At 66.1% G+C, this 54928-nt stretch carries 55 protein-coding genes, 3 pseudogenes and 1 riboswitch (1 of these 59 cut by a window edge); of the genes and pseudogenes, 33 read left to right on the top strand and 25 right to left on the bottom strand.

Features of this window, described 5'->3' with window-relative positions; translation table 11 throughout:
* The 5 genes from ACFWUR_RS19010 to ACFWUR_RS19030 all read right to left on the bottom strand — a co-directional run.
* Positions 1-968, bottom strand: the 5' portion of a protein-coding gene (locus ACFWUR_RS19010; protein ID WP_378908469.1) for a GAF domain-containing protein. Its footprint begins 37 nt before the window's first position; the window shows 968 of its 1005 coding nt (coding positions 1-968); its start codon is at positions 966-968; its stop codon lies beyond the left edge, outside the window.
* Positions 969-970: 2 nt separating this feature from the next.
* Entirely contained in the window at positions 971-2788 is a 1818-nt protein-coding gene (locus tag ACFWUR_RS19015; protein ID WP_378908544.1) for a putative bifunctional diguanylate cyclase/phosphodiesterase, read from the bottom strand.
* 68 nt (positions 2789-2856) lie between these two features.
* Positions 2857-5025, bottom strand: coding sequence for an Rv1355c family protein (locus ACFWUR_RS19020; protein WP_378908470.1), 2169 nt, complete (start codon positions 5023-5025; stop codon positions 2857-2859).
* A 308-nt stretch (positions 5026-5333) separates the two neighbouring features.
* Positions 5334-5774 (bottom strand): AraC family transcriptional regulator, encoded by a 441-nt coding sequence (locus ACFWUR_RS19025; RefSeq protein ID WP_378908471.1) that lies wholly within the window; start codon positions 5772-5774, stop codon positions 5334-5336.
* Positions 5771-6214 (bottom strand): GyrI-like domain-containing protein, encoded by a 444-nt coding sequence (locus ACFWUR_RS19030; RefSeq protein ID WP_378908472.1) that lies wholly within the window; start codon positions 6212-6214, stop codon positions 5771-5773. Before ACFWUR_RS19030 ends, ACFWUR_RS19025 begins: the two co-directional genes overlap by 4 nt.
* Positions 6215-6364: 150 nt before the next feature.
* On the opposite strand from ACFWUR_RS19030, the gene ACFWUR_RS19035 reads away from it, so the two are divergent.
* Complete coding sequence (locus tag ACFWUR_RS19035) at positions 6365-8590, top strand: hypothetical protein (protein ID WP_378908474.1); 2226 nt, start codon at positions 6365-6367, stop codon at positions 8588-8590.
* Between the two features lie 15 nt (positions 8591-8605).
* Here ACFWUR_RS19035 and ACFWUR_RS19040 read toward each other — a convergent pair whose 3' ends face one another.
* Positions 8606-9532, bottom strand: a complete 927-nt coding sequence (locus ACFWUR_RS19040) for an alpha/beta hydrolase (protein ID WP_378908476.1) — start codon at positions 9530-9532, stop codon at positions 8606-8608.
* A gap of 325 nt (positions 9533-9857) precedes the next feature.
* Between ACFWUR_RS19040 and ACFWUR_RS19045 the strand changes: the two genes are divergently transcribed.
* The 5 genes from ACFWUR_RS19045 to ACFWUR_RS19065 all read left to right on the top strand — a co-directional run bounded on the left by ACFWUR_RS19045 (position 9858) and on the right by ACFWUR_RS19065 (position 14517).
* Positions 9858-11351, top strand: a complete 1494-nt coding sequence (locus tag ACFWUR_RS19045) for an MDR family MFS transporter (protein ID WP_378908477.1) — start codon at positions 9858-9860, stop codon at positions 11349-11351.
* Positions 11352-11493: 142 nt separating this feature from the next.
* The gene (locus ACFWUR_RS19050) at positions 11494-12663 is read left to right on the top strand and encodes a sensor histidine kinase (protein WP_378908478.1); all 1170 of its coding nucleotides are present in this window, start codon (positions 11494-11496) and stop codon (positions 12661-12663) included.
* The gene (locus tag ACFWUR_RS19055; RefSeq protein WP_378908479.1) at positions 12657-13337 is read left to right on the top strand and encodes a response regulator; all 681 of its coding nucleotides are present in this window, start codon (positions 12657-12659) and stop codon (positions 13335-13337) included. The genes ACFWUR_RS19050 and ACFWUR_RS19055 overlap by 7 nt, the downstream gene beginning before the upstream one ends.
* A gap of 81 nt (positions 13338-13418) precedes the next feature.
* Positions 13419-13853, top strand: coding sequence for a DUF3995 domain-containing protein (locus ACFWUR_RS19060; protein WP_378908480.1), 435 nt, complete (start codon positions 13419-13421; stop codon positions 13851-13853).
* 67 nt (positions 13854-13920) lie between these two features.
* The gene (locus ACFWUR_RS19065; RefSeq protein WP_378908481.1) at positions 13921-14517 is read left to right on the top strand and encodes a DUF2867 domain-containing protein; all 597 of its coding nucleotides are present in this window, start codon (positions 13921-13923) and stop codon (positions 14515-14517) included.
* 15 nt (positions 14518-14532) lie between these two features.
* Here the strand turns inward: ACFWUR_RS19065 and ACFWUR_RS19070 are convergent, their stop codons facing one another.
* The 7 genes from ACFWUR_RS19070 to ACFWUR_RS19100 form a co-directional block, all read right to left on the bottom strand.
* Positions 14533-15189 carry a DUF998 domain-containing protein gene (locus ACFWUR_RS19070; protein WP_378908482.1) on the bottom strand — a complete coding sequence of 219 codons (657 nt, stop codon included), beginning with the start codon at positions 15187-15189 and terminating at the stop codon, positions 14533-14535.
* 84 nt (positions 15190-15273) lie between these two features.
* Positions 15274-16113: a DUF1206 domain-containing protein gene (locus ACFWUR_RS19075; RefSeq protein ID WP_378908483.1), complete on the bottom strand. Its 840-nt coding sequence runs from the start codon at positions 16111-16113 to the stop codon at positions 15274-15276.
* Between the two features lie 56 nt (positions 16114-16169).
* Positions 16170-16337 carry a CsbD family protein gene (locus tag ACFWUR_RS19080; RefSeq protein ID WP_378908546.1) on the bottom strand — a complete coding sequence of 56 codons (168 nt, stop codon included), beginning with the start codon at positions 16335-16337 and terminating at the stop codon, positions 16170-16172.
* Positions 16338-17624: 1287 nt separating this feature from the next.
* Positions 17625-17768 (bottom strand): hypothetical protein, encoded by a 144-nt coding sequence (locus tag ACFWUR_RS19085; protein WP_378908484.1) that lies wholly within the window; start codon positions 17766-17768, stop codon positions 17625-17627.
* Between the two features lie 70 nt (positions 17769-17838).
* A complete protein-coding gene (locus tag ACFWUR_RS19090) occupies positions 17839-18906 on the bottom strand; it encodes a flavin-containing monooxygenase (protein ID WP_378908485.1) in 1068 nt (355 codons plus the stop codon).
* Positions 18903-20126, bottom strand: coding sequence for an MFS transporter (locus ACFWUR_RS19095; RefSeq protein WP_378908486.1), 1224 nt, complete (start codon positions 20124-20126; stop codon positions 18903-18905). The genes ACFWUR_RS19090 and ACFWUR_RS19095 overlap by 4 nt, the downstream gene beginning before the upstream one ends.
* Positions 20127-20135: 9 nt before the next feature.
* On the bottom strand, positions 20136-21506 hold the full coding sequence (locus tag ACFWUR_RS19100; RefSeq protein WP_378908487.1) for an NAD(P)-binding domain-containing protein: 1371 nt from the start codon (positions 21504-21506) through the stop codon (positions 20136-20138).
* A gap of 100 nt (positions 21507-21606) precedes the next feature.
* Here ACFWUR_RS19100 and ACFWUR_RS19105 point away from each other — a divergent pair, with 100 nt between their 5' ends.
* The 21 genes and pseudogenes from ACFWUR_RS19105 to crcB all read left to right on the top strand — a co-directional run bounded on the left by ACFWUR_RS19105 (position 21607) and on the right by crcB (position 37714).
* Positions 21607-22446 carry a helix-turn-helix domain-containing GNAT family N-acetyltransferase gene (locus tag ACFWUR_RS19105; protein WP_378908488.1) on the top strand — a complete coding sequence of 280 codons (840 nt, stop codon included), beginning with the start codon at positions 21607-21609 and terminating at the stop codon, positions 22444-22446.
* 68 nt (positions 22447-22514) lie between these two features.
* Positions 22515-22877 carry an ArsR/SmtB family transcription factor gene (locus tag ACFWUR_RS19110; RefSeq protein WP_378908489.1) on the top strand — a complete coding sequence of 121 codons (363 nt, stop codon included), beginning with the start codon at positions 22515-22517 and terminating at the stop codon, positions 22875-22877.
* Positions 22874-23977: an ACR3 family arsenite efflux transporter gene (gene arsB / locus ACFWUR_RS19115; RefSeq protein ID WP_378908490.1), complete on the top strand. Its 1104-nt coding sequence runs from the start codon at positions 22874-22876 to the stop codon at positions 23975-23977. The genes ACFWUR_RS19110 and arsB overlap by 4 nt, the downstream gene beginning before the upstream one ends.
* A 53-nt stretch (positions 23978-24030) precedes the next feature.
* Entirely contained in the window at positions 24031-24384 is a 354-nt protein-coding gene (locus tag ACFWUR_RS19120) for a low molecular weight phosphatase family protein (RefSeq protein WP_378908547.1), read from the top strand.
* Positions 24385-24417: 33 nt separating this feature from the next.
* Complete coding sequence (locus ACFWUR_RS19125) at positions 24418-25089, top strand: arsenate reductase ArsC (RefSeq protein WP_378908491.1); 672 nt, start codon at positions 24418-24420, stop codon at positions 25087-25089.
* Positions 25090-25120: 31 nt separating this feature from the next.
* Positions 25121-25531 carry an arsenate reductase ArsC gene (locus ACFWUR_RS19130; RefSeq protein ID WP_378908492.1) on the top strand — a complete coding sequence of 137 codons (411 nt, stop codon included), beginning with the start codon at positions 25121-25123 and terminating at the stop codon, positions 25529-25531.
* A 29-nt stretch (positions 25532-25560) separates the two neighbouring features.
* Positions 25561-25938, top strand: coding sequence for an arsenite efflux transporter metallochaperone ArsD (gene arsD, locus ACFWUR_RS19135; protein WP_378908493.1), 378 nt, complete (start codon positions 25561-25563; stop codon positions 25936-25938).
* 5 nt (positions 25939-25943) lie between these two features.
* On the top strand, positions 25944-27722 hold the full coding sequence (gene arsA, locus ACFWUR_RS19140) for an arsenical pump-driving ATPase (protein ID WP_378908494.1): 1779 nt from the start codon (positions 25944-25946) through the stop codon (positions 27720-27722).
* A 257-nt stretch (positions 27723-27979) separates the two neighbouring features.
* A pseudogene (gene pstA / locus ACFWUR_RS19145) lies at positions 27980-28711 on the top strand (phosphate ABC transporter permease PstA); the annotation flags it as partial.
* A gap of 22 nt (positions 28712-28733) precedes the next feature.
* Positions 28734-29612 (top strand): phosphate ABC transporter ATP-binding protein PstB, encoded by an 879-nt coding sequence (gene pstB / locus ACFWUR_RS19150; RefSeq protein ID WP_378908495.1) that lies wholly within the window; start codon positions 28734-28736, stop codon positions 29610-29612.
* Between the two features lie 94 nt (positions 29613-29706).
* Positions 29707-30357, top strand: a pseudogene (locus tag ACFWUR_RS19155) (response regulator transcription factor); the annotation flags it as partial.
* A 64-nt stretch (positions 30358-30421) separates the two neighbouring features.
* Complete coding sequence (locus tag ACFWUR_RS19160; protein ID WP_378908496.1) at positions 30422-30796, top strand: ArsR/SmtB family transcription factor; 375 nt, start codon at positions 30422-30424, stop codon at positions 30794-30796.
* A 77-nt stretch (positions 30797-30873) separates the two neighbouring features.
* On the top strand, positions 30874-31617 hold the full coding sequence (locus ACFWUR_RS19165; protein WP_378908548.1) for an aquaporin: 744 nt from the start codon (positions 30874-30876) through the stop codon (positions 31615-31617).
* A gap of 210 nt (positions 31618-31827) precedes the next feature.
* Positions 31828-33882 carry a PhoX family protein gene (locus tag ACFWUR_RS19170; protein WP_378908497.1) on the top strand — a complete coding sequence of 685 codons (2055 nt, stop codon included), beginning with the start codon at positions 31828-31830 and terminating at the stop codon, positions 33880-33882.
* 344 nt (positions 33883-34226) lie between these two features.
* A complete protein-coding gene (locus tag ACFWUR_RS19175; protein WP_378908498.1) occupies positions 34227-34568 on the top strand; it encodes a hypothetical protein in 342 nt (113 codons plus the stop codon).
* Complete coding sequence (locus ACFWUR_RS19180; RefSeq protein ID WP_378908499.1) at positions 34568-35035, top strand: MerR family transcriptional regulator; 468 nt, start codon at positions 34568-34570, stop codon at positions 35033-35035. Before ACFWUR_RS19175 ends, ACFWUR_RS19180 begins: the two co-directional genes overlap by 1 nt.
* Entirely contained in the window at positions 35019-35339 is a 321-nt protein-coding gene (locus ACFWUR_RS19185) for a hypothetical protein (RefSeq protein WP_378908500.1), read from the top strand. Before ACFWUR_RS19180 ends, ACFWUR_RS19185 begins: the two co-directional genes overlap by 17 nt.
* Before the next feature lie 23 nt (positions 35340-35362).
* On the top strand, positions 35363-35698 hold the full coding sequence (locus tag ACFWUR_RS19190) for a YnfA family protein (RefSeq protein ID WP_378908501.1): 336 nt from the start codon (positions 35363-35365) through the stop codon (positions 35696-35698).
* A 128-nt stretch (positions 35699-35826) separates the two neighbouring features.
* A complete protein-coding gene (locus tag ACFWUR_RS19195) occupies positions 35827-36654 on the top strand; it encodes a sulfite exporter TauE/SafE family protein (protein WP_378908503.1) in 828 nt (275 codons plus the stop codon).
* A 102-nt stretch (positions 36655-36756) separates the two neighbouring features.
* A riboswitch (Fluoride riboswitch) is annotated at positions 36757-36844 on the top strand.
* 17 nt (positions 36845-36861) lie between these two features.
* A complete protein-coding gene (locus ACFWUR_RS19200) occupies positions 36862-37353 on the top strand; it encodes a fluoride efflux transporter FluC (RefSeq protein WP_378908505.1) in 492 nt (163 codons plus the stop codon).
* Positions 37350-37714, top strand: a pseudogene (gene crcB / locus ACFWUR_RS19205) (fluoride efflux transporter CrcB). The gene ACFWUR_RS19200 and the pseudogene crcB overlap by 4 nt, the downstream one beginning before the upstream one ends.
* Before the next feature lie 95 nt (positions 37715-37809).
* Here crcB and glpX read toward each other — a convergent pair.
* From glpX to ACFWUR_RS19225, 4 genes are all read right to left on the bottom strand, one after another.
* A complete protein-coding gene (gene glpX, locus ACFWUR_RS19210; protein WP_378908506.1) occupies positions 37810-38781 on the bottom strand; it encodes a class II fructose-bisphosphatase in 972 nt (323 codons plus the stop codon).
* Positions 38782-38842: 61 nt separating this feature from the next.
* Positions 38843-40051: a Na+/H+ antiporter NhaA gene (gene nhaA, locus ACFWUR_RS19215; RefSeq protein ID WP_378908507.1), complete on the bottom strand. Its 1209-nt coding sequence runs from the start codon at positions 40049-40051 to the stop codon at positions 38843-38845.
* Between the two features lie 173 nt (positions 40052-40224).
* Positions 40225-40401, bottom strand: coding sequence for a hypothetical protein (locus tag ACFWUR_RS19220; protein WP_378908509.1), 177 nt, complete (start codon positions 40399-40401; stop codon positions 40225-40227).
* A gap of 266 nt (positions 40402-40667) precedes the next feature.
* Complete coding sequence (locus ACFWUR_RS19225; protein WP_378908510.1) at positions 40668-41888, bottom strand: MFS transporter; 1221 nt, start codon at positions 41886-41888, stop codon at positions 40668-40670.
* Between the two features lie 91 nt (positions 41889-41979).
* Between ACFWUR_RS19225 and ACFWUR_RS19230 the strand changes: the two genes are divergently transcribed.
* Positions 41980-42684, top strand: a complete 705-nt coding sequence (locus ACFWUR_RS19230) for a TetR family transcriptional regulator (protein WP_378908512.1) — start codon at positions 41980-41982, stop codon at positions 42682-42684.
* Between the two features lie 29 nt (positions 42685-42713).
* On the opposite strand, the gene ACFWUR_RS19235 is transcribed toward ACFWUR_RS19230, so the two are convergent.
* Complete coding sequence (locus ACFWUR_RS19235; RefSeq protein WP_378908514.1) at positions 42714-44123, bottom strand: MFS transporter; 1410 nt, start codon at positions 44121-44123, stop codon at positions 42714-42716.
* 73 nt (positions 44124-44196) lie between these two features.
* Here ACFWUR_RS19235 and ACFWUR_RS19240 point away from each other — a divergent pair, with 73 nt between their 5' ends.
* Positions 44197-44853: a TetR/AcrR family transcriptional regulator gene (locus ACFWUR_RS19240; RefSeq protein ID WP_378908515.1), complete on the top strand. Its 657-nt coding sequence runs from the start codon at positions 44197-44199 to the stop codon at positions 44851-44853.
* Positions 44854-44868: 15 nt separating this feature from the next.
* On the opposite strand, the gene ACFWUR_RS19245 is transcribed toward ACFWUR_RS19240, so the two are convergent.
* Positions 44869-45264 (bottom strand): pyridoxamine 5'-phosphate oxidase family protein, encoded by a 396-nt coding sequence (locus ACFWUR_RS19245; protein WP_378908516.1) that lies wholly within the window; start codon positions 45262-45264, stop codon positions 44869-44871.
* A 1-nt stretch (position 45265) separates the two neighbouring features.
* On the opposite strand from ACFWUR_RS19245, the gene ACFWUR_RS19250 reads away from it, so the two are divergent.
* Complete coding sequence (locus ACFWUR_RS19250) at positions 45266-45850, top strand: hypothetical protein (RefSeq protein WP_378908518.1); 585 nt, start codon at positions 45266-45268, stop codon at positions 45848-45850.
* Positions 45851-45854: 4 nt separating this feature from the next.
* Here ACFWUR_RS19250 and ACFWUR_RS19255 read toward each other — a convergent pair whose 3' ends face one another.
* The 3 genes from ACFWUR_RS19255 to ACFWUR_RS19265 all read right to left on the bottom strand — a co-directional run bounded on the left by ACFWUR_RS19255 (position 45855) and on the right by ACFWUR_RS19265 (position 48470).
* Entirely contained in the window at positions 45855-46265 is a 411-nt protein-coding gene (locus ACFWUR_RS19255) for a MerR family transcriptional regulator (RefSeq protein ID WP_378908519.1), read from the bottom strand.
* 149 nt (positions 46266-46414) lie between these two features.
* Complete coding sequence (locus ACFWUR_RS19260) at positions 46415-46816, bottom strand: hypothetical protein (RefSeq protein ID WP_378908521.1); 402 nt, start codon at positions 46814-46816, stop codon at positions 46415-46417.
* A gap of 25 nt (positions 46817-46841) precedes the next feature.
* Complete coding sequence (locus tag ACFWUR_RS19265; RefSeq protein WP_378908522.1) at positions 46842-48470, bottom strand: peptide chain release factor 3; 1629 nt, start codon at positions 48468-48470, stop codon at positions 46842-46844.
* A gap of 148 nt (positions 48471-48618) precedes the next feature.
* On the opposite strand from ACFWUR_RS19265, the gene ACFWUR_RS19270 reads away from it, so the two are divergent.
* Positions 48619-49083 (top strand): pyridoxamine 5'-phosphate oxidase family protein, encoded by a 465-nt coding sequence (locus tag ACFWUR_RS19270; RefSeq protein WP_378908523.1) that lies wholly within the window; start codon positions 48619-48621, stop codon positions 49081-49083.
* Here ACFWUR_RS19270 and ACFWUR_RS19275 read toward each other — a convergent pair.
* Both ACFWUR_RS19275 and ACFWUR_RS19280 read right to left on the bottom strand, forming a co-directional pair.
* Positions 49023-49436 carry a MerR family transcriptional regulator gene (locus ACFWUR_RS19275; RefSeq protein WP_378908525.1) on the bottom strand — a complete coding sequence of 138 codons (414 nt, stop codon included), beginning with the start codon at positions 49434-49436 and terminating at the stop codon, positions 49023-49025. The genes ACFWUR_RS19270 and ACFWUR_RS19275 overlap by 61 nt on opposite strands.
* A 1-nt stretch (position 49437) precedes the next feature.
* Positions 49438-50958 carry a SulP family inorganic anion transporter gene (locus tag ACFWUR_RS19280; protein WP_378908526.1) on the bottom strand — a complete coding sequence of 507 codons (1521 nt, stop codon included), beginning with the start codon at positions 50956-50958 and terminating at the stop codon, positions 49438-49440.
* Positions 50959-51482: 524 nt separating this feature from the next.
* Between ACFWUR_RS19280 and ACFWUR_RS19285 the strand changes: the two genes are divergently transcribed.
* Positions 51483-53003 carry a SulP family inorganic anion transporter gene (locus tag ACFWUR_RS19285; RefSeq protein WP_378908528.1) on the top strand — a complete coding sequence of 507 codons (1521 nt, stop codon included), beginning with the start codon at positions 51483-51485 and terminating at the stop codon, positions 53001-53003.
* Positions 53004-53038: 35 nt separating this feature from the next.
* On the opposite strand, the gene ACFWUR_RS19290 is transcribed toward ACFWUR_RS19285, so the two are convergent.
* Entirely contained in the window at positions 53039-54322 is a 1284-nt protein-coding gene (locus ACFWUR_RS19290; RefSeq protein ID WP_378908529.1) for an MFS transporter, read from the bottom strand.
* Between the two features lie 226 nt (positions 54323-54548).
* Between ACFWUR_RS19290 and ACFWUR_RS19295 the strand changes: the two genes are divergently transcribed.
* Complete coding sequence (locus ACFWUR_RS19295) at positions 54549-54836, top strand: hypothetical protein (RefSeq protein ID WP_378908530.1); 288 nt, start codon at positions 54549-54551, stop codon at positions 54834-54836.
* The last annotated feature ends 92 nt before the right edge of the window (positions 54837-54928 follow it).

Below are 54928 nucleotides of genomic sequence, written 5' to 3' on the forward strand. Positions count from 1 at the left end.
ACTCGCAGCAGCCCGTGCCCGGTGGCGTCGGTGGTGATCGTCACCAGCTCGGCCTGCGCGCGAATCCATTCCCCGTCGTCGAAGCGAACCCGCAGCTCGAGCCGTCGGGCAGTACCCGGCCGTCGGGCCGCGTCAGCGCAGGCGGCACGCAACGCGGCGAAATCGGTGGGCTCGATGGTCGCTCGCTGCACCGCCCATCGGTCCAGCGGCGCCGGCGGCTCACTCGCCCATTCGTAGATCACCGCGCTGGACAGCAGGATGAAGCCGACACCGACACTGCTGCGCTGTGACACCGCGCGCAACATCGTGACGTCGGGATCGAGGGCAGCGGCATCGTCACCGAGTTCGGGAATCGCGTGCATCAACGCGCTCACCCTGTGCAGATCGGGTCGCGCCCTGGCCACCATCTGGAATCGGCGAACGCAATCGTCGTCGCCGAGCATGTCGACTTCGCCCTGCCAGTGCCCGCCCGGTTCGAGCCGAGTGGCCATGTCGAAGTAGTCGACTCTGCCGTCGAAGCGAACCATCCGCCCGAACGCGTCGGGCGGCGTGCGCACCACCCGCACCTGCTCCGGCTCCCTGGCGAAGACGAGTTCCTCCAGCCCGGGCCCGTGGTGGGCGAGTTCGGTATCGGAGGCGAAGTCCCAGGCCGCGACGCGCCTTCTCGGCCGCACCGGCGCATCCGCCGGGCCGATCCAGATCTGCACCCCGTGCACCCCGCCGAAGGCGCACCGAACCGGTTCGGCCAGCAGCAGGGTGTCACCCACGACCGTGCGCTGCGATTCCCCGCCGCCCACGCACCGCCGAACCGCATCCAGGGCCCCGCGGGCGGGAGCCAGGCCGATGGTGCGATGCAGTCGCGCGGACGCGGTCCACTGCTTGGCTTGCGCGTCGTCGGCAACGAGGCTGGGCCCGAGATCCTCGGTCAGAGTCTCGAGCAGCAACCATCTGCCCGGCGAACTGTCCACGATCAACTCGGTGCCACGCCGCGTCCTGCGCGTGGCAGATCGAGATCGAGGGGAATGCGCCCTTCGCGCAACTGCACCTCGACTTCTTCGGCGGGCATCGGGCGCGCGATCAGGAACCCCTGGGCGCGATAGCAGCCGAGCCCGACGAGCGTTCGTGCCGCCATCGCCGTCTCGACACCCTCGCCGACCACACCGAGCCCGAAAGAACCAGCAAGTCCGATAATGGATTTCACGATCGCCAGGTCGTCGTCGCTGTCACCGAGACGTTGGACGAAACCGCGGTCGATCTTCACCGCGTCCACCGGCAGCGCCTTGAGATGCGACAGCGAGCTGTAACCGGTGCCGAAGTCGTCGATGGCGATCTGCACGCCCATCCGCTTGAGTCCGCGCAGGGTGAGCCTGGTCCGCACCAGATCTTGCACCACGACGTGTTCGGTGATCTCGAGGCAGACCGAACTGCCGTCGATGCCGAACAGTCGCAGGATGTCTTCGATGCGTTCGACGAAATCCGCCGAGACCAACTGCACCGGAGAGACATTGATCCGGATCACCACATTCGAGGCCAACCCGCGACGACGCCAGTCGGCGAATTGCGAACAGGCCGAACGGATCACCCACCGGCCGAGCTCACCGGCGAGGTTGGTCGCCTCGGCCACCGAGACGAACGCGCCGGGTGGCAGCAGGCCTCGAGTGGGGTGCTGCCAGCGCACCAGTGCTTCCAGCGCCACGATTCGGCCGGTGCGCAGGTCCACCTCGGGCTGGTAGTGCAATACCAGCGACCCGTCCGACACCGCGCTGCGCAGGTTCAATTCGACATCGTCCTGCAGTTCGAACTGCGCGCGCATGGCGTCGGTGAACACCGCCACCCCGTTGCCGCCGCCGGACTTCGCCGACAACAGGGCGTGATCGGCGCGGCGCAACACATCCGAGACCGAGGTCTCCCCCGGAATACCCAGCGCTACACCGACACTCACACCCCGGCTGACCGACTCCTGACCCACCGAGACCCGTCGGCCGATGAGTTCCTGGATGCGGGTGGCCTCGAGTTCGGCGGCGACGGCGTCCATCGGTGCCGCGGGCACGATCACGAACTCGTCCCCGCCGAGCCGGGCGATCATGTCGGTGGATTCCAGATTCTCGCGCAGCCTGCGTGCCAGCGTGCGGATGAAGTTGTCGCCCGCGCTGTGACCGAGGAAGTCGTTGAGCGCTTTGAGCCGGTCGAGGTCGAGGAAGAAGGTGGCGACCGGGCCCGGATTGCCCGACTGCAGGCGCTGCTCCATGTATTCGAGCAGGGCACGGCGGTTGGCAAGGCCGGTCAGGTCGTCGTGCAGGGCGATGTAGCGCAGATTCTCCTCGGCGACCACGCGTGCCTGTAACTGCGCGAACAGCGCCGCGATCGCCTTGAGGACATTGAGTTCGCGCTTGGTCCAGGCACGGTCGCCCATCTTCACGAAGCCGAGCACACCGGTCGACGTACCGCGCGAGACCAGCGGCACACACGCCATGGCTACCGAGGGGATGCCCGCGGACTTGCGAATCGTCTCCTGGTAATCGGCACTGTCGAGGTCGGGCCGCACGATCAGCGGTTCGACCGCGTCTTCGAGGGTGCGGAAGACCGAATCGGCGTGCTCGAATTCGACAACGCGCAGCGGATCGGGGTCGGGAATCTCGGTGCGAGGTGGCCATTCCGCGATGAGGACGGTCGCACGCCGCGCACGGTCGGTGTGGCGTAGATAGCTCACGTCGACGTCGAAGTGCTCGACCAGGGAGGCGAGCACACGCTCGCTCACCGCCACCATGGTCGTGGCGTCGACACCCATCAACTCGGAGGCGACCTGTGTCACCAGTGAGTCGAGCGTTTGCCGAGGCACGTTTTCTCCGATCCGCGCTATCCGTCGTTGCTACTGCCGGGCACCGGCACAGTTCCACTGCCGGGCACCGCCAACCGTCGACTACGAACGCTCGCAGCCGCGGCGTAGCTCAGACGAAGAACCAATGCCACGTTCTCATCCTCAGGTTTTCCCAGCAGGTCCAGGAAACGCCTCTGAATGCTGGCAAGTGTATCGGTGAACCCGGGAGAAACGCTGCGCAAATCATCGCGCCGATCGGCATAGAGGAACACCGGCGACACCGGCTGCACGGCCAAACCCAGCAGTTGGGCCCGTAACCACACCCTTTCCACCGCGGCACCTGCCCTTGCGTAATCGGCCAGATCCGCCTCGCCATCGCGCGTCCGAAAGGTGATCGCCACGAGTGCGGAACTGGCCCGCACCCGGTCGACCGTGAACTCGCCGAGCGCCGAACCCGCCGACCACTCCCGCAACCGATCCATCACATCGGTGCGGCGACCGACCTGCAGTTTGGCCAGTTCATCCGGAGCGGGGTCGAGGGTGCGCACGTCGATGCCCGTGCGCACATCCTCACCCGGCCAGCGCAGTTCGGAATAGAGCTGCTGGTGGAGCTGAGGTGTCAGATAGCGCACGCGGTCGCTGGCGCCGAGCAGCAGGGCCGCTTCGCCCAGTGCGTCGACGTCGGTGATCGCATGCACGATCGCTTGCTCGGCCGCGGCGGCGTCGGCCAGTGCGGGCAGGACAGTTCCGGGCAGCGGCATCGCGACACCGAGGCGACGGTTGGTCTGCCTGGTGAGCGCGAGCGGATAGTCCGCGGCGAGGTCGGGGTCGGCGCCCGCTCGCAGACGCAATCGGGCGATCAGGGGGGTGGCCGGGTCATCGACGGCGAGCTCCCGGTCCGCGAGCAGACCGTGTGCGGCGGCGGCCGCGCGGGCGTTGTGCAGTGCGGCGCCCACCGCGACCGCGCTGCCACGCAGGCGGATGTCCATGGCGGTGGTCGCGGCCGGATCGAGGGCGATTTCGATCAGGTCGGCCACCCCGTGCAACCGCCACGGCTGGATATTGCCGCCCGACGGCGCACGCTGCGCACAGGCGAGGATCGCCTCGATCGGGTCGGACGGCGGTGGTTCGACCCGATCGTCGACGACAGCGTCGATGCCGTCGTCGATGTAGCCGGGTTCGGCGAGGGAATCCAGAGCGACTTCGAGGTCGATCCGGGTTCGCCCGGAGGACAGCTTGGCGCCGAGGCCGATCCGGCGAACAGCAGCGGCGACGATGGCGGCGCCGAGTTGCACATCGCTGCCGAGCTGAGGCCAGGTGGTGATCGTTTCGCCGATCTCGGCGAGACTGGCCGCCATTCGCGACGACAGCTGTCCCGGATCGAGGATCCGCATCACGTGCGGGGCTTTGGCTTTGGTGTCGAGACCGGTCAACTGCTCGCCGGTGGTCGCGCCGAGTAGGCCGTGGAAGGGTTCGCGGTCGGGTTCGAGGTCGTAGCGCTCGACGTCGAACAGGCCCCGGTCGCTGGTCTCCATCAACAACGGGATCCGGTGCCTGCGCGCGGCCTCGCGGACCGCGAATTTGATGTCGAGGGAATCGCATTCCTCCACGACCACCGAGAGCCCGTCGAGGAACTGGTCGACGGTGTCGGCCAGCACGCCGGCCGGCCAGATCTCGACCGGCACGAAGGGGTCGAGCTCGGCGATCCGGCGGGCGGTGACGACGGACTTGTTCACGCCGACGTCGAACAGTCCGCCCGGCACCCGGTTCAGATTCGACAATTCGATGGTGTCGAAGTCGGCAAGGCGCAGCAGTCCGCAGGCGCCCTCGAGCGCGAGGGTGTAGGCGACCGCGTGACCGACGCTCTGCCCGACGACGCCGACGGTGAGCTGCCCCAGCCGCTGCTGCTCGTCCCTGGTGAGCTTGTTGCGGTTGCGGTCGGAACGGATAGCGCTGAAGGCGGCCGGACCGAGGATCGCGACCAGCGCGCGACGCCACGGGTAGTACACCCAGCGTTCCTCGGTGGGGTCGATCCCGGGCGGCGCGGCGGTGAGCCTGCCCAGCTCGGCGCGCAGCCCCGCGCGCAGGTCATCGGTGCGGATACCGGTCGCGCCTACCAGCTGCCGCAGAGTTGCCGCGTCGGCGGGATCAGTCGGATCGAGGACAAGAGGACGATGATCCATCGCCGGGTATTCGGGGTCGGTCATCGAGCGTGCCGACCTCGAGACAGCGGCGCCACGACCGATTCGGTACGACGGTGAATGCCCCGCAACCTCACTCCAGCCCGCATAGCTTCGACAGCCATCGTGTTCCTACTCCGTGCTCAACGCCCGCGCGCGGTCGACTTCCTACCGATGCCAACTTGTGCAGTATCCGTCATTCAAAAGGAATGCACCATACGAGTGGCTAATTTACCGATAACCTTCTGAGCCAGTTGAAATAACCGCAGGTCAGAACCACCGAACGAACAGAAGGTGCGGTAATGCAGACCGAGCGGTTCGAATTCGGCTAACAGTCAGCTATCAACAGTGATCGACACGAACAGTTCCACCGTGTCGGGGCCGTGCCACACTTCGATCTCCTCGCGGTAGGCGCGGGAGATCTCGGCCGAGGCGGTGGCGTCGTCGACCTGGGCCCAGACGTCTTCCACCGGGTCGTGATAATCGCCGTTGGGCGCGAAACGGGCGTAGATGCCCTTGGGAACTCGCAGCATGAGGTCGCCGACCGGCACGTCGGCCGGGGAGGCGTATTCGCGCGCGACCAGCGCGTTCCAGTTGCCCGCAGGGTCGGGGACGTACACCGTGTGCAGCGGTTCGCCGCCACCGGGACGATCGCGCAGCCGGTCCTTGAGGAACTCGATCAGGTCGCTGTTGCTCACCTTGAAGCTCGGATGGACCCGCGGTACCGCCAGGCCGCCGTACAGCGCCACCCCGCGGACCACGATCGAATAGGTCATCGCGGATCGACCGCCAGGTACAGATCGATCTTGTAGGCGTGCGGGTAGCACTCGAAGTCGCCGGTGAAGGTGCGCTTGATCTGGTTGTGCTCCTCGGCGTAGGCGATCTGGGTCCACAGATCCGTCATCACCTGCGGGAAGTTGCCGACCGAGGAGAAGCGCGCGTAGGTGCCGCGCGGCAGCCGAGCCGCCAGATGCCCACGGGTGACCCGTTCGAGCGACTCGCACTGATAACCCACGATCTGGGTGTTGTAGGTGCTCAGCTCTCCGGTGTAGTCGGTGTAGGCGCTGGCCAGCGGCCCGCCCAGATCCTGATGCAGGACCGCCGACCATGCCGCTTCGAGGTCCCGGTCGCGCAGCTCTCCGAGTGCGCGTTTGGGACTGCGGACCGGGAGACCGGCCACCCAGGTCTCGTCCCGCTCGACGATTTCGAACTGCAATTGATGACTCTCTCGAAGGGTCGTGCTCGGTTGCGCCATGCTATCAAACCCCACCCTGACCACATCTGAGCTGGACAAACGTCCACCACCGCGACATGGACACCGCGCGCTGTTGTTCGATTCACCCCGAAGCCGTAAGCTCCCGCGCTCGTGTGGGTACACGCGGAGCTCGAACCGCGAAAACTGGTCGTGCGGTGGGCCGGTGTCGTCATCGCCGCCGTATTTGTCGGGTATCTCGCTGTGCTGCTGGGGGATTCACGACACTTCTACACCGACGACACCGAGGCGCAGTACGTACCGATGTGGCAGCTGCTCGGTACCGAACTGCGGGCGGGCCGATTCCCGGCGATGGTGCCGTGGGAATGGATGGCGGGCAACTACAGCCTCGAGGAAGCCGGGCTCTACAACCCCGCGCAGTTGCTGGTGTACCTGCTGGCGCCCTCGTTCGACAATCTCGCGCTGTACGCGACCGCCGTGAAGTTCGTGTTCTCGGCGATCGCCGCGCTCGGCGTCTATCGCATCTGCCTGGCCTACGGCGCCCGCGCACCCTGGGCCGCGGTCGCGGGTGTGGCGTTTCCGTTCAGCGGATGGTTCCTGTTCTTCGACGAGGCCAGTTGGTTCACCTCGCAGACCGGCACCGCCTGGCTGGTGCACGCCTGGGCCTCGGCCGTCCTCTACGCACGGGGTCGCACCGGGCCGATTCCGCTGTTCGTGTTCCTGTACCTCGCGCTGACCATCCAATACGCCTTTCCCGCGGTCGAGTCCGGGTTGATGATCGCCACCGTCGCCGCGGGCGAGTACCTCTACCAGCGCCGGTGGGCACCGGTGCTGCGCCTGCTCACCGCGTCCGGGCTCGCGGTGCTCGCGTCGATGATCGCGAACCTGCCGATCCTGCTGTCCTCACAGGCCACCTGGCGTGGTGACGTATCCACTGTTCACAACGACCCGTTCCTGACCGTGCCGTGGTCGGAATCGCTCAATGCGAGCCTGCCGAGCACCGTGCCCGCGTTCACCGCGTGGTGGGGGCACGTGCAGCCGCTGCCGATGGTCTACATCGCGTGGTTCGTGATTCCGGCGCTCGCGTTCATCGACTGGAGGGCCGCCGGGCGCGCCGCCGCCTCGTGGAGCGGGATCGCCCTGTTCGCGGTGGCCACCCTGATGTGGACGGCGGGGCCGGGGGCGATCGGCCCGCTGCGGTGGCCGGCGCGCGTGTTGCCGATGCTCGCGATCGCCCTGCTGGTGCTGGTGTGTGTGCTGATCAGTCGCTACGGGGATTTCGCGTCGTCGCGGCGACGGTACGCGGCCGCGGGTGCGCTGATCGCGTTGCTGTTCATCCGATCGTTCTCCGCCGCACCGGAACTCGTCGAACGGCATGCCCTCGCGGTATTCGTGGTGGTCGGGCTCGGGGCAGGCGTGGTGTGGCTGGCGCGCACTCGCGGGATCGCCGCCGCGGCTGTGTTGACCATCGTCGCGACATTCCCGATCGCGTTCGTACAGGTGGCCTCGGCTCCGCGGACGCCGATGTCGTACGGGTTCCCCGAGCGACGCTCGGACATGACGGCCGCGTTCCCCGACTTCGACGGGCGCACACTGCAATTGGCGGACCGGATCATGGTGGGTGACCAGGAGCGAACGCTCACCGACACCTACGGCTCCATCGCGCTGGGCAGCTACGCCAAGAACCTCGGGCTGCAGTACGTGAACGGGTACACCCCCGTCGGGCACGCGGCCTTCGCCGGCCTGCTGTGCATGGCATGGGACGGCGGCACCTGCCCCGACGCGTACAGGCGGGCCTTCGCGGTGGAACCGTCGACCGACACCCCGATCGTCGACCTGATGCGATTGGATCGCGTTGTCCTGCAACGCAGTCAGTATCCCCACGCCGGCACCGAAGCTGCCCCGGCCGGATGGCGATTCGTCGACTACCCGGGCCACGAACACCAGATCTGGGTGCTGGAACGGGTCAACCCGCTGCCCTCCCCCGGTGATCTGATCGCGCACGAATCCGGCGTGCACGCCACCGTCATGCCCGAAGCGGGACTCACCAACCGCGCCACCGTCTCCTCCGGGACCGGCGGGCGAATCGTGTTGTCCCGGCTGGCCTGGCCCGGCTACACAGCCACCCTCGGCGACAGCGAGATCCCTGTGCGCGCGGTCGCGGGAACCTTCGTCGCGGTGGACATTCCGCCCGGAACCCGCAATGCGACGCTCACGGTCACCTGGCGCCCGCCCGGGCTTTCCGCCAGCCTCACCACCGCCCTGCTTGCCCTGGTCGGCATCGGCCTGTTGCAGTGGTGGTACCGGCGCGGCGAGCGCGACAACGAGCTCGGCGGCGTAGCCGAAGTGCAGGCGAAGCCGGCGCCCGCCGAAAGCTGAGGCGGGTGCCTCGGCTCACCCGATAGCGGCGGCCAGGTGCGGCCAGGCTTCGTGCAGGTCGGCTTCGAATTGGCCCCAGGTGTGCGACCCGGTCATCCGGTGCACGTGCACGGCGGGGATCCCCAACTGCCCGAGCCGCCCGGCGAAAGCGGCAGTGCACGCCCCAGCGAGCGATTCGATCGGCGGCATGGGCAGACCCCGGTCCTTGGCACCGGGCATACCCGTCGCCGCGGACAGGAAGATCGTCTTGCCCGCGAGCCGTCCCGCGTTGGCGAACACGTCGTGCTCCTGCCACCCCGGACCGCCGGGCACACCCCACATATTTCCCGGGTTCCCGCCGCCGCGCACCGCCTGCGCGCTGGCCATCGCGATTCCCAACGGGTCAGCGGCCCACGGGCAACCGCTCAACGCCGCCACCGCGGAAAACCGCGAACCACTCCGGATAGCCAGATCCAGGGCCGACGACGCGCTCATCGAGACACCGGCGATCGCATTGCGCCCGCTGGTGCCGAGCGCGCCGTCGATCACCCCGGGTAGCTCCTGGGTCAGATACGTCTCCCACCGCACCCGACCGACGCCGGGGTCATCGGCGACCCAATCGGTGTACAGGGTGAACGCACCACCGACCGGCATCACCACGTTCACGAACTTGTCGGCGAAGAAGTTGCGTACGTCGGTGTTGTCCCACCACGAGATTCCGTCCGCCCCGCCGCCTGCCCCGGTGAGCAGATACAACGTGGGCGCCCCGGCCCCCGCCGCCTTGATCACCTTGTTCTCGATCACCCGCCCCATCGCGGGCGAGTACACATCGATCTGAGCGGACCTGCCACCCAGCGGCGCCTCCCCCGCCACGTAGGCCCCCGGGTCGGCCGATGCCTCGGCACCCCCGAGAGCGGCAACAATCGCGCACACCACAGCAAGCCAGGTTCTCGATGCAGTCACCTCTCCGGTATACCCCGCGTTTCGGAGTCCACGCCCACGAACACACCGGTGTCGCGACAGTCGGAACAGGGCAGTGACCAGGCTCACCATCGCCCGCAGGGCCGTCTTCGATACGCCCCGGACCTGCAGCTTTCACTCGCTACCGGCCCGGGCGGATCCGAAAAACCACGTGATTTGTGTCGTACCCGACCGGAATACTGACCGACGCCCGATGAGTTGGACCGACGGAATCCGTCTTTTCTCTTGTGGTGCCGGGACGTCGTCGACTCGGCATCGGGCCACAGCTCACGCCCAGCCAATTCCCATGCTCTCCGGAGGTACCCCGATGCCAGCCGATCTATCCACGCCGACGACGAAGGGCAAGACACCGACCGTCATCCGCGTGCTGGTGCTCGCGACCTTCGTCGTCATCCTCAACGAAACCATCATGATCAACGCGATCCCGCGGTTGATGAGCGACCTGAAGGTCACCGAGGTCGCCGCGCAGTGGGTCTCCACCGCGTTCATGCTCACGATGGCCGCGATCATCCCCACCACGGGCTGGTTCCTGCAGCGGGTCACCACCCGCCGGGCCTATGCAGTGGCGATGGGCGTGTTCATCACCGGCACCGTGCTCTCGGCACTCGCGCCGACCTTCGCGGTGCTGCTGATCGGCCGCATCATCCAGGCCGGTGGCACCGCGGTGATGATGCCGCTGCTGATGACCACCCTGATGACCGTCGTGGCGGAGAAGGACCGTGGGCGCGTGATGGGCAACGTCACCCTGGCCATCTCGGTCGCGCCTGCCATGGGTCCGGTCATCTCGGGTCTGATCCTGCAATTCGACATCCCCGGCCTCGACTCGTGGCGGTTGCTGTTCGTGGTGATGCTGCCGATCGCCGGTCTGGTCACCTGGCTCGGCCTGCGTCAACTGGAGAACGTCGGCGAACCGCAGCCCAGCACGCTCGACCTGCCCAGCGTGGCACTGGCGGCCCTCGGCTTCGGTGGCCTGGTGTTCGGCCTGAGCAAGTTCCACGGTGACAGCTACTCCACCGCGGCACTGATCACCGCCGGTGGCGTCGCGCTGATCGCCGCGTTTGCGCTGCGTCAGCTCAGCTTGCAGCGCAACGGAACCCCGCTGCTGGACCTGCGCGTCCTGCTGCAGGGCACCTACACCAAGGCACTGGTCCTGATGTCGATCGCGTTCCTGGCGATGATGGGCTCGATGATCCTGCTGCCGCTATATCTGCAGAACCTGCGTGGTCTGAGCCCGCTGGAAACCGGTCTGCTGGTGATGCCGGGTGGTCTGGCGATGGGTCTGCTCGGCCCGACCGTCGGCAAGCTGTTCGACAAGTTCGGTGGACGCCTGCTGGTGATCCCCGGCTCCGTCGGCATCGCCGCCTCGCTGGCCGGATTCACCCAGATCTCGATGGACATGCCGTACTGGCAGCTGCTCGGCCTGCACATCCTGCTGATGGTGTCGCTGGCCGCGGCGTTCACTCCGGTGTTCACGCTGGGTCTCGGCGCGCTGCCGATGCACCTGTACTCGCACGGCAGCTCGATGCTGGGCACCATCCAGCAGGTGGCGGCCGCCTTCGGCACCGCGCTGGTGGTCACCGTCATGTCGGCGCGCAGCACCTCGCTCGTCGACGCGGGCACCCCCGCGGCCGCCGCCACCCTCGACGGCATGCGCCTGGCCTTCCTGGTCTCGGCCGTCCTGGCCCTGGTCGTGATCGTCATGGCGGTCCTGCTGCCGAACCGTGCGGCCGTCGACCCCCATGCGGTGCCCGTGCAGGACGCCGCGGACGAACCGGAAACCCCGGAGCTGGTCAAGCGCTGACCGCAGTTCCCCGCGCGTGAGTCCGCGCGACCGAATGCCCCCGTTCGTACCGCGCGGACGGGGGCTTTCTCCGCTGTGGCGCCGGTTCGCCGAGCGCGACGAGATCCTCTCGCCCGGATGTTGTCCGCGTAGATTGAGCGGGGTGTCGATCCATGCGGACGGGCCGCGGCTGTTCGGTCACGCCGGGCAGGTGGCCCTGGCCGCGGTGATGGCCGCGGTGTTGTTGCCCGCGAGTCTGCAATCGGTACGCGTCAGCGGTGTTTCGACGTGGTGGACGGTCGCGCTGACCGTCGCGCTCCTCGCGCTGCACGTGTGCGTCGCGGCGGCTCGTCGCCTCCCTGTTCCGGTGTTCGCGACCGGCGCTCTCGCCTGCGCGGTCCTGCTGATCGCACCCGACATCGACGGCGTCACCGACTTCGCCGCGGCGAGCGCCTACAGCCCGATCCTGTTGCCGAGCATTCTGTGCTTCTTCCCCCTGCTGTACGCGGTCAGCGCACACACCCGCGCGCCGTGGCCCACGGTGGCGCTCGGGGTCGGCCTGACCGGCAGCCTGCTGACTCTGGCCAGGCTGTGGGGTTTCACCGGCGCGCCCATCGAGGCCTGGGCTTGGTGGCTGTTGTTGGCCACCACCACCTTCGGCGGAACGACCGCCGCGTGGGCGCTCGGCCGCTACCGCGCGACGCGAGCAGCGTGGACCGCGCAGCTCGCCGAACGGGCCGCCGCCGACGAGCGCCGACGGATCGCGCGTGAGATGCACGATGTGGTGGCGCACTCCCTGGCGGTGATGGTCAGTTACGCCGAGGCCGGTCGACTCGTCGTCCCGCGCTCGCCCGAACGCGCCGACGAAATCCTCACCACCATCGCCGACGCCGGCCGCGAGGCGATGACCGAGATGCGCGGTCTGCTCGGCGTGCTTCGCGACGAGTCAGCGTCGACCGAGCCACAACCCGGATTGGCCGAGCTGCCCGCGCTCGTCGACCGCGTCCGCGCGACCGGCGTCGAGGTCGAGTTGTCGATGGACGACCGACTCGACACCACACCCGCGGTCGGCCTGACCATCTACCGTGTCGTGCAGGAAGCGCTCACCAACGTGACACGCCATGCCGGTCGTCGACCGAAAGCTCGGGTCAGTCTGACCGCCACCGGCACGGGAATCGATGTGCGCGTCACCAACACCGGAACACCGACCGAGAACACAGGGACAGGTAAGGGGCTGGCGGGCATGCGCGAGAGAGTCGACGCGGTCGGCGGCACATTGTTCGCCGGGCCGACCGATGGTGGCTGGGTCGTCGATGTGCGGGTGCCGTGCTGAACGACACCGATCGGATCAGGGTCCTGATCGTCGACGACCAGGAACTGATGCGTTCGGCCCTGCGCATGATGGTGGAAAGCCAGCCTGATCTGGAATTCGTCGGGGAGGCGACCGACGGCGACGAGGCGGTGGCCGCGGTGCGCGCACACCGGGTCGATGTCGCCCTCATGGACTTGCGGATGCCGAAGCTCGACGGGATCGAGGCGACCGCCGTGATCACCGCCGAGCGGCCGCGCTGTCGCGTGATCGCGCTGACCACTTTCGACCTCGACGACTACGTTTTCCCCGCCATCCGCGCGGGCGCGAGCGGCTTCCTGCTCAAGGACGCGCGGGGTGCGGAGATCATCGACGCCATCCGCATGGTCCATGCCGGACACGGCGTCATCGCGCCGTCCACCACGCGCCGGCTCATCGCCCACGTCGCGAACTCGCCGACTTCCGATACCGGAGCGGCCGTGCGGATTCGAGCCGCGCTGACGCCGCGCGAATTCGACACCCTGCTCGAGGTGGCCACCGGCGACACCAACCGCGACATCGCGGCGCGCCTGCACCTGTCCGAGGCCACGGTCAAGACCCACGTCGGACACGTACTCGCCAAACTGGGTCTGCGCGACCGGGTTCAGGCCGTGGTACTGGCCTACGAATCAGGTCTGGTCGGACCGTCCAGGCGTTGATCGGGGTCCTCATCCTCGAGGTGGAGAACATCGAGACCAGCGGCTGACGAGCATCGGCGTCGCGCGCGCGATCGTTGGAGCATGAGCGCAATCGCAGTCACGACCGCCGTCCTCCTGTTCGGAGTCGGCCTGCTCCACGCCCTGTGGACCGTCACCGCCTGGCCATGGAACACCCGACTCGATCTCGCCCGCGCCACCATGGGATGGGCCCACGACACACCGCCGGGACGGTGGTTCCTCCCCGCCTGTCTCGGCGTCACCGCGCTCCTCGCCGCCGCGGGCTGTGTGCTGCTGCTGCGGGCCGACGTTGTGCACGCGGCGGTCCCGGCGTGGACGGTCACGTCGGCCAGTTGGGCCGTGGCGGTGATCTTGCTGGCGCGCGGCGTTTCGGGTCTGCTCGACCCGACCGACAGGTCGCCGAACGCCCCCGCCGTCTACCGCCGCCTCAATCAGCGCGCCTATTCGCCGTTCTGCCTGGTGCTCGGCGGACTGGCCGCCGTCGTGGCCGCCTCATGACGCCCCGGCGGATCACCCCGTGCCACCGCGAGCGCTCAGCCGTCACCGCCTGCGAGGAGGCAACATCATGAGACTTCCCATCGAAGCGCACACCGCCCAGCCATGGCGGATTCACGAGATCGCCCCCGACTTCCGTGTTGTCGACGTGTGGTCGTATCGGACGCCCGGCGCGGGCCCCGACGACCTGGCCGTGATGCTCGCGGCAATCCGCGAGGCGGAGGGAAGCGAACCGGACCCGGCCATCGTCGGGTTCCTGTTCGCGGTGCGGAACAAGCTCGGCGAATGGCTCGGCTGGGACGGCCCGGAAGCCGGTAGTCGGGATACGACGTTGTGCGACCGACTGCCCAACGACCTACGCCGACCCGATTCGGGCGCGCCCGTGCCGAATCTCCCCTTCACCATGCTCTACCAGTTGCGCGACGAGCACGCGATGGAACTGGTCAACAAAACCGTCGCCGCCGTCGCCCATTTCAGTTGGGCACCGGTCGACGACGCCGGATACGAACTACGAATGGCAGTCCTGGTCAAGCCCAACGGCCTCTTCGGGCGGGCATACATGGCCGCCATCGCGCCGTTCCGATACCTGATCGTGTACCCGGCCCTGACTCGACGATGGGAACGTGTCTGGCGCGAACGGGAGAGTCTGCTCGCTCCCCGCGAGTGATTGCGTCCCGGCCACTCAGGCGAGCGGAGCGGGCAGAGTCGACAGGCGTGCGCGCGGCCACGGGATCGTGCTGCGGACGGCGGTGAACGCGATGACCGTGCCGGTGACCGCCATCCAGATCGGTAGCGGATAGAAGACGAGGCGTTCGGTGATGCCGATCTGCAGGCCGATCGCGAGCAGGACGGTGCCGGTGAGCCCGGTCGTCGCGCACACCCCGGACCAGATCGCGGCCAGGCGGCGATGTTTCCACAGCCAGATCGCCAGCAGGATCAGCACGATGTGGCGGGACACGAACGCGGGCATCACCGCCAGGGTGTGCACGACGATGCCGCCGTCGGAGGGAAACACCCCGGTCGCCGCGGTACTCAGACCGATGACGACGGCCAGCGCCACGATCGACCACTGGCGCGGGCCGTGCGGGATGTAGTCGAGCAGGCCGATGGCGCCGACGATGGTCAGCAAGCCCAGCACGACGAAGGTCGCGTTCATGACCATGTGCAAGGGCGAGCAGGCGTGCTGGGTGCAGGTGGTGATGCCGAGATCACTGATCGTGTCGTGGCGAAAACTGTAGGGCGTGGTCCACGCGGTGGCTGTGACCAGTTCGGCGAGCAAGTAGGCGAACGCCAGGGTCCATGCCAGCCCCGCGGCGATGTGGCGACGATGGCGACCCACCGATTCCGCTACCGGCGGCCACCCGCCGGGCGGGTTCGCGGACGTCGTCTCGTGCGGAAGCGGGGCCGAAGACACGGGAGCCGACTACATCTTGGCGTCTCGCGCCATGGCGAAACTGTAGAAGCCATAGGTGATGATGCCCAGGCCCGCCGCGATGAGCAGCGCGACCCCATAGGGTTGGGCGCCGAGGGTTTTCAAGGCGCCGTCGAGGCCGCCTGCCTCACCGGGTTCGGAGCGGACGACCGCGACGATCACCAACACCCCGGCCGCGCCGATGGCCAGCCCTTTCGCGATGTAGCCGACCGTGCCCAACCAGCGCACCAGATCGCTTGTCGAGCCTTCCAGATCATCGAGAAAGTTCCGGGACGCGCCTTTGTAGACGTGGTAGCCGCCGACGCCGATGATGATCAGCGCGCCGACGACCAGTGCGATCGTGCCCACACTGCTCTGCATCATGCGAGCGGTGATCCCCGTGCTCTGCGCACTGCTCGACCCGCCTCCGCCACGGGCGAAATTGAACGCCGACACAGCGAAGGCGAAATAGACCACCGCGAGGGAGAAGGCTTTCACCCGATTGACGGCTTCGGATTTCTTGCTGTCGTCGTCAGGCCTGGACGAGCTGCCCAACACGGTCTCGGCGAGCCGCCACAGCGCCATCAGCGCGAACGCGACGCCGCCTGCCCAGAGCGCGAAACCACCACCCGGCTTGGCGGCCAGTTCCGCCATGGCGCCGGACTGGTCGGCGGAGCCCGGGGTACCGCCGAGGGCGATCCGGATCGCGATGTAGCCGATGAACAGGTGCACGATGCCGCTCATCACGAAGCCCGCGCGGGCGAATCGTTCGAAGATGCTGTTCTGGGCTACCCGACCGGCGGCGGTGGACGAGTTTTCGTACGAGGATCGGGAAGCTGTGCTGTGTGGCATAGTGATCGCCCTGCTGTGGAGTAATCCGTCGTCGTGGTCAGCGCCCGTGGCGCGGCCTAGTTCTTGAAGGCGTCTTTGACCTTGGCGGCGGACAGTTTCAGATTGCCCTTGACTTGCTCGGCCCGGCCTTCGGCCTCGAGCCGTCGGTTGCCCGTAGCCCGACCGAGTACCTTCTTCACCCTGCCCTTGGTGGCCTCGGTGGAATACGCGAGCTTCTTACTGATACTCATGGCTGGGGACTTCTTCCTCGGGTGCTCCGCCGCCGACGATCGGCAGCCGAAAACCACTGTGTGACATCGAGTCAACGCCGCAATCTCGCTCGTGTCAACGACGTCGATCTCCGTGACGGCACCGCGCGGTCGATCGCGACGGCGCCTGTTCGGCGATTCCGAGCGCAGGTGTCGAGGAAACGGGTCAGGCCGGATTCCGCGGTATCTCGGAATCCGGCCTGAATGTGTGGAGCTAAGGGGAATCGAACCCCTGACCTTCTCGGAGCACGCGGCAAAGACAACCGTGGCCCACTCTGGACAACGATCGACTACCCAATCAGCACGTCTACCTGGGGAAATACGCTCCGATACGACCACTATCGACAACGCTGGACAACGCTCGACAACGGCGTGTCCAGCCGAATTAGTGGTGACATAGTGGGATCCCCGCCCCCTGCCACCGCGTTGGAGAGCCACTCGCCCTGCGCCGAGATCGACGATCGCGCACCCCAGATCGAGGCCGCCTGAGAGTGTGCCGAGCCATACGAGCGATCGGCACGGCCCCACCCGACCCGATCCACACGTGATGATCACACACCACCTTCTGGCCGAGCCGTGCATCTCGCCGCATCGCCGCATCGCCGACAGACACAAGCACTCAGCGATCGCGCGTCACACACCCACGAGCACCGCACTCACGACCTTCTCGAAGACGCCGTGCGGACAAGCCAGAGAAGTCGAGCTGAGGTGCATGATCATCGAGTAGATTCCCGAATGGCTCACATGCAGGAGCCATCTACACGGCATGAACGGCTCTCGACGATCGTCCGCTGCACAGAGAGCAGATCGAGAGACGAAAGCTCTTACTCCGGCGAGCGGGGCGAAGATCACGTGAGCCACGATCGCAGACCGATCGACGCTAACGCCGTGGCGCCGACCCCCACGATCCCGCCAGGCCACGCCTGCGCGGCAGGCGCCTTCAGAGCACGCAACGCGAGGTGGCCGACGCCCACCCGACTCGCGCGCGACGACATCGAGAGCTGGGACAACAGCCATCTCTCGCGCGATCGGACTCACCCGCCCCACCACAGCTGATCCTGTGCTCCCCGATCAGGGTGCATGCGCGCACGCTACACCCAAGACCGACACTGTGCGCACGCTCGTTCAGCCGTGCGCACAGTGCAACTGACCGTGCGCACTCGCACTCCATCCATGCCCACGCCGAGAAGTCCGAGAGATTCGGCCGTGCGCACACCCTGCAGCGCAATGTTCTCAGGCGCTCTACCCAGCAGATACGTGATCTCACACGACAGTGATGCGCGGGCGAGGCGATCCATCCGCGACCGTCCGCGACCCGTTTCCCTCGTGCTGGGTCATCGTCAGTCCGAACAGGTACTCGGTCACCCCTTGGGGAGTGAGACCGAACTCCTTGGCAATGTCGCGCACCGTCATCCCTTGCCCACACAGCATTTTCACCACCAGCCCGTCCACTGCGCAGGCAATGCCTGGCGAGGATCTACAGGCCGACCTTGGCTGGTGCCCGGTTGATATGGGCGGCCAGCGCGGTGATGACGAGTTCGGCGTCGCGATGGACCCCGCGCAGGGTGTTGGAGGAGAACGATCGCTGGAATTCAAGCCCGACGTAGACCAGCCCGGGGTGGGTGGTCGATACCCCGGCGCTGTGGAGCGGGTAGCCGTCGGCGAGAGCGCCGAGCCCGGTGAGGTAGTCGAGGTTGGGTCGGTAGCCGGTGGCGAACAGCACGGTGTCGACCGGTTCGACCGCGCCGTCTGCCCAGATGATGGTGTCGGTGTCGAAGCTGGTGAACACGGGTCGCCGGTCTATGCGGGCGGTAGTGAGGGCGTGCCGGTAGTCGCCGGTGTCCATGACCAGGGTGCCGCCGACGTAGCGGATTAGCCATTCGGGTGGGAGCTGGTCGAATCCGGTGGAGACGAGCCAGTGATGGATGTCGTGTCCGTCGCGGTGTTGGGGCAAGAAGTTGATGGGGTTGTGGGTTGCCAGGGTGACGGTTGCGTGGTCGGCGAGTTCGTAGGCGACCTGCACCGCGGAGTTGCCCGCGCCGACGACGATCACCCGTTGGCCGGTGTAGTCCTCGGGGCTGCGGTAGTCGGCGACGTGGAGGATCTTTCCGCTGAACTGGTCTTGTCCGGGAAGTTCAGGTAGATGCGGGTTACCGAAAGAGCCGGTGGCGGCGACGATTCCGGCGGTGTGGAGTTGTTGGCCATCAGTGGTGTGGACAAGGAACCCTTCCTCGGGCTGAGCCTCGACCGTGGTGACGGTGGTGTTGGTGCGGATGTCGGCGTCGAGGGTCTTCGCGTAGCGGCGCAGGTAGTCGACGACTTCGTCGCGGTGAGGATAGTGGTCAGGGTCGGCGGGGAAGTCCAGGCCCGCCAGGCTGCTGTGCTGGGCGGGCGAGAACAGGGTGAGGCTGTCGTAATAGTGCGGCCAAGAGCCGACGGGATCGGGTCCGGCTTCCAGGACGACCGGGTTGAGATTTCGGTCGGTGAGGGTGTGGGCGGCGGTGAGCCCGGATTGGCCTGCGCCGATGACGAGTGCGTCGATCACGAGTGTTGTTCTTTCCGTGAGGGTTTCGGGATGGTGGTAAGCGACAACACCGAGGCTGCCGCGGCGGCGATGCCCAGGATCAAGAAGGTGGCCGGGTAGCCACCCAGCCCTGAGGCCAGGGCGGTGGCGGCGAACGGTGCCGAGGCCACGGTGATGGTCATCGGTGCCGAGAGCAGCCCGGTGAGTTGCCCGTAATGAGTGGAACCCCAGCGGTCGGTGATCGCGGTTGCTTGGAGCAAGGTGAACACCCCGCGTGCCATGCCCGACAGCACGGCCGCGATGGTCAGTGCTGCTGCGGTGGTGAAGATTCCGAGCAGCATCGTGGTGGCCGCGATCGCGACCAGGATCACCGCCGTGCGGGTGCGCACACTGGTGCGGGCGGCGAACGCGCTGTAGCCGATCCGGCTGACGACCTGCCCGACACCACCCAGTCCGAGGGCGATCGCGGCGGTGGTGGTGGAGATCCCGCGTTCGGTCATCAACGGAACGAGGGTGACCACGACCGCGAACGAGGCGAACCCGGTGACGCTCAACGCGAAGGCCAGTGCGAGGAACGGTCGGCTGCGCGGGATCGTGCTGGGATCGCCCAAATAGAGGTGTTCGGTTTGCGGTTCGAGGTGGTCGGGCCAGGGCAGTCGCAGCCCGAACCAGTGCCCGGGAACGGTCACGACCGCGAGGATCACCGCGAGCACCAGATAGGTTGCACGCCAGTCCAACCAGGACACCAGCACTGCGGTCAAGGGGGCGAACACCGTGGAGGCGAGTCCGCCGGCCAGTGTCAGCACTGTCAGTGCCCTCACCCGGTCGGGCCCGTACCAGCGGGTCAGCGCCGCGAACGCCGGTGGATACAGCACCGCCCCCATCGCCACCCCGACCAGAGCCCAGCCGAGGAGAAACCCCAGCAGGCTCTGCGCGGTCGCGACGACGATCAGGGCCGCAACCGCGAGCACCGAGCCCGCTGTCATCACCACCCGTGGTCCGTGGCGGTCCAATCGGCGACCGACGAGGATCCCGGTGAACGCGGTGAGGAGGTGTCCGGCCGAGAACACCCCGGTCAGCGCGGTGGCGGACCAGCCGGTGTCGGTAGCTATGGAACCGAGCAGGACAGGGAAGGCATAGAACAGGATTCCCCAGCTGGTGATCTCGGTGACGCACAAGACCACCAGCACCCGCCGCAACCCGGTCGCGGCGGGCGCCGTCGATGTCGAAACAACCTGCATCGCAGCAGATCAGCGCACAGGCGAGGAGATCAGGGACAGTTCCTGGATCGCGGTCGGCGCACCGAGAGTCAACTCCTGCACCGCAGTCGGAGCCGCGCAGCACCCACCCGCGGATTCTTCGGCCGGGGCGTCGAACAGCCCGGAACCGCCGCAGACACCGGTATCGGGCAAGGTGAGTTCGACTCGTTGCGCGGCTTCGTGGTCACCGGCGAGGGCGGCGACGATGGAGCGGACCTGCTCGAAGCCGGTCATCGCCAAGAACGTCGGCGCGCGGCCGTAGCTTTTCATTCCGGCCAGGAACACGCCTGGTTCGGGGTGGGACAGTTCCTTAACTCCGTGCGGGTAGACGGTGCCACAGGAGTGGGCGTTCGGGTCGATCAGCGGCGCCAGCTGGGTCGGCGCCTGCAAGGTTGCATCGAGATCGAGACGGACCTCCGAGAGCCACGACAGGTCCGGGCGGAACCCGGTCAACACGATGGCTTCATCGACGTCGGCGACAGGGTCACCTTCGGCTGGAATCAGCGTGAGCTGGCCGTTCTCTTGCTGTTCGACGGTCTCGGTGCGGAATCCAGTGACCACCGTGATGTGTCCGGCTTCGACGGCTGCTTGCGCGCGCAGTCCGAGTGCGCCGCGGGCGGGCAGTTCGTCGGCTTGCCCGCCGCCGAAGGTGGATCCGATCGCACCGCGACGCAGCAGCCAGGTGATGCGAGTGTCGGGGTGCTCGGCGGCCAACTCGGCGAGCACGATCAGCGCGGTGAGCGCGGAGTGGCCACTTCCGGCGACGACGACGTGGTGACCGGCGTGGCGGGCGGCGATGCCGGGGTCGGTGAGGTCGGGAACTTGGTAGGAGATGCGTTGTGCAGCAGCGGTCTCCCCGATCGCGAGCAGACCGTCACCGCCGAGTGGGTTCGGCGTGGTCCAAGTCCCCGACGTGTCGATCACCGCGCGAGCGGTGATCCGCTCCTCGCGGCCGCCGGCGGTGCGGATATGCACGGTCAGAGGTTCGGTATCGCGTCCCGCGTCTACGACGCGGTCGCGGCCACGGCGCGCCACACCGGTCACTTCGGTGTTGAACCGGGCCGCCTCGCCGAGTGCTTCGCCGAGCGGGCGCAGGTAGGTCCTGACCCATTCCGCGCCGGTCGGGTAGCCCTCGAGGTCGGGTTCGGTCCAGCCCGCAGCGTCGAGCAGCGGGCGCGCAGCCGGGGCGATCAGCTCGGCCCAGCGGGAGAACACCCGCACGTGATGCCACTGCGCGACAGCGGCACCGGCGTGCTCGCCGCGTTCGAGCAGCAGGAACGGCAGTTCGCGGCGGGTGAGTTCGGCGGCGGCGGCCAGACCGACCGGGCCAGCTCCGACGACAACAACGGGCAGGGCGTTCATCACGAACCTCTTTCATCGACATGGATCGATTAACTACGGCCGAGAGTATCGACTGGAGTCGATGAATGCAACCATCGATCTACGTCGATATACTGACGGCATGCCCATCGCCCTGCCCCAAGCCCAGGTCCTGCCTACCGGCGAGGCCACCACCTACGCCGAATGGTTCGCTTGCCTGGCCGAACCGGTACGAGTGCGTTTGCTTCACGCGGTGGCGACCACCCCGAAAGGGATCACAGTCGGCGCGCTGACCGAGATCCTGGGCACCAGCCAGTCCACGACCTCCCACCACGTCCGCAAACTCGCCGACGTCGGATTCGTGCGCCTGCACAAGGAGGGCACCGCCACCATCGTCACCGTCAACGAAGCCTGCTGCGCCGGGCTCCCGCACGCGGCCGACGCCGTGATGGGACTGCTCGCCCCGCGCCCGTGCTGCCCCGGCGACCTGCCGGTCGATGTCACCGTCCGAGCCGCGGAGTCCGGCGATTGGGCCGATGTGCGTCGCATCTACGGCGAGGGCATCGACACCGGGATCGCGACCTTCGAGACGGAGGTACCCACGCGCGCGTACCTCGACAAGCACTGGCTGTCCGAGCACCGGTGGGTTGCCGAGATCGACGGACAGGTCGTCGGCTGGGCCGCCGCAGGTGCGGTGTCGAGCCGTGAGTGCTATTCCGGTGTCGCCGAGACCTCGGTCTACGTCGCGGACTCGCATCGCGGTCGCGGTGTCGGCAAGGCTCTGCTGCACAAGCAGGTCCTCGCCGCCGACGACGACGGCTTGTGGACGTTGCAGACCTCGATCTTCACCGACAACCGCGCCTCCCTGGCCCTGCATCACAGCGCCGGGTACCGCACCGTCGGCGTGCGCGAACGCATCGCCCAGCGCGACGGCGTCTGGCGCGACACGGTCCTGCTCGAACGCCGCTCGCCGATCCGGTAACCACGCACCTCGCGATGTTCACCGGGCGTTTGCTTGCACATTGATTCGATGTACGTCAATATCGAGGAATGTCTAAGTCGGAGCTGAACCTGACACCGGTCGCGGCCTGTGCCGCGGAACCGGTCGTCCGCGATCCCTTGACCCCTCCGGAGGCGGTCGAACTCGCCGCCGTGTTCAAGGCGCTCGCGGATCCGGTGCGCCTTCGACTGTTCTCGCTGGTCGCTAGCCGAGCGGGCGGTGAGGCGTGCGTGTGTGATATCTCCGACGGTGTCGAGGTCAGCCAGCCGACCATCTCGCACCACCTCAAGGTGCTGCGCGAAGCCGGGCTGCTCACCAGTGAGCGCCGCGCCTCATGGGTGTACTACCGCGTCGTACCCGAAGCATTCGCCCGCGTCGCGAGCGCCCTGATCACCGAGAGCGTGCACGCATGAGCGCGACCACCACGACCGAGCACCCGCCCGTCGTCGGCAAGCTGTCGACCCTCGACCGGTTCCTGCCGCTGTGGATCGGTGCGGCGATGCTGGCCGGAATCCTTCTGGGGCGCATGATCCCCGGCCTCGGTGACGCGCTCGGCGCGATCGAGATCGACGGTGTTTCGCTGCCGATCGCGATCGGCCTGCTGATCATGATGTACCCGGTGCTGGCCAAGGTCCGCTACGACCGCCTCGACTCCGTCACCGGCGACCGCAGACTCCTGATCGGCTCGCTGGCGCTGAACTGGATCCTCGGACCGGCGCTGATGTTCGCGCTGGCCTGGCTGTTCTTGCCCGACCTGCCCGAGTACCGCACCGGCTTGATCATTGTCGGCTTGGCGCGCTGCATCGCGATGGTCATCATCTGGAACGACCTGGCCTGCGGTGACCGCGAAGCCGCCGCGGTACTCGTCGCGCTCAACTCGGTGTTCCAGGTCTTCATGTTCGCCGTGCTCGGCTGGTTCTATCTGTCGATCCTGCCCGGCTGGCTCGGCCTCGAACAAACCCACATCGACACCTCGCCATGGCAGATCGCCAAATCGGTGCTGATCTTCCTCGGCATTCCGCTCGTCGCTGGGTACCTGACGCGTCGCTTCGGCGAACGGGCCAAGGGCCGCGAGTGGTACGAGTCGAAGTTCCTGCCCAAGATCGGGCCCTGGGCGCTCTACGGCCTGCTGTTCACCATCGTGATCCTGTTCGCCCTGCAGGGCAAGCAGATCACCTCCCACCCGCTCGACGTCGTACGGATCGCACTGCCGCTGCTGGTGTATTTCGCCCTGATGTGGGGTGGCGGCTACGCACTCGGCGCGGTCATGGGCCTGGGCTACGCGCGCACCACGACCCTGGCGTTCACCGCGGCGGGCAACAACTTCGAGCTCGCGATCGCCGTCGCGATCGCGACCTACGGCGCCACGTCCGGTGAAGCCCTCGCCGGTGTCGTCGGCCCGCTGATCGAAGTTCCGGTGCTGGTCGGCTTGGTCTACGTGTCGCTCGCGCTGCGAAAACGATTCGCCGAAGCCACCGCCTCCAACCCGGCCGTCACCGGGGACGTCAAGTGAGCGACAAGCCCTCGGTGCTGTTCGTCTGCGTCAAGAACGGCGGCAAGTCGCAGATGGCGGCCGGGCTGATGCGCCAGCTGGCCGGTGACCGAGTCCAGGCGTACTCGGCGGGAACCCGCCCCGGCACCGCGTTGAACGAGCTGTCGGTGGCCTCGCTCGAAGAGCTGGGTATCGACCTTGCCGGCGAGTCGCCCAAACCCATCGACCCCGACCTGCTGCGCACTGTCGACCTGGTGGTCACCCTCGGTCGCGAAGCCCAGGTCGAACCCGCCCCCGGCGTGCGAATCATCAACTGGGACACCGACGAACCCTCCGAACGCGGCATCGACGGCATCGAACGCATGCGCCTGGTGCGCGACGACATCCGCGATCACGTGCAACACCTGCTTTCCGAACTCGACACCTGAATATCCATCGGACCCGACCAAGGGACATTTGTCATGGCTGACAGCCCGGTAGACCACGCCCACACTCTCCGCGACACCCTCACCCTCGATCAGAAGCACGCCATGAAAACGGCCGCGACCCGGCTACAGCGCGACTTCGAATCGACCTTCGGCATCGAGACGATCGAACGGTTCCTGTACTCCTCCTACGACCAGTTCGCCGGTCGCGCGACCGTGGTGAACTTTCTGCCGCTGCTCGCCGAGCGGTTCGCTCGACAGCGCCTGATCGCGTTGGCTCGCGTCGAGGGCAAGGCCAACACCGGCAAGCCGACCGTGCTGTTCCTGTGCACCCACAACGCCGGACGTTCGCAGATGGCACTCGGGTTCTTTACCCATCTGGCCGGTGACAACGCGGTGGCCTGGTCGGGTGGTTCCGAGCCCGGCGACGAGATCAACCCCGCCGCCGTGGCCGCGATGGCCGAGGTCGGCATCGACATCACCAACGAGTTCCCCAAGCCGTGGACCGAGGAGATCCTGCAGGCCGCTGACGTCATCATCACGATGGGTTGCGGTGACGCCTGCCCGCTCTACCCGGGACGCCGCTACGAGGAATGGCAGCTCGAAGACCCCGCCGGTCACGACGTCGCCGCGGTGCGTCCGATCCGCGACGACATCGAGACCCGCGTCCGGCATCTGCTCGCCGAACTCGACATCCTCACCCACTGACTCACTCCCTGACCGAAAGGCATTGCAACCCATGTCGACCAAGCCCAGCGTGCTCTTCGTCTGCGTCCACAACGCCGGACGTTCCCAGATGGCCCAAGGGTTCCTGACCCATCTCGCAGGCGACGCCATCGAGGTCCGTTCCGCTGGTAGCGCACCTGGCAACTCGCTCAACCCGGCTGCGGTCGAGGCGATGGCTGAGCTCGGTATCGACATCACTGCCCAAACGCCGAAGATTCTCACCCCTGACGCGGTGGAGACGTCCTCGGTGGTGATCACCATGGGCTGTGGCGACGCGTGCCCGTATTTCCCCGGTGTCGACTACCGCGACTGGAAGCTCGAAGATCCCGCGGGCAAGGGCGTGGAGTCGGTGCGGCCGATCCGCGACGAGATCAAGCAGCGCATCGAGGAACTGATCGCCGAACTGCTCCCCGCCCGCGCCTGAACCACCCACCCCGAGAAAGCGACATGTTGATGAGCAAGATCGAGGTATTCGAGCCCGCGCTGTGCTGCAACACCGGTGTGTGCGGACCCGATGTCGACCAAGCCCTGGTGAGTTTCTCCGCCGATCTGGACTGGCTGCGCAGCCAGGGCGCAGACATCAGCCGGTTCAACATGGCATCGGAGCCTGTGGCCTTCGCGGGTAACGACGCCGTCCGTAGTTTTCTCGAAGTCGCGGGCTCGCAAGGGCTTCCGCTCGTCCTGGTCGACGGTGTCACCGCGCTGACCGGCCGCTATCCGACGCGTGACGAGATCATCCTGTGGGCGGGCACCAGCCAGGTGAGCCCGCCGCAGGGTGTGGGTTTGCTCGATATAGCCGAGGACAGCTGTAGCGGACCCGGCTGCTGCTGATCACTGTGGAGACGCCTGCCTTCTTGACCGATGCCCCGCGCTTTGTGTTCTTCACCGGCAAAGGCGGGGTCGGCAAGACCTCGGTCGCCTGTGCGTCGGCGATCGCGCTCGCACGCGGCGGTGCCCGGGTGTTGCTGGTCAGCACCGATCCCGCCTCCAACGTCGGACATGTCTTCGACACAACCATCGGCGCGTCGGTCACCGCGATCCCTGCGGTGACCGGCCTGTCGGCGTTGGAGATCGATCCACACCAGGTCGCGGCCGCCTACCGCGAACGGATCATCGGACCGGTGCGCGGGCTGCTACCCGCCGCCGAGATCGACACCATCACCGAACAGTTGTCGGGCTCGTGCACCACCGAGATCGCCTCGTTCAACGAATTCACCGCGCTGCTCGACCCTGCAGCCACCCAGTTCGCGCAGTTCGATCACATCGTTTTCGACACCGCCCCGACCGGACACACGATCCGACTGCTGCAACTGCCGGGAGCGTGGACCGAATACCTGCAGGGCAGCGGCGATGCCTCCTGCCTCGGACCGCTGTCGGGACTGGACGCGCAACGCGAGACCTATGCCGCCGCAGTGCACGCTCTGACCGACCCAGCGCTCACGCGTCTGGTTCTTGTCACCCGCGCCCAAGGCGCGGCGTTACGCGAGGTCGCCCGAACCTACGACGAGCTGACCGATATCGGCGTCAAAGCCGGACACCTCATCATCAATGCTGTTCTGCCGCAGACGGATACACAGGACGATCTCGCCGCCGCGATCACCCGTCGCGAGAATACGGCGATCGCGGCGATGCCCGAATCGCTGGCCCAGTTGCCGTGCGACCGGATCGCCCTCAAGCCCGTCGAGATGGTCGGCGTGCAGGCACTCGGCATGCTCTTCGACTCCGCCGCAACGGTTTCCGAGCCCATTAACTGCGTTGAACCGCTCATCGAGCCTGCTCCGCTGGCGGCGCTGATCGATGAGCTGGCTCTCGATGACCATGGCCTGATCATGTGCATGGGCAAAGGCGGTGTCGGTAAGACGACCATCGCCGCCGCGATCGCGATCGCTTTGGCCGCCCGCGGCCACGACGTGCACCTGAGCACCACCGATCCCGCCGCGCACCTGACCGACACCCTCGGCGCAGGTCTTGCCACCATGCAGGTCTCACGCATCGACCCCGACGAGGCGACCGAGCAGTACCGGCAGCGGGTGCTGCGCACCCGCGGAGCCGATCTCGACGACCAGGGCCGCGCGGCACTCGCCGAAGACCTGCGCTCGCCCTGCACCGAAGAAGTCGCTGTCTTCCAAGCGTTTTCGCGTCTGGTACACGAGTCGCGGCGTCGCTTCGTGGTCGTCGACACCGCACCGACCGGCCACACTCTGCTGTTGCTCGATGCCACCGGCGCCTATCACCGCGAGATCAGTCGCAACCTCGGCGCTGATCGCAGTTTCACCACTCCGCTCATGCGGTTGCAGGACCCCGCGCAGACGAAGATCCTCGTCGTCACCTCCCCGGAATCGACACCCATCCTCGAATCCGTCGAACTCTGTGCGGATCTGGAACGCGCGTCCATCACCCCGTGGGCATGGGTCCTGAACAACTCCCTCGCCGCAGCCCACCCCACCGACGCGCTGTTGCACGCCCGTGCCGCCACCGAGGTAGCCCATATCGAGGCTGTCGCAACGCGATACAGCCGTCGTCATGCGATCGTCGCGATGCTCAGCTGCGAGCCGACAGGCGCCGATCAGCTGGCCGAGCTGTCCGGCGACGCCCCGGTCTCGGCAGGCGAATAGCCACACCAAACATCTCGGATCGAAATTTATCGATCCATAGGGTGTCGAGTCGCCGTCCGTTCATCTCACCGTCACATCGAAATATTTGGATTCAAGGGTCTCGAGATGAGGGATCCGGTGGCCTACACCGGATCCGGGCAATGACTGGAGGCCCCACCCATGATCAAGCGCACCCGCGTGCACCTGACCGCCGCAAGCGCTGTCGCGGCACTGACTTTGGCCCTGTCCGCGTGCGGTGCTGACCCGGAGGGTCCCGATTCGACCTCGACCTGATCACCAACCAGCCCTCCAAGATCGCACCCCAGACCTCCGGCGTAGCCTCGGCCCTGTACGGAACGTTGTGGGTGTGCGTGCTGACCGCGACGTTCGCACTACCCCTTGGAATCGCCGCCGCGGTGTACCTCGAGGAATACGCCGACCCGAACTCCCGATGGAATCGGTTGGTCGAGTTGAACATTCAAAACCTCGCGGCGGTGCCGACGGTCATCTACGGCATCCACACGCTGGCGTTCGTAGTGCGCGGTCCCTTCGCGATCGGCGGTGTCGTGTTGGCCGGAGCGATCGCCTTGGCACCGTTGATCCTGCCGGTCGTCATCATCACCACCCGCGAAGCACTGCGTGCGGTTCCGCGCGAAATCCGCGACGGCTCCTTGGCATTGGGCGCCACGCTGTGGCAGACCACATGGAAGCAGACCCTGCCCTCGGCGATTCCCGGCATCGCCACCGGATCGATCCTGGCGCTGTCGCGAGCGATCGGTGAAGCGGCCCCGCTGATCCTGGTCGGTGCGACGACCTTCGTCACCTTCAACCCGGATGGGGTCTTCGACCGATACACCACCTTGCCCGTGCAGATCTACAACCTCGTCCCGCAGGACCGCCAGGCTTTCCGCGATCTGGCCTATGCCGCGATCCTGCTGCTGCTCATCGTCTTGCTGGCCATGAACGCTGTCGCGATCTGGCTGCGTAACCGCTACCAGCGCCAGTGGTGACCCCGTCATGAAGGAGAAGTCCATGACCACAGCCGATTCCCACCTCACCGCAGGCAGCGGCCGACCATCCACGCGCATCAAGATCGAAGCGAGTCAACCGTTGCCCGCGGTGGCCGGGCAACCCGACGGCGTGATCAGCCTGCGCGACCTCGCGGTCTACTACAAAGACTTCCGGGCGGTCTCGGATGTGACCATGTCGTTCAGCACTAAAGAGATCACCGCGCTGATCGGACCGTCGGGCTGCGGAAAGTCCACCGTGCTGCGTTGCCTGAACCGGATGAACGACCTCGTCCCCGGAGCCAGGGTCGAAGGCCGTGTCGCCTACCACGGCGCCGACATTTACGGACCCGGTGTCGATGTCATCGAGGTCCGCCGCCGCATCGGGATGGTGTTCCAGAAGGCCAATCCGTTCCCGAAATCGATCTACGACAACGTCGCCTACGGCCCCCGCGTGACGGGCATGCAGATCGAGAGCATGGACGAACTCATCGAACAGGCACTGCGCGGGGCGGCGCTCTGGGACGAAGTCAAGGACAAGCTCAAGGAGAACGCGTTCGGTCTGTCCGGCGGCCAACAGCAACGCCTGTGCATCGCCCGCGCGATCGCCACCTCCCCGGAGGTGATCTTGATGGACGAGCCGTGCTCGGCACTCGACCCGATCGCCACCGGCAAGATCGAAGACCTGATGACCGAGCTCGCTTCGGAGTTCACGATCATCATCGTCACCCACAACATGCAGCAGGCCGCCCGAGTCTCCCAGCGCACCGCGTTCTTCACCGCGGCCGCCGACGACAAGGGTCAGCGCACCGGCGCGCTGGTCGAATACGCACCCACCGAGCAGATCTTCGGTAATCCCGTCGACCCGCGAACCGAGGACTACATCAGTGGCCGGTTCGGCTGAGATGCCGGACCCGCTCACCGAGGCGTGGGAATTGGGCTACTCGCAGTTCCATGCCCGTCGCCGCGCCTGCGTCACCGGTGCCATCCGTGACCGGATGACCCTGTTGGTCGTCGACGAGGAAGACATCGCCCGAACCCTCGGTGTGGAACTGGCTGGGCAACCGGTCGAAATACGGGTGTGCAGCGACCCGGCACAGGCTCTGCTCGTTCTCGGACGGACTTGTCCGGACGCGGTGTTGCTCGGACCAGCGGTCGGGCGGCTGTCGGCAATCGATTTCCTCGAGATCTTGCGGGCGGAGGAACCCGGCATCCCGGTACTCGTGGCCGCAGGCTCGGGCGACGGCGCGTTCGCCGCCCGAGCCTCCGAGCACGGCGTGACCGCGGTCATACCCAGGCCCTACCGCAGCCGAGAGCTACTGGCGATCCTGCAGTCCCTCGCGGTCGCCTCGGAGCCACTCGCGATCCACCCCATGGTGATCGACCTGGGCAGACTGCGTATCGACGGCGCCGCCCCGCGGATCTGGCTCGACGGTGAGCAGATCATGCTGCCCCCACGGGAATTCCTGCTGCTGCGCTACCTCGCCGAACGCAAAGGCTCGGTCATACCGCGCAAGGATCTGGTCCGCGCGTTATGGGGCGACCAACCGGTATCGAGTAACAGCCTGACCGTGCACGTACTGCGATTGCGACGACGCCTCGGTGACGACGAACACAACCCCCAATGGATCCGGGCAATCCGTCGACTGGGCTACCAGTTCGACGTGCCGCCACGTTCACCGAACGTTCACCGCACATGGGCACGATGTCACCATGGCAGCGTCACCGAAGGACACCGAACAGCACAGCGACATCGCGGTCGCGACCGTTACCGGTCACGAACCCGCCGTCGCCGCTCGCCTGTTCAAGGCCCTCGGCGACCCCATCCGCGTCAAACTCCTCATCCTGGTGCGCCAGTCCGGCGGCGGCGAAGCATGCTTCTGCGACCTAGCCGAGGAATTCGACTTCGCGCAGTCCACGCTCAGCCATCACCTGCGGATTCTCGTCGACGCAGGGGTGCTCTCGCGGACCCGCCGGGGGCGGTGGAGTTGGTACCGCGTCGAGCACGAAGCTCTCGACGAGATGGAGCTGATTCTGCGCGCCGGTGGTCCATTGCGTGCGAGCCCGGGCAGCAACTGTGGCTCCTGACTCCGTCAGCGTCTTGTCCATCTGAGGTTCACCAGCCGTTCCTTGATCACCGGGTCGACACCCCGCAGGATCGAAATATGTCGATCCAGCCCGCTCGTCGAGCCGTGCCTATCGGTGCGGCCGGGAGGCTCGGCATCGCCATGGCAATCGAGTTCGCCGGCACCGCTCTGCTGGCGACACTGCTGTCGATGATCCAGGTGGCCACCGACGCGTCTCGACACTCCGGTAGCAGCGAATCGGTGACAGCAGCAGTGTCGGTGAGCGTGCTCGCCGCCTGCGGCGCCCTGCTTGCTCTCGCCCACGGTGCGCACCTCAATCCCCTTCTCACACTTGCTGCTTGGTTCGACGGCCGCCGTTTCCGCCACGACGGCCGAATAGTTTTCGCCTACTTCGCGGCGCAGGGCACAGGCGCGTTCGTCGCCGTGACCGTGATCGATCTGGTGATCGACGGGCGCCAGCTTCCCGCTGTCGACACCCCGGCGACGGCGTGGCTGGTCGGCACCGAATTCGTCTGCGCCACCGGACTGGTCGCGCTGTTCCTGATCTTCGCCACTGCACGGCGCGGTTCATCCATCGCCGCAGCATTGGGTGGGTACCTCGACGTCATCACCGTGGTCGGCTGGTCGTATTCGTTCGCCAACCCGGCGCTTGTTCTCGCAACCCTGCGGCACACATCCTGGGAAGACGGCACCACCGATACCGCCGTTGTCGTACTTGCCGCCCTTTTCGGGGGCGGGTTCATCGGTGCCCAATTCTTCGCCGCCGAAAAGAGCGGAGGTGTGAATCTTCGGCCGAGAAAATCGATAAATATCCATCACTGAGAACCCATTCTCCAACGTAAACTACGACGGCGATCAATCGCCTGCCGCGCCGCGAAACTGTCGCTCCAGCCCAGGCCTGACAGTAGGTTCTACCTGCCTAAATGCAATTTTATGAGGGTTGCCTAATTGGATTGAAATTCACTTTCCGGACTCTTTTCGATCCATTTCTGCCTCTACCGTCCCGAATACCACTCTATTTCGGGAGATTTCGTGAACCTCAAACCACTCGCCCTGTTCGTGAAGCACGACGGTCAGTCGTCGCGCACTTCCATGACGTGCCAGTACAAATGCGGCAACGCGTGCTTCCATGAGGTCTCCAACACCTCCGACGGCGCGTACTTCGGCGACATCGTCTCGGCGCTCTCCCGCCGTGGCGTGCTCAAGGGCGGCGCTGCCGCGGTTCTCGCTGTCGGTGCGGGCAGCGTCCTGGCCGCTTGTGGCGACGACGCTCCGGCCGATCCGGCCGCCAATCCCGCGGGCTCCCCGGGAACCGGCACCGAGTTCACTGCGATCGCGCCCAACACTCGCGACGAGGTCGTGATTCCCGACGGGTACGAACAGCAGGTCGTTATCCGTTGGGGCGACCCGCTTTTCGCTGATTCACCGAAGTTCGATTTCGACAACCAGACCGCGGCCGCCCAGGCCAAGCAGTTCGGCTTCAACGCCGACTACGCCGCACTGCTACCGGTCGAGGGCGCACCGAACAAGTACGTGCTGGTCGTCAGCCACGAGTACACCACCGAGCCGATGATGTTCCGCGGGTTCACTCCCGACACCGTCACCCAGGCGCAGTACGAAATCGCTTTGGCTGCACACGGTTTGACTGTGGTAGAGGTGCAAGGCGAAGCCGGGACCGGCAAGCTCACCACGGGCTTCGGCAAGTACAACCGACGCATCACCGCCACCACCGAGATCGGGTTCACCGGCCCCGCCGCGGGCAGCGACCTGCTCAAGACCTCCGTAGACGCGACGGGGACAAAGGTTCTCGGCACACTGAACAACTGCGGTGGCGGTGTCACCCCGTGGGGCACCGTGCTCTCGGGCGAGGAGAACTTCAACGGCTACTTCGCCGGTGAAGCCGCCGACCCGGCGGTCGCGGCACGCCACAAGCGTTACGGTGTCGGCAAGGTCGACATCCCACGCCACTGGGAGCGTTTCGACAAGCGTTTCGACGTCGCGCAGGAGCCCAACGAGGCCAACCGATTCGGTTGGACCCTCGAGATCGATCCCTTCGATGCTTCGTCCACCCCGGTCAAGCACACCGCGCTGGGTCGGTTCAAGCACGAAAGCGCCGAAATCTATGTCACTAGCGACGGCACGGTTGTGCTGTACATGGGTGACGACGAGCGCTTCGAGTACATGTACAAGTTCGTGTCCTCGAAGAAGGTCCAGTCCGGCACCGGTGCCGCGGCCCGCCGCCACAACATGACCATCCTGTCCGAGGGCACCCTCTACGTCGCCAAAGTCACCGGCGACCACCCCGACAAGATCGACGGCACCGGAAAAGTCCCCTCCGACAAGGGATTCACCGGCACCGGCCAGTGGCTCCCGCTGCTCGAAGCCCGCGCCGACGGCCAGAGCAAGTCCCTCGTCGACGGCATGAGCGCCGCCGAAGTCGCCGTATTCACCCGGATCGCCGCCGACAAAGCCGGCGCCACCAAGATGGACCGCCCCGAAGACATCCAGCCCAACCCCAAGACCGGCAAGGTCTACGTCGCGCTGACCAACAACACCAACCGCGGCAAGGAAGGCTTCGCCGGTCCCGACGAAGCCAACCCGCGCAACCAGAACAAGAACGGCCAGATCCTCGAGATCACCGACGACCACAAGGGCACCAGCTTCACTTGGACCCTGCTGCTGGTCTGCGGCGACCCCACCGCCGCCGACACCTATTTCGCCGGATTCGACAAGACCAAGGTCAGCCCGATCTCCTGCCCCGACAACGTCGCCTTCGACCCCTACGGCAACCTGTGGATCTCCACCGACGGCAACGCGCTCAAGTCCAATGACGGCCTGTTCTCCGTCGTCCTCGACGGCCCCAACCGTGGTGAGACCAAGCAGTTCTTGACTGTGCCGATCGGCGCCGAGACCTGCGGCCCGATCATCGAGGAGAACCGAGTCGTGGTCTGCGTGCAGCACCCCGGTGAGTCCGACACCGCCACCCCCGACAAGCCGGTCTCCCACTGGCCCGAGGGCGGCACCGCACAGCCCCGCGCGTCGGTCGTGGTCGTCTGGAAGAAGAACGGCGGCCGCATCGGTCGATAGCCCGCTGGTTGTCCCGGCCGATTGTGGCCGGGATAGCTGGGGGCCAATCGGGCCCGTGCGGACGGCGACACTGCCCAAAGCCCCCACGTGGCCGTTGGCGGTGTCCCATATTGCGTCCCGATCAACGGCGCGATCGCGGGCAGCGGCACCGGAGGCGATACCTTCGAGCTTTCGGCCCACACAAATCAGGGCAGCAAAATGCCTAACACCTCGCCTGACCACTGATTATCGGCGTGGAACACGTAGCGCTCTCTCTGCGCTGGATCCCAAATCTTGCAGCTGATCAGGCTGCGGGAAATTTCGGGGTTGCATCCTGTACCTAGGTACAGGCTTACCGTCGATTCATGACGATCTCACCAGCTCAGAGCGACTGGGTACCGCACGCGTGCACCCTGCCGACCGTGGAACAACCGATCCGAGTCGCCGAGTTCGACCGGTTCTTCGCCGAGTCGGTGCACAGCACGACCCGGCCAACCCCGACACGGCTGGACCTGGTCCTGGCCGCCGGCGCCGAAGCTGTCGGCCGGGATCTGGCGGCGCGAGAATCGAGCTGCTGCTCGTTCTTCACCTTCGACTTCGACGCCACCGACACCGGCCCGGTGATGCAGGTCGGCGTTCCGGCGACCTATGTCGAGGTACTCGATGCGTTCAGCGCTCGCGTTGCGGCCGCGATCGGTGCCCGGTGATGACTACCGGACTTCGCACCAGCGAGCTCGCCGCGGCCGCGGGGGTGAACACGCAGACCCTGCGCTACTACGAACGTCGTGGACTGCTGGCCGAACCCGACCGCTCCCCGGGCGGGCACCGCCTCTACTCCGGGCAAGCCGTCACCGTGTTGCGGGTGATCAAGGCAGCCCAGCGACTCGGGTTCACTCTCGACGAGGTCGCTGACCTGCTCGCAGCCACCCAGTTCGGCTCACGGCGGCGCGCCGCTGCCGGATTGCAGGCCCGCGCGGCGGCGAAACTGGCCGAGGTCGACGCGAAACTGGCCGAGCTGACCGCGGTGCGCGATACTCTGCGCGCGGCGCTGGCGGCGGGCTGCGACGACCTGGTGTTATGTAGCGAGATCCCTACCTGCCCAGTCTCTTTCGACGACAGCGCCCGTGCCACCAGTACCGGAGGTGGTGGCTGTGGCTGTGGCTGTGGCTGTTGAGGACACGAAGACGCGGCGCTGGTGGGCACCGATCGGCGCGGGCGCGCTGCTCTGCGTCGGGTGCTGCCTGGCGCCTATTCTGATCGCGGCCGGGGTCCTCGGCGGCGGCACCGTTCTGGTGAGCCTGTCGTGGCTGGAACCACTCGGCTTCGCGCTGATCGGGATCGGTGTCGTCGGGCTGATCCGGTCACGCACCAAGGCCCGACGCAGCCGATGCCGCTCGACCGGCACCGGCGACAGCGCTACCGGATCGAGGTGCGCGAGTACAGGGTGCGGTTGCGCCACCACGGTCACTACACTGTGAAACCCGACATTTAGGCTCAACAGATGACCGTGGTTCGCTCGATCCTGCTGTTCGTCCTGGCCGCCATCGCAGAGATCGGTGGTGCCTGGCTGGTCTGGCAGGGTGTGCGCGAGCACCGCGGCTGGGCGTGGATCGGTGCCGGGGTGATCGCCCTCGGTATCTACGGATTCGTGGCGACCTTGCAGGCCGACGCGAACTTCGGGCGCATCCTGGCCGCCTACGGCGGTGTATTCGTGGCCGGATCGCTGCTGTGGGGCATGGCCGCCGACGGGTTCCGCCCCGATCGCTGGGATGTGATCGGCGCGGTGATCTGTCTGGCCGGGGTCGCGGTGATCATGTACGCACCACGGACTACCTGACCGGCGGACCCCTTCGATCGGCGACCCCACTGATCCTCGTGTCGGCCACAGCATTCGAGCTCGGCGCGTCCTGACATCACCTCGGCCGCACACGGTGAGACAGCTCGGTGGCCGTAGCGTCTCGACCTGTGAGCGAAACAGTTGACAACCCATCAGCCTCGACAGCCGTGGCGCGACGCGACACGTTGGTGCTGGTATTCGCCACGGGCGCGGCAATCGGTGTACTGGGTGGGTTGATCGGGCTCGGTGGCGCGGAGTTCCGGCTGCCACTGCTGATCGGGTTGTTCGGGTTCGCGGCCCTGCACGCGGTAATCCTGAACAAAGCGATGAGCCTGATCGTGGTCCTCACCGCCCTCCCCGCTCGCCTGATCGCACTGCCCTTCGCCGAGGTGAGCCAGCATTGGACAATCGCGGCGAACCTGCTCGTCGGCAGCCTGGTCGGGGCGTGGTTGGGTGCGGGGTGGGCCACGCGGATGCACCCACGCACCCTCTACCGGGTCTTGGCGCTGCTGCTCGTGCTGATCGCCGCAGCCCTGGCCGTAAGCCACTGGGGCCACATCGGCACCCTCGAGATGCCAACGCTCGTCCGGGTCGGCGTCGCGGTCCTCGCCGGAGCCGGGATCGGGATCGTCGCGGCGTTGATGGGCGTGGCCGGTGGGGAACTGCTGATCCCGACGATCGTGCTGCTGTTCGGTGTCGACATCAAGGTCGCGGGGAGCCTGTCGTTGGTGGTCTCGTTGCCGACGATGCTGGTCGCGTTCGCCCGCTACAGCCGCGACCGCAGTTTCCAGATCCTGCGTGGCAACACCCGGTTCGTGCTCGTCATGGCCGCCGGTTCGATCGCGGGAACGGTCGTAGGCGGGCTACTGCTTGGTGTTGTCCCCACCGCCGCGCTCATTCCTATCCTGGCCTCGTTGTTGCTCATCTCCGCGGTCAAGGTGTGGCGCCACCAGTAGACGGTCGCGCCGCTGATCGTCGATCTGGCCACCGTCACACCGTCGACGGTGATCACATGGTGAGGGGCGCTCGAAGCGCGCGGCGACCTCGCGGACGCTATGATTTATTTCGGCGATGGATTTCCGCCGAGACAATCCTTCGCGATTGTCTGAACCGCCCCTATCTGGGGCTGATGATTCCTTCCCCCCGAGGAAGGAGTCTGTCCATTGTCCGGTCACCGCGAAACCTCCACGGCCGCGCCGATCGATCCCGATACCGCCGCACTCTCACCTGGTCCGCTACATCTGCGGCCCGTGGCGATCGTGGCAGTCGCCCTCGGCGGCCTGATCGGGGCACCTGCCCGATACGGTCTCGGCGTCGCGTTTCCCCACACCGTCGGCCACTGGCCGGTCACCACGTTCGCCATCAACATGGTCGGCGCGTTCATGTTGGGCGGGTTGCTCGAGGCATTGGCCCGGTCGGGCCCGGATGCCGGGTGGCGCCAGGGAGTGCGGCTGTGCGTAGGCACAGGGGTGATCGGGTCGTTCACCACCTACAGCACCCTCGCCGTCGATACCGACCTGATGCTGCGGGGTCACCACCCTCGGGCCGCGATCACCTATGCCCTGGGCAGTGTGGTGGCGGGCGTGGTCGCGACCACGGCCGGGATCGCCGTCGGCGCGTGGCTGACCTCGCAACGCGGTGAGGAGCCGAAATGATGGTGGTGTGGGTTTCGCTCGCCGGGAGCGCGGGCGCGCTGGCCCGGTTCGTTCTCGACGGGATGATCCGCTCACGACGCGCCTCGCAGTTCCCATGGGCGACGGTGCTGATCAATGTGACCGGGTCGCTGCTGCTGGGGGTGCTCACCGGTCGGTCTTGTTCCACGGCACACCGAATCAGGTGCAGACGATCGTGGGGGTGGGGTTATGTGGCGGGTACACCACCTTCAGCACAGCGAGTTTCGAAACCGTGCGATTGATCCAACGCCGACGCTATCTGGCCGGTGCGGCCAACGCGATCGGCACCTTGGTACTGACCGTCCTGGCGGGCGCGGCCGGCCTGGCCGTGGTCGGGTGGTGAGGAGCGAGAGCCAGAAAACACACCTGCAGGTCAGAGGTGCAGGACGGGTGCTGGTCAAGGCGAGATGTCAGAACTCGCCGAATGCCGCGGCTTCGTCAGTGGTGCCGGTGTTGTGCGTTGATGACGCGGGTGGTGCCGGTACTGGCACGCATGAGGATAGATTGAGTGGTCGCGTTGCCGGTCTTGTAGCGGACTCCTTGCAGCAGTGGGCCTTCGGTGATGCCGGTAGCGGCGAAGAACACTTCGTTTCCGCCGACCAGGTCGGTAGTACGCAGGACCTGATCGAGGTCGTGGCCCGCGTCGAGAGCTTTACGGCGTTCGCTCTCATCGCGGGGCGCGAAGCGGGTGTGGATGGCGCCACCGAGACAACGCATCGCGGCAGCCGCCAGGATCGCTTCGGGGGTTCCACCGATCCCGAACGCGGCGTCGATCCCGGAGTTGGGTCGGGCGGCGGCGACCGCGGCGACAACGTCCCCGTCACCGATGAGGTGGACCCGTGCGCCGGCGGCCTGGATTTCGTTGATCAGCGTGTGGTGGCGCGGCCGGTCCAGGACCGCGACAGTGACGTCGGCGGGTCTCTTGTCCAAAGCTGCGGCGATGTTGGCGATGTTGTCGGCAGTGGGCGCGTCGAGGTCGATGGTGTGCGCGGCGCGGGGACCGACAGCGATCTTGTCCATGTAGAACACCGCGGACGGGTCGAACATCATGCCGCGTTCGGCGACGGCGACAACGCTGAGGGCACCGGGCTGCCCGGTGGCCATGAGAGTGGTTCCTTCGACGGGGTCAACGGCGACATCGCAGTGCGAGCCGGTTCCGTCGCCGACGTTCTCACCGTTGAACAGCATGGGAGCAGAGTCCTTTTCGCCCTCGCCGATGACAACGACGCCCTGCATGGGCACTGTGGCGAGCATGGCGCGCATGGCGTCGACCGCGGCGCCGTCGCCGCCTTCCTTGTCACCACGGGCGACCCAACGCCCGGCCGCCAACGCTCCGGCTTCGGTGACCCGGACCAGGTCCAGGGCGAGATTGCGGTCCGGCATCGACGGTGACAGTGGTGTGTGATTCATCGCGGGCAGCTTTCGTGTCGTCGAGAATGGGTTGTTTACCGGCTCCGCGCACCTGGGGCGATCACTCAGCGGCCGCCGTACTGCGGCGGAGTCGGTGGCTGCGATAGCCCAGGAGCACGGTGGCCAGGACGGTGGCGGCGAGCGTGCCGAGCAGGACCCCGCCCTTGGCATGGTCCAAAACATCAGGTTGAGCGGGATATGAAAGCTCGCTGATCAGCAGTGACACAGTGAATCCGATCCCGGCCAGTTGCGACATCCCGGCGATATCTACCCACGACAGGCTCGGATCCAACCGGGCGCTGGTCAGGCGGGTGGCCAGCCATGCCCCACCCAGCACTCCGATGAGTTTTCCGATCACGAGCCCGGCGATTACTCCCAGCGTGACTCGGTCGACGAGCATCGATCCGATCCCGCCGAACGACACCCCGGCCGAGAGCAGCGCGAAGATCGGCAACGCCAATCCCATCGCCCACGGGCGCAGCAGATTCTCCGCCGCGTGGCTCGGATCAGTGGTCTCGTCCGGGCGGGGCCGAGTGCGCATCAGCATGCCCATCGCGACACCGGCGATAGTGGCGTGGATCCCGGCAGCGTGCACGAAACCCCAGATCGCCACCGCCAGTGGCGCGTACACCAGCGCACTCGGAACACGGGCAGGCAAGCCGGGCCCGTGTTGCAACCACGCGAACACCCCCAGCAGGATCGCGGCCGCCCCGAGGGCGGCGAAGTTGATACCGCCGGTGTAGAACACGGCGATCACGAGGATCGCGATCAGATCATCGACTACTGCCAAGGTCAGCAGCAAGGTCCGCAGTGCCAGCGGCAGCCCACGCCCGACCAGGGCCAAGACAGCCACGGCGAAAGCGGCGTCGGTGGCCATCGGGATGCCCCACCCACGCGCGGCGTCATCGTGCCCGACGGTGAAGGCCAGGAACACTGCGGCGGGAACCAGGGCTCCGGTGACCGCAGCGACCATCGGCACCAACGCTTGACGGGGATCGCGGAACGCACCGTGCACGAACTCCTGTTTGAGTTCGTTGCCGACAATGAAGAAGAACACCGCCAGCAGACCGTCAGCCGCCCACGCGTGCAACGGCAGATTCAAACCGGCCCACGCGGGACCGACCGTGATGTCGCGCAGATGTTCATAGACCGGTGAAGCCGGGGAATTGGCCCACACCAACGCGACAAGCGCGGCGGTGATCAACAGCGCCCCGCCGGCAGTGTCACCGCGCAGCGCGTCGGCGACCCGCGACCAGGGACGGGCGGTCACAGAAACAGAATCGGAATTCACAGCAGAGTGCCTCACTCGAAAGCCCGCACCGGCACACCTCACGACCGACCCTCGACACGACCGTGGTGCATACCCGAACAGGTGACAGAACAGCAGGAACACGACCGCGACTGCCGCGCCCGCAGATCCGGGCTGAACGCAGTGGCGGTGGGTCAGTGTCCTGGTGGGCAACCCGCTATGCGGCCGTGCGCGCAGGTGCCGAACGAACTCAACCAGCCATTGGTGCCAGGGTGGCGGTCCGCGCCGGCGGGCAGTACCGGAATCCGGGCCAGAACAGCGGCCTCACCGCCGCGCCGATGGCGCGCGCGGAACTGCTGCTGGGAACCCATACCCACCAACGTACCCGCGGCCGATAGAGCGACTGGCGGTCGGGCATCACCGAACAGCCAGCGCAAGCTCACGCTGGCGATGGTCGAGGACACCGTCGACGAGTTGCCCCTGAAAGCCGGCCCCGCTCGCGCCGTCCTGTCAATCGCGACCCTCGAGCCCGAACGAACTTCGGCTCATCAGCGGCCACGGTCTCTGACCGAAAATTTGAATATGAACAGTTACAGATCGATTGCCGGTTCCCGATCCGCGCAAAGTCGTTCGAAAGTTATTGACCCGGAGCTGATTTCACCGGACCGGCGTCGAGAACGTCGGATCGAGACGCACCGGTTTCGGTCGGACTATCGACCCGGATGGCGAGAAGACCGGCCAGTATGGTGGCCGCGATCGCCGCGGCGAGGAGATACCCGGTAGTGATCGAGGTCGCGGCCATGAGCGGCCCGAACACCAGCGGTGATCCGAACTGACCGGCGAAGATCGCGGTGCCTGACAGCGACGTCGCCTGTCCGCGCCGCCCAGCCGGTGGGGTTTCGCCGATGAGAACGGTGATCACCGGCAGCAGCAGCCCGTTGCCGAGCCCGAACAGTGCGGAGGCGACGAAAACCGGTGCCGGATGGGCAACCAGCCCCAAGATCGTGAAGGCGACGACCCAGCAGCAGGCTGTGGCGCGCAGCAGCGTGGTGAATCCGAAACGCGTTCGGATACGGGCATATCCGAGTCCGACCCCGATGGACGCGAGGGCTTGGACCACCATGAACAGCGACACGAAGATCGGGGCTTCGATCCCCAACTGCGCCAACCGCTGTGGCAGGAACACCGCCAGGCTGTACATCATCAGCCCGGTGGCGATCATCAATCCGTACCAGATCAGTAGCTTCGGGTACCGGCGCACCAGGTCCAGCGCTGAACCGGTCAACGTTTCGGTCGAACCATCTTGGGCAGCACGATGTTTCGGCATGGCCAGTAGTGTCGCGATGCCGAGCGGAATACCGACGAGATAGATACCGAAGGTCGCGTGCCAACTGATCCCGCCCAGGACTCCGGCCAGCAGTGGCCAGATCAGCCCACCTGCGGTGGTGGCCGTCGTGCGCCAGCCCATGACCTGATCACGACGGGTGCCGGTCGCCATCGCGAGCATCGCGACGGTGGTACCGCTGAAAACAGTTGCCGCACCGACACCGAGGAGCAGGCGGCTGACGATCAACAGCGGAAACGAGGTGATCAGCAATCCCGCACCGCCGGCTACCCCGTAGACGATGAGCCCGGCGGCCAGAGGCACGCGCACACCCCATCGATCGATCGCGCGTCCGATCAGCGGACTGACCACCGCGATCGCGAACCCGTGCGCGGTGATGATGAAACCCGCTTCCGTTCCACTGGCTCCGAGGTCACCGCGGATCACCTCGAGCACCGGCATCACGATCGCGCCCGCCATCACCCCCAGCGTGGAGGCCAACAACATGATCACCAGTTCTGCACGTTGCCGCATCACCACTCCTTCAGAAAACGCCACCGAGTGTAAAATTACAACAAGAGGCATCTTCGAAGGAAGGGCTACCGCGACTGGTTAAGGTGTATCCGTGAGCAAACAAGCGGGCGACGGTGCCGTGGTGTCGCTGCGCGAGCGCAAGAAGCAGCGGACGCGGCAACAACTGGGCGAGATCGCCTTGCGCCTGTTCACTGAAGACGGCTTCGACGCGGTCACCCTCGACCGGATCGTGGCCGAGGCGCAGATATCCAAGCGCACATTCTTTCGCTACTACGCCTCCAAAGAAGATGTTGCGCTGGCAGCGGAGGCCGAGCTGTGGGATGCCTACGTCGATACTTTCACCAGCTATGCCAGTCGGCCCGACATCACGGTCCTGCAGACACTGCAAGTGACCATGGCTGCCACGATTACCGACCGCGACGCTGACTGGGAACGCAGATTCCTCGCCACCCGCCGCCTGATCGCCCACTACACAGCGTTACGCCACCACAGCAACGCCCTGTCATTGGCCGCCCACGAACGTCTGGTCGAGGCACTCGAGGCACAGAGCGGCGCCGATGGGCGCGCCGATGTGGCGATCCGTTTGCTCCCGGAGCTGGCCATGGCCGCGTGGCGGTGCGGCGCCAAGAACTGGGTGCGTGAGCAACGGCATTCGGCAGGCCGCGGCGCCGGTGCGCGCCACTCGCTCATCGCCCGCGTCGAGGAAGCTTTCAGCGCCCTACCTAGCACATTGACGTTGACGACCGCGCAGATCACCGTCACCGATTCCGGCCGGGCGATCACTTCGAGGTCGTGATCGGCCCTGGCTGGTCGGTGGGTCGCCGGTCATGTTCGATCACGGTGAGCGGGCAGCGTCGGCGCGATCGCCGCCACCGCGACCATGGCTGCCGCGATCAGCCAGAAGGCTCGGCCGTAGTCCTCGGCTGAGCTCACCGTCGATGTGGCGGTCGCCGTGATCAGCGCAGCCAAGCCGAGTGCCGCGCCGACCTGTTTGGTGGTGTTCATCAGTCCCGAGGCGGCGCCAGCGTCGGCCGTCGGCACTCCGGCGGTGACAGCGGCGGTGATCGGGGTGTTCAGCAGGCCTGCTCCGACGCTGAAAACGACGGCGGGGCCGAGGATCCCGGAGACGTAGCTGCTGTCGGCGCTGAGCTGGGCCTGCCATACGAACCCTGCCGCGGCCAGCAGGGCACCGGTCGTGATGAGGACCCGTCCGTCGACCAGGCGCATCAGTCGTGGCGTCGCCTGGACGCCGACGGCGATGGTGATCAGCGTGTGTGGCAAGAACGCCAGCCCGGTTTGTAGCGGGGTGTAGCCGAGTATGTTCTGCATCGACAACGTCAGGAAGAACCACATCGGATTCAAACAGGCTCCGGTCAGCAACATCGCCACATTGCCGACCGCGACCGACCGAATCCGCAACAGCGACAACGGAATCAATGGTGTCGGTGCCCATCGGACCTCTACCACGACGAACACGACGAGCAGCACGGATCCGATTGTGATCGCCGCAAGCGTCGCCATCGCCGACCATCCGAGAGTGGCCGCTTCGCCGAACCCGTAGGCGACCGCGGCCAGCCCGGACGTGGCCAACAACGCCCCGGGGGCGTCCAGCCGCGTGGTCGGCCCGTTCATCGAATCCGGGGCCAGGGTCCGCGCTGCCAGCACCAGCGCCACGACGCCGATGGGCACGTTGATCAGCAAGGTGGCTCGCCACGACAGGAACTCGGTGAGGATTCCCCCGAGCAGGTTGCCCGCAGTCCCACCCGCCAGGCCGATCGCGGTCCAGATTGCCAGCGCCTTTGTCCGCCGTGGACCCTCGGCGAAGCTCGTGGTGAGGATTGTCAGCGTGGCGGGGGCAAGCACCGCCGCGCCTATTCCTTGGGCGGCGCGGGCGCCGATCAGGCAACCGGGCGTCGAGGCCAGCCCGCCGACCAAGCTGGCGAGAGTGAACAACAGTAGGCCGGCAAGGAGAACGCGCTTGCGCCCATAGAGGTCGGCCAGGCGACCGCCGACCAGAAGCAGGCCCGCGAACACCAGCGCGTAGGCGTTGACCACCCAGCCGAGCCCGGTGTCGGTGAAGCCCAGCGATATCCGCATCGACGGCAATGCCACGTTCACCACCGAGATGTCGAGCACGACCATGAACTGCGCTGAGCACACCACCATCAGCAGCGCGGCCGCTCGTGCCGGGACTACCGCCGATCTCTCGTGTGCGTCGGGTCGCTGCACACCCACCTCCAGATTGATACAGTTGTATCCGATACATGTGTATCATCATGGAGACTTTGAGGTCGAGAGAGGACCACGTGTGCCCAGAACCGTCGATCACGCTCAGCGACGCGCTGAGATCGCCGACGCGGTCGCCCGAGTCGCCGCCCGTGACGGGCTCCACGCGGTCACGATTCGCGCCGTCGCCGCCGAAGTCGGGTCGTCACTGCGATTGGTGCAGTACTACTTCCCCAGCAAGGCCGAATTGCTGATCGGCACCCTGCACCGCCTCGAACAGCTCAGCCATCAGCGCTGGCAGCAACGCCTCGCCGATCTGCCCGTCCCGCCGCCCGCCCGCGCACTCATCGAGGCGTTTTTCGCCGAGGCCCTGCCCACCGATGATGTCAGCCGCGCGTTCCATCTGATCGGCACGTCCTACGCGGTACTGGCCATGACCGATCCCGATCTCGCGCAACACCCCTTTATCGCGGGCATCGATCGACTCGAAGCTCACATCGCACAAGCACTCTCACGCGCACTGGCCAGCGGTGAGGTTTCAGCGGGGCTCGACGTCGAGACTGAGGCAACCCGGCTCGTCATGCTCGCCCACGGGCTCGGCACGAGCGTGCTCATCGGCCAGCACTCCCCTGCCACCGCCACCGCGGTATTGGATTATCACCTGAATCAGCTCTTCGACTCACCGACGGCGCGGACGTCAGCGGGCTCGGGTCACCGGACCAACCTCGACCCTGGTTAGCCGGTGCACTACGGCTCAGGCGGACGCTGTCGGCTGCTGTGCCGCGTCCTCGGCGAATTTCCAACAGCGACCTTCGAACACGGTGACCTCGATCAGCACTACCCCTGCCCGACCGTGCTGGAACCAACTGTTGAGACCGTTATGCCAGCGCACTGCGGTTTCGTAGGTATCTGTGACGATCGAGGCCTGCCCGGCAAGCGATATCGATGCCGCGGCTCCGACATGGGAGATGTTGACCGATGCCCGCCCGTTGATGTTGGCGACCACCCGTGATTCCCGGGGTGCGAAAAGGTGAACGGTGCCGTCGAAGTCGTCGCCGACATGGAGCACCATCGGGCGACTCACCAGCTGGAGACGTTCGTCGACGGTGGTGAGCATGACCGTGTCGAGTTCCCTCAGAATTTCGTGCATCGTGCGCACATTGGGCTTTGTCAATGCCGTATCTCCGTTCAGCAGCTTCGCGATTTCGTGCTCGAGTGGAAGTGAGCACCCCTTCATCATCACTCTACCCTTCCGTAACGGTAGAGTGATGGCCGGTTGCGGGTCGCAGCCACTGACCGCCGTCGTCGACGCGCCTGCCGAACGGAAGTACATGTCTTCTCACACCGATCGATCCGCCGGGCGCTTCGTCCTGCAGCACTTCGACTCACCGGGCGCCTACAGCCGGGCCTACCCGACCGCGAAGATGCCCGATCCCGTCCAGCTGGTTCTTCAACGCCGTTTCGATGCGGGCGGTACCGGTGTACGCGATGACCTCGTCGATTCCGGCTCGATGGTACGGATCGATTTCCTACCCGGCGGTGCACCCGGCGCGGACGACACCGATCGGACCGGCGTCGTCGTCGCGACACTGCCCGCGCACGGCGCTGTCTATGTCCTCGCCAAGGACGTCTCATTACGCGCAGCGTGGCAGACGATCAGAGCACAATGGCCTACGACGTTGTCGGAGGTGTGTTCGGCCCTGGCGGATGCTCGCTGGTATAGCGGGCGCCCCTGAGGGGTCAGCGAGTCGTCGAGGATGCTTCGGCGTCGAGTCGGGCGGTCAACAGATCGGTGAGTTCTTCGGCGTAACTGAGCTGGCGCCGAAGGTTTTCGCAGCTGCCTTCCGCCTTGCCCCGCAGCACATCCAGGGTCGCACCGGCTTGTCGGCGCAGTTGCGCGCTCGATGTCGAGTTCTCCAGAACGGCGAGCGCTTCCAGGAGTTCCTTCATCTCAGCAAGGGTGAAGCCCAGCGGCTTCATCCGGCGAATCACCAGCAGTCGTTGAACGTCGGCCTCGGTGTAGAGCCGGAACCCGCCTGCCGAACGCTCCGAGGGCGTCACCAGGCCGATGTCGTGATAGTGGCGCACAGTGCGAATCGACAGGTCGGTGCGCGCGGCGACCTCACCGATCTGCAGGTGCTCGTCATCCATGTTCGACCTCCACACTTCGGGCCGTTCGCCCGCTGCGGCCCGCGGCGGGACCGTACGCAGTTTTCGCTGTCGGCAAGGCTTTCACTGTAACCTCCGGGTGCTGTCGGGCTCAGCAGACATCAACTGCCGCGACTCAGCTGCGATCGCGGCTAGAACGTTCCGGTATAGCGGCGCAACCCAGCCATCACCGTCCGTGCGGCAGACAGTCTGGTCGGCCAGTGCTTGATGCTCGCGGTCCAGGCCGCGCGCAGCGAAACGGCCTCCGCGAGCACATAAACCGCGCCGTGGCCCCGACGTGTTGCGACGACGGTGCCGAGTCGATCCAGGTCATGTGACCCGGGTGCTCCGCCCGGCAGAAACTCCAGCGTCAGCACGGCGCCGGATGACATCAGGTCGTCTTCCACGCCGATACCGGCCGCGTCGAAGCCGCGCATCTGCTCACGGGCTCGCGCATTCGCGGGAAGTGGCGTGTGAGGGTAGGCGAGGTTGTAGGCGTACAGCGAGGGGAATCGCGCTACCAAAGGTGGGACGGGTTTGTCGAATTCGGACATCGTGGCTCCTTCGCGGTGGTGAGTGTTATGCGGCCGCGACCAGGAGTTCCAGGAGAAGGTCGGGGTGCTCCTTTTCGATGGCGGCCAAGCGCCATCGGTCGGTGAACAGAGCCAGCACCGCTCCGTCGGCACGGGTGAGCACTTCCACCGATCGCTGCGCCTGCAGCTCCGCTACGTCCTGGGGCCTGGTACGCCGCGCGATGGTGTATTTGAGGGGCTCGAGTTCGATCGGGGTGTGCAACTCCGTGGCCATGCGGTGGACGGCGACTTCGAATTGCATCGGCCCGACCGCGGCGAGGACCGGGGCCTGATCGCCGCGCAGGTCCGAGCGCAAAACCTGGATGACACCTTCTTGTTCGAGCTGGGTGATACCGCGGCGGAATTGCTTGTGCTTGCCCGCATCCGCGGCGCGGGCCACCGCGAAGTGCTCGGGGGCGAAACTCGGAATCGGCGGATACTGCACCGGGACTTCGCGATACAGGGTGTCGCCGACGCGTAGTGCGGTCGCGTTGACCAGGCCGATGACATCACCGGGAAAGGCGACGTCCATGGTGGTTCGTTGCTGACCGAACACCGACTGCGCGTATTTGGTGGTGAAGGGCTTGCCGGTCGTAGCGTGCACCACGACGTCACCGCGCTCGAACGATCCCGAACAGACACGGGCATAGGCGAGTCGATCGCGATGGGAGGTATCCATCCCGGCCTGCACTTTGAAGACGAACGCACTGAACGGATCATCGAGGCGCCGTGGCTCGCCGTCGGTGTCGAGTTGCGCTGCGGGGGCAGGCGCGTAATGCACGAGCACGTCCAGCAGTTGGCTCACTCCGAAATTGAGGACGGCCGCGGTGAACAGCACTGGTGTGGTGGTGCAGCCGAGGAAGGTGTCGCGATCGTAATCCGCGCCGTCGGCGGCCAGTAGCTCGCACTCCTCGACTGCGGTAGTCCATTGCGCGTCAGCGATCGTCAAGGCGTCCTCGGCCGACAGCACCCGCTCCGGGGCGATGGTAGCGCCGCCCGCTGTCCGCACGAAATGGATGAACTCGCCTGTGCGGCGATCCAATACGCCGTGAAAGGCACCCGCATAGCCGACCGGCCAGGTCAGCGGCGTGGGGCGAAGACCGATCCGTTGCTCGATCTCGTCGAGCAGTTCCAGCGCGTCGCGACCTGGCCGGTCCCACTTGTTGATCACGGTGATGATCGGGATGCGCCGGTGGCGGCACACTTGGAAAAGTTTGAGTGTCTGCGGTTCCAGCCCCTTGGCCGCATCGATCAGCATCACCGCGCAGTCCACTGCGGACAGCACCCGATAGGTGTCCTCGGAGAAGTCGGCGTGACCAGGGGTGTCGAGCAGGTTGATCACACAGTCGGTGCCGTCGGGCGCGCGATAGCCGAATTGCAGTGCCGTGGAGGTGATCGAGATGCCGCGTTCTTTCTCCATCGTCATCCAGTCCGACACCGTGGACCGTCGGCCCGCTTTGCCGTGGATCGCACCCGCTTCGGAAATCACCCTGGCATGGAGGGCCAACGCTTCGGTCAGCGTCGATTTTCCGGCGTCCGGGTGACTGATCACCGCGAAGGTTCGTCGGCGTCGCGCTTCGGCGAGCACTGATGGCTCGTCGAAACCAACAGTCTGGTTGGGGGCCGTCCTGGCCATCGGCACTCCTCGTATCGGAAGGTGCGTTGGTGGCGGTCGGCCCCGCGGCACGTGGCCGGCGCCGCGGGACGGAACGCGATCCAGACCATACACTACTCTTACGCAAAGGTAGAGTAGGTGTAGATGATCGAATCGGGAAGGCGGCAGGATGGCGCGGGCCAACGTGGCGAAATTGCACGTGGCGCTAGCGCCACTGAACACGATGATGCTGACGACCATCGACTGCGACTATCGGCTGGTCAGCCGTCCCATGGCGGTGGAGTTCACAGAATTCGACGGGCTGGTGCGCTTGTTCGCACCGATCGATGCGCCGTTGGTCGCCGAAATCGCGGTCCGAGCCCCGGTGACCATCGCCCATACTCGCGGCGAGGTGTCGGTGTCGATCGCGGGCCTGGCGAGCATCATCCGCGACCCCTATCGCATCGCCCGCTACTGGCACGACGGCCTCGACCCGTGGATACCGGGCGGCCCGAGCAGTGCGGCGGGAATCGAGGTGATCGTATTCGAAGGCCGGTGCCGGAAAGTACCGGCACCGGCCCCGGATTCAGCCGATCAGGCCTTCGGGACGGCCGGGTCTCGCGCGACGAGGAACCCGGTGAACTCCTCGGCGTAGTCGAGTTGGCGACGCAACTTCTCGCAGCTCGCGGTGGCATCGGTTCGGCATCGGCGCACAACCGAACTCGCCTGCGCGCGGGCCTGGGGGCCGCTGGCAGGATCGGCGAGCACATCCAGCGCTTCGAGCAACTCGCGCATTTGTTCCAGCGTGAAACCCAGGGGCTTCATCCGGCGGATAACCAGCAGCCGCTCGACATCGGCTTCGGTGTAGAGGCGGAACCCGCCCGCGCTACGTTCGGATGGGGTCACCAGTCCGATCTCATCGTAATGACGAATCGTCTTGATCGACAGCTCGGTGCGTTCGGCGACCTGCCCGATCTGCAGATGGGCGCGGGCGGTGTCCTCGGTCATGTCAGTGCCCACCAGACAGGTGGCCACTGAGTCGACCATGCCGCAGTTCGGAGGCCTCGTTGAGACCCACGATTTCGACGTTCTTGCCCTTGGACTCGTACTTGGTGGTGATCGCGTCCAGGGTCGCGACGGTCGAGGCATCCCAGATATGGGCGTCGGACATATCGATGACGACATTGCGCGGGTCATCGACATAATCGAACTGGTAGATCAGGTCGTTGCTGGAGGCGAAGAACAGCTCGCCGTGCACCTTGTACACCCGGGTGTCGAAATCTCCATCGTGGTCGATGTCGGCATCGCCGATCTTCTCGACTTCGGTGAAGTGAGCGACGCGATGCGCGAAAGCGACCATCGCGGTGAGCACACCCGCGATCACGCCATAAGCGAGGTTGTGGCTGACCACAGTGACGACGACGGTGACCAGCATGACGGTGGTCTCGGCGATCGGCATGCGGCGCAATGTCTTCGGCGCAAGCGAGTGCCAATCCATCGTGCCCACCGAGACCATGATCATCACCGCGACCAACGCCGCCATCGGGATCAACGCCACGATGTCACCCAGTCCGACCACCAGGATCAGCAGGAACACGCCGGCCAGGAAAGTCGAGATCCGGGTGCGTGCCCCGGCATCCTTCACGTTGATCATGGTCTGGCCGATCATCGCGCAACCACCCATGCCACCGAAGAAACCGGTCACCACGTTCGCCACACCCTGACCCCAACCCTCACGGGTCTTATCGGAGTGGGTATCGGTGATGTCATCGACGAGTTTCGCGGTCATCAGCGACTCGAGCAGACCCACCATCGCCATCGCCAGTGCGTAGGGGGCGATGATCTTCAATGTCTCGAGGGTGAACGGAACATCAGGGATCAGCCACGTCGGCAGGCTCGACGGCAGCTCACCCTCGTCGCCGACATCGGGCACATTGAGCGAGAACACGATGGTCGCGGCGGTCAGCAACACGATCGCGACCAGCGGCGCGGGCACCACGTTGGACAGCTTGGGCAGCAACACCATGATCACGATGCCGAGCGCGACCATCGGATACACCAGCCACGGCACCCCGAGCAGGTGGGGCACCTGCGCGGTGAAGATCAGAATGGCCAGCGCGTTGACGAAGCCGACCATCACGCTGCGCGGAATGAACCGCATCAACCGCGCGACGCCGATCACACTGAGCACGATCTGCAGCACGCCGGCCAAGATGACAGTCGCGATCAGATAGTCCAGACCGTATTCCTTGACCACTGGTGCGATGACCAGGGCGATCGCGCCGGTCGCGGCCGAGATCATCGCCCGGCGACCACCGACGATCGAGATCGTCACCGCCATCGTGAACGACGCGAACAAGCCGACACTCGGGTCGACCCCGGCGATGATCGAGAACGAGATCGCCTCGGGAATCAGGGCGAGCGCGACGACCAAACCGGCCAGGATCTCGATCCGCAACCGCTTCGGGCTCCTCAGCGCGGCCATCACCGACCCGTCGGTTTCTTTGGCGGTGGACACAGCTGTCTCCATCGGCGAGCTCCGTTCGGTCGTCGCGCAGGTGGCCATGCGGCCACGGGTCGGCGCGGTGGGAGAAATCGGTGATGCGAGCGGTCGGCGACGCTAGCGCGACGATGCTGGACATCACCGGCCACGCTGCCGGATGACGAACTTCAGCTAACACTCAGCGGAATGAATATACCCTCCCGTACGAGTAGGTTCACAACCCTGGGGTGGGCTTGGTGGCAGAGGTCTCACTTCTGAGCCGCGGCGATAACACACCAGGACAAGCCGACGCGACCCGTAATGCACGCCATCGTGCGAATGAGAGATGGAACACTGTTCAGCCGCTCGACTTGAAACTCTACCCTCACCGGAGAGTAGGGTAAGGATCGCTGAGTGATTGCTGATCTCGACGCCCACCGGCAATGTCGCCGGGGCGAAAACGGTCTCGATCCGTCTCGAGAGTCCAGCTCGGCCCCCATGAACTCTTACCCGTGAGCGCTGTGCTCGCGCGGTGGCGCCCGCGCGCGCCGAATATATGGAACGGAGTGCCGATGGTGTCGATGACACATCGACCAGACAATGCCCCGGGCTCGGTGCTCGCGGCGCTACGCAGCCCCAAACGGTTGCGGATCGAAGTAGTGGCCGGCCTGGTGGTGGCGCTGGCGTTGATTCCGGAGGCGATCTCGTTCTCCATCATCGCCGGCGTCGACCCACGAGTGGGGTTGTTCGCCTCGTTCGTGATGGCGGTAACGATCGCGTTCACCGGCGGCCGCCGCGCGATGATTTCGGCGTCGACCGGCGCGATCGCCCTGGTCATCGCACCGGTCGCGCGAGAGTACGGGCTGGACTACTTCATCGCGACGGTGATCCTGGCAGGCCTGATCCAGGTCACCCTCAGCGTGGTAGGGGTGGCGAAGCTGATGCGGTTCATCCCGCGCAGCGTCATGGTCGGGTTCGTCAACGCGTTGGCGATTCTGATCTTCATGGCGCAGGTCCCGCATCTGCTCGGGGTGCCGTGGCTGGTGTATCCGTTGGTCGGCCTCGGGCTGCTGATCATGGTGTTGCTGCCGAAGCTGACCTCCGTCGTGCCCGCACCGCTGGTGGCGATCGTGTTCCTGACCGGTGCGGCGATTGTGTTCTCGCTCAATGTTCCCGACGTCGGCGACGAGGGTGAGCTGCCGTCGAGCCTGCCGTCATTGTTCATCCCGAACGTGCCGCTGAACCTCACGACGCTGGGCATCATCGCCCCGTACGCGCTGGCCATGGCACTGGTCGGGCTGATGGAATCGTTGATGACGGCCAAGCTGGTCGATGACATCACCGACAGTCACTCCGACAAGACCCGTGAAGGCTGGGGCCAAGGCGTGGCGAACGTGGTGACCGGTTTCTTCGGTGGCATGGGTGGTTGCGCGATGATCGGCCAGACCATGATCAACGTGAAGGACTCCGGGGCACGCACGCGGATATCCACCTTCATGGCAGGCGTGTTCCTGCTGATCCTGGTGGTCGGACTGGGTGACATCGTGGCGTTGATTCCGATGGCGGCGTTGGTCGCGGTGATGATCATGGTCTCGGTCGGCACCATGGACTGGCACTCGATCACCCCGAAGACGTTGCGCCGCATGCCCAAGAGCGAAACGATCGTCATGCTCGTCACCGTGGTGGTCACCGTGGTCAGCCACAACCTCGCCTACGGCGTGATCGCCGGCGTCCTCACCGCCATGATCGCCTTCGCGCACCGCGTTGCCCACTTCACCGAAGTGATCAAGGTGTACGAAGCCGACATCGACCACGACGGCACCATCGACACCAGGGTCTATCGGGTGGTCGGCGCGTTGTTCTTCGCCTCCAGCAACGATCTGGTCTACCAGTTCGACTACGTCGACGACCCACACAACGTCGTCATCGATATGTCCGAAGCACACATCTGGGACGCCTCGACCGTCGCGACCCTGGACGCGATCACCACCAAGTACGCGGCCAAGGGCAAGAACGTGGAGATCATCGGCCTCAACAAAGCCTCCGAGGAACGCCACGGACGATTGAGCGGGCACCTGGCCGGATCACACTGACATACCCGCATCTGGACCCACCGACATCTCAGCCGTCAGGGCCGGGGTGTCGGTGTCCTGCGATTCGGTACGGGCGCCGATGAAGCGCTCAGGATCACCCCGGGTCGACCGGTGCCCGGCCCGGCCGCGGTCGATGTTGCCGGCCGCTTGGGCGCGGGTTCTCGAATCAGTAGCGCCGCGACGGCAACCGCAAAGGGCAGCGCCGTCAACGCGAGCAGCACGGGCCGGTAGCTGTCCGCGTGTTCGCGACCGAGGGCGACCAGTACCGGGCCGAACGCGGTGGCGCCGACCGCTGCCGAGTGCACCACTCCCCGGATCGCTCCGATATGGGCGACGCCGAAGCTGCGGGTGAATGCCGCGGCCTCGAGCGTGCGGATTCCGCTACCTGCCGCACCGATCGCCAGCGCGTAGAGCACCGCCGCAGGTCCTGGCGTCACCCATCCAGCCCCGACAGTCGCGGCCGCGAGCACCGCCATCGTGACAGCGATCAGCAACCGATCCGGCACTCGATCGGCCAGCCACCCGAGTCCTAGGGTCGTCGTGAGCCCGGCCACCGTTTGCGGTAGCAAGATCGCCGCGGCCTGAGTCGTGGTCAACCCGCGCTCGCCCAACAGCGAGAACTGGTGAAACACCAGTCCGGTGGTGATCATCGCGCACACACTCACCCCGGCGGTGACGACCCAGAACACCGCGGTTCGGACCGCCTGACCAACTGTCTGATCCGCATTTTCAGCGGCGCCCATGTCGGTACCGGTGGCAGCGGGGCCAAGCGATCGCGCTCGGTGGCGCGGGAGCAGTGCCAGAGCCGCCGGGATGACCAGCACCCAGACGACCATGCCCTCGACGAACCACATTTGTCGCCAGCCCCAATCCCCCACGTACCGCTCGACCAGGATCGGTGCCAGCGAGATTCCTACCGTGCCGAGAGCCGACGTCACACCGATGGCAAGACCGCGATGACGGCGGACATGCACGGCGACCGCGGTGGTAGCGACCAGACTGAGTGCTCCCTGCCCACCCGCTCGGATTCCGACAAAGGCGATCGTGAGCCCGACGATTTCGGTGACCATCGTCGCGGTCAGCAGCATCGCCCCGAAGCACCCGGCGATCGCGGCCATCACCAGCCGCGGGCCATACCGGTCGATCGCTCGCCCCAAAAACGGCACCACCACAGCACCGCTCAGCGAACCGATCAAATACGCCCCCGCCACCGCCGATCGCGAAACGCCGAGGTCGGCCATGATCGGATCGACGAATACCGACACCACGGCAGTCTGACCAGGGGCGGTCGCTACCAGCGCAAGCGCTGCGGCCGTCACCACTCCTACGGGGCTCGGGACATCCGCGACGACCTGCAAACCGGACGTGGACTTGGCGCCCACTGAGCTCGAAACAGTTCGCACTGCACGGTACTTGGCCAACCAGTCTCCCCGTCCGACAGGTCCTCACTCGACGTCGCCGACATCAATCAGGCCATACTCTACCCTTACGTTAACGTAGAGTTATTCTGGTCGTCGCATCGAGGCCGCGAGGAGGTCGTCGGGAATGACACGGTTGCGCTTGGCCGCATCACCGGTAGCCGGTGAGTCATGGATTCACAGTGGCTGGTACGTCGAGATGACGGAGCTGGCCAGCCGTACCACCTGGCTCAATGGTCCGACGCTCGCCTACACCAGCTTTGGTGGGCTCCTGTTCGTCGCCCTCCCGGTCGCCGCGTTCTGGGCGGTCCGCTATCGCGCGTTTGTGCTGATAGCGCCCTTGCTTGCGACGCCGATCGCCGCTATCGCCACATACTTTGCGGTGATAGCCCTCAAAAGGGCTGTCGCCCAATGAACTGGTCCCCGATAGTTGGACTGGCCAAGTAAGAGCCTAAACCGCGAGGGCCTGAGCCCGGTACTGCACCGGACTCAGGCCCTCGAGCTTTG

It is taken from the genome of Nocardia sp. NPDC058633 (assembly GCF_042717045.1).
Taxonomy (GTDB): domain Bacteria; phylum Actinomycetota; class Actinomycetes; order Mycobacteriales; family Mycobacteriaceae; genus Nocardia.

Coding starts and splice junctions, on each gene's coding strand:
- ACFWUR_RS19025 (WP_378908471.1), bottom strand. CDS start 5,774: ATGACCTATTCGATCGTGGTCCGCGGGGTGGCGCTGTACGGCGGCCTG.
- ACFWUR_RS19255 (WP_378908519.1), bottom strand. CDS start 46,265: ATGGATGACGAGCACCTGCAGATCGGTGAGGTCGCCGCGCGCACCGAC.
- ACFWUR_RS19020 (WP_378908470.1), bottom strand. CDS start 5,025: ATGACCGACCCCGAATACCCGGCGATGGATCATCGTCCTCTTGTCCTC.
- ACFWUR_RS19225 (WP_378908510.1), bottom strand. CDS start 41,888: ATGCGGCAACGTGCAGAACTGGTGATCATGTTGTTGGCCTCCACGCTG.
- arsD (WP_378908493.1), top strand. CDS start 25,561: ATGAGCAAGATCGAGGTATTCGAGCCCGCGCTGTGCTGCAACACCGGT.
- ACFWUR_RS19190 (WP_378908501.1), top strand. CDS start 35,363: ATGACCGTGGTTCGCTCGATCCTGCTGTTCGTCCTGGCCGCCATCGCA.
- ACFWUR_RS19130 (WP_378908492.1), top strand. CDS start 25,121: ATGTCGACCAAGCCCAGCGTGCTCTTCGTCTGCGTCCACAACGCCGGA.
- ACFWUR_RS19100 (WP_378908487.1), bottom strand. CDS start 21,506: ATGAACGCCCTGCCCGTTGTTGTCGTCGGAGCTGGCCCGGTCGGTCTG.
- ACFWUR_RS19105 (WP_378908488.1), top strand. CDS start 21,607: ATGCCCATCGCCCTGCCCCAAGCCCAGGTCCTGCCTACCGGCGAGGCC.
- ACFWUR_RS19270 (WP_378908523.1), top strand. CDS start 48,619: ATGGCGCGGGCCAACGTGGCGAAATTGCACGTGGCGCTAGCGCCACTG.
- glpX (WP_378908506.1), bottom strand. CDS start 38,781: ATGAATCACACACCACTGTCACCGTCGATGCCGGACCGCAATCTCGCC.
- ACFWUR_RS19160 (WP_378908496.1), top strand. CDS start 30,422: ATGGCAGCGTCACCGAAGGACACCGAACAGCACAGCGACATCGCGGTC.
- ACFWUR_RS19015 (WP_378908544.1), bottom strand. CDS start 2,788: ATGGGTGTCGACGCCACGACCATGGTGGCGGTGAGCGAGCGTGTGCTC.
- ACFWUR_RS19065 (WP_378908481.1), top strand. CDS start 13,921: ATGAGACTTCCCATCGAAGCGCACACCGCCCAGCCATGGCGGATTCAC.
- ACFWUR_RS19095 (WP_378908486.1), bottom strand. CDS start 20,126: ATGCAGGTTGTTTCGACATCGACGGCGCCCGCCGCGACCGGGTTGCGG.
- ACFWUR_RS19260 (WP_378908521.1), bottom strand. CDS start 46,816: ATGTCCGAATTCGACAAACCCGTCCCACCTTTGGTAGCGCGATTCCCC.
- ACFWUR_RS19165 (WP_378908548.1), top strand. CDS start 30,874: ATGTCGATCCAGCCCGCTCGTCGAGCCGTGCCTATCGGTGCGGCCGGG.
- ACFWUR_RS19275 (WP_378908525.1), bottom strand. CDS start 49,436: ATGACCGAGGACACCGCCCGCGCCCATCTGCAGATCGGGCAGGTCGCC.
- pstB (WP_378908495.1), top strand. CDS start 28,734: ATGACCACAGCCGATTCCCACCTCACCGCAGGCAGCGGCCGACCATCC.
- ACFWUR_RS19075 (WP_378908483.1), bottom strand. CDS start 16,113: ATGCCACACAGCACAGCTTCCCGATCCTCGTACGAAAACTCGTCCACC.
- ACFWUR_RS19265 (WP_378908522.1), bottom strand. CDS start 48,470: ATGGCCAGGACGGCCCCCAACCAGACTGTTGGTTTCGACGAGCCATCA.
- ACFWUR_RS19125 (WP_378908491.1), top strand. CDS start 24,418: ATGGCTGACAGCCCGGTAGACCACGCCCACACTCTCCGCGACACCCTC.
- arsB (WP_378908490.1), top strand. CDS start 22,874: ATGAGCGCGACCACCACGACCGAGCACCCGCCCGTCGTCGGCAAGCTG.
- ACFWUR_RS19110 (WP_378908489.1), top strand. CDS start 22,515: ATGTCTAAGTCGGAGCTGAACCTGACACCGGTCGCGGCCTGTGCCGCG.
- ACFWUR_RS19280 (WP_378908526.1), bottom strand. CDS start 50,958: ATGGAGACAGCTGTGTCCACCGCCAAAGAAACCGACGGGTCGGTGATG.
- ACFWUR_RS19220 (WP_378908509.1), bottom strand. CDS start 40,401: ATGGGTTCCCAGCAGCAGTTCCGCGCGCGCCATCGGCGCGGCGGTGAG.
- ACFWUR_RS19045 (WP_378908477.1), top strand. CDS start 9,858: ATGCCAGCCGATCTATCCACGCCGACGACGAAGGGCAAGACACCGACC.
- ACFWUR_RS19175 (WP_378908498.1), top strand. CDS start 34,227: ATGACGATCTCACCAGCTCAGAGCGACTGGGTACCGCACGCGTGCACC.
- ACFWUR_RS19295 (WP_378908530.1), top strand. CDS start 54,549: ATGACACGGTTGCGCTTGGCCGCATCACCGGTAGCCGGTGAGTCATGG.
- ACFWUR_RS19245 (WP_378908516.1), bottom strand. CDS start 45,264: ATGCACGAAATTCTGAGGGAACTCGACACGGTCATGCTCACCACCGTC.
- ACFWUR_RS19180 (WP_378908499.1), top strand. CDS start 34,568: ATGACTACCGGACTTCGCACCAGCGAGCTCGCCGCGGCCGCGGGGGTG.
- ACFWUR_RS19120 (WP_378908547.1), top strand. CDS start 24,031: ATGGCGGCCGGGCTGATGCGCCAGCTGGCCGGTGACCGAGTCCAGGCG.
- ACFWUR_RS19285 (WP_378908528.1), top strand. CDS start 51,483: ATGGTGTCGATGACACATCGACCAGACAATGCCCCGGGCTCGGTGCTC.
- ACFWUR_RS19060 (WP_378908480.1), top strand. CDS start 13,419: ATGAGCGCAATCGCAGTCACGACCGCCGTCCTCCTGTTCGGAGTCGGC.